43 protein-coding genes (2 of these 43 running past the window's edge) are annotated in these 57,671 nt (G+C 59.7%); 21 read left to right on the forward strand and 22 right to left on the reverse strand.

Annotation, left to right across the window (positions count from 1 at the left end; all coding sequences use genetic code 11):
* The 5 genes in view from FHT93_RS26930 to atzF are tightly spaced (at most 10 nt apart) and all read left to right on the forward strand, a layout consistent with a single transcriptional unit that may run on beyond the window.
* Positions 1 to 351, forward strand: the final stretch of a protein-coding gene (locus tag FHT93_RS26930; protein WP_183850325.1) for an ABC transporter ATP-binding protein. Its footprint begins 474 nt before the window's first position; 351 of the gene's 825 nt are visible here — the last part of the coding sequence; its start codon lies off the left edge, out of view; the stop codon is at positions 349 to 351.
* The gene (locus tag FHT93_RS26935; protein ID WP_113201985.1) at positions 348 to 1,169 is read left to right on the forward strand and encodes an urea amidolyase associated protein UAAP1; all 822 of its coding nucleotides are present in this window, start codon (positions 348 to 350) and stop codon (positions 1,167 to 1,169) included. The genes FHT93_RS26930 and FHT93_RS26935 overlap by 4 nt, the downstream gene beginning before the upstream one ends.
* A gap of 10 nt (positions 1,170 to 1,179) precedes the next feature.
* On the forward strand, positions 1,180 to 1,830 hold the full coding sequence (locus FHT93_RS26940) for an urea amidolyase associated protein UAAP2 (RefSeq protein WP_113201986.1): 651 nt from the start codon (positions 1,180 to 1,182) through the stop codon (positions 1,828 to 1,830).
* A 2-nt stretch (positions 1,831 to 1,832) separates the two neighbouring features.
* The gene (gene uca, locus FHT93_RS26945) at positions 1,833 to 5,372 is read left to right on the forward strand and encodes an urea carboxylase (protein ID WP_183850327.1); all 3,540 of its coding nucleotides are present in this window, start codon (positions 1,833 to 1,835) and stop codon (positions 5,370 to 5,372) included.
* Between the two features lie 3 nt (positions 5,373 to 5,375).
* Complete coding sequence (gene atzF, locus FHT93_RS26950) at positions 5,376 to 7,181, forward strand: allophanate hydrolase (protein WP_183850328.1); 1,806 nt, start codon at positions 5,376 to 5,378, stop codon at positions 7,179 to 7,181.
* Positions 7,182 to 7,478: 297 nt separating this feature from the next.
* On the opposite strand, the gene FHT93_RS26955 is transcribed toward atzF, so the two are convergent.
* Positions 7,479 to 8,654 carry an adenylate/guanylate cyclase domain-containing protein gene (locus FHT93_RS26955; protein WP_183850330.1) on the reverse strand — a complete coding sequence of 392 codons (1,176 nt, stop codon included), beginning with the start codon at positions 8,652 to 8,654 and terminating at the stop codon, positions 7,479 to 7,481.
* 232 nt (positions 8,655 to 8,886) lie between these two features.
* Here FHT93_RS26955 and FHT93_RS26960 point away from each other — a divergent pair, with 232 nt between their 5' ends.
* Positions 8,887 to 9,084 carry a hypothetical protein gene (locus FHT93_RS26960; protein WP_112545346.1) on the forward strand — a complete coding sequence of 66 codons (198 nt, stop codon included), beginning with the start codon at positions 8,887 to 8,889 and terminating at the stop codon, positions 9,082 to 9,084.
* A gap of 71 nt (positions 9,085 to 9,155) precedes the next feature.
* Here the strand turns inward: FHT93_RS26960 and FHT93_RS26965 are convergent, their stop codons facing one another.
* From FHT93_RS26965 to FHT93_RS26995, 7 genes are all read right to left on the reverse strand, one after another.
* Positions 9,156 to 10,991, reverse strand: coding sequence for an ABC transporter ATP-binding protein (locus tag FHT93_RS26965; RefSeq protein ID WP_183850332.1), 1,836 nt, complete (start codon positions 10,989 to 10,991; stop codon positions 9,156 to 9,158).
* A 33-nt stretch (positions 10,992 to 11,024) separates the two neighbouring features.
* A complete protein-coding gene (locus FHT93_RS26970) occupies positions 11,025 to 12,221 on the reverse strand; it encodes an aminotransferase class V-fold PLP-dependent enzyme (protein WP_183850334.1) in 1,197 nt (398 codons plus the stop codon).
* A 51-nt stretch (positions 12,222 to 12,272) separates the two neighbouring features.
* Entirely contained in the window at positions 12,273 to 12,788 is a 516-nt protein-coding gene (locus tag FHT93_RS26975) for a RidA family protein (RefSeq protein WP_112545343.1), read from the reverse strand.
* A gap of 24 nt (positions 12,789 to 12,812) precedes the next feature.
* Positions 12,813 to 14,021, reverse strand: coding sequence for an amidohydrolase/deacetylase family metallohydrolase (locus FHT93_RS26980; protein ID WP_183850336.1), 1,209 nt, complete (start codon positions 14,019 to 14,021; stop codon positions 12,813 to 12,815).
* Positions 14,022 to 14,891, reverse strand: a complete 870-nt coding sequence (locus FHT93_RS26985) for an ABC transporter permease (protein ID WP_112970325.1) — start codon at positions 14,889 to 14,891, stop codon at positions 14,022 to 14,024.
* The gene (locus FHT93_RS26990) at positions 14,891 to 15,832 is read right to left on the reverse strand and encodes an ABC transporter permease (RefSeq protein ID WP_183850338.1); all 942 of its coding nucleotides are present in this window, start codon (positions 15,830 to 15,832) and stop codon (positions 14,891 to 14,893) included. The genes FHT93_RS26985 and FHT93_RS26990 overlap by 1 nt, the downstream gene beginning before the upstream one ends.
* A 79-nt stretch (positions 15,833 to 15,911) precedes the next feature.
* Positions 15,912 to 17,438, reverse strand: a complete 1,527-nt coding sequence (locus FHT93_RS26995; protein ID WP_112545340.1) for an ABC transporter substrate-binding protein — start codon at positions 17,436 to 17,438, stop codon at positions 15,912 to 15,914.
* 853 nt (positions 17,439 to 18,291) lie between these two features.
* On the opposite strand from FHT93_RS26995, the gene FHT93_RS27000 reads away from it, so the two are divergent.
* From FHT93_RS27000 to FHT93_RS27025, 6 genes are read left to right on the forward strand one after another with little or no spacing between them, the layout of a single operon-like run.
* Positions 18,292 to 19,296, forward strand: a complete 1,005-nt coding sequence (locus tag FHT93_RS27000; RefSeq protein ID WP_183850340.1) for an NAD-dependent epimerase/dehydratase family protein — start codon at positions 18,292 to 18,294, stop codon at positions 19,294 to 19,296.
* Between the two features lie 33 nt (positions 19,297 to 19,329).
* Positions 19,330 to 20,505 carry a glycosyltransferase gene (locus tag FHT93_RS27005; protein WP_183850342.1) on the forward strand — a complete coding sequence of 392 codons (1,176 nt, stop codon included), beginning with the start codon at positions 19,330 to 19,332 and terminating at the stop codon, positions 20,503 to 20,505.
* Positions 20,499 to 23,501, forward strand: coding sequence for a glycosyltransferase (locus FHT93_RS27010; protein ID WP_183850344.1), 3,003 nt, complete (start codon positions 20,499 to 20,501; stop codon positions 23,499 to 23,501). Before FHT93_RS27005 ends, FHT93_RS27010 begins: the two co-directional genes overlap by 7 nt.
* Positions 23,502 to 23,507: 6 nt before the next feature.
* Positions 23,508 to 24,587, forward strand: a complete 1,080-nt coding sequence (locus FHT93_RS27015; RefSeq protein WP_183850346.1) for a glycosyltransferase family 2 protein — start codon at positions 23,508 to 23,510, stop codon at positions 24,585 to 24,587.
* Complete coding sequence (locus FHT93_RS27020) at positions 24,584 to 26,326, forward strand: ABC transporter ATP-binding protein (RefSeq protein WP_183850348.1); 1,743 nt, start codon at positions 24,584 to 24,586, stop codon at positions 26,324 to 26,326. The genes FHT93_RS27015 and FHT93_RS27020 overlap by 4 nt, the downstream gene beginning before the upstream one ends.
* A gap of 10 nt (positions 26,327 to 26,336) precedes the next feature.
* Positions 26,337 to 27,485, forward strand: a complete 1,149-nt coding sequence (locus FHT93_RS27025; protein WP_183850350.1) for a glycosyltransferase family A protein — start codon at positions 26,337 to 26,339, stop codon at positions 27,483 to 27,485.
* Here FHT93_RS27025 and FHT93_RS27030 read toward each other — a convergent pair.
* Positions 27,482 to 28,396, reverse strand: a complete 915-nt coding sequence (locus FHT93_RS27030; protein WP_183850559.1) for a DMT family transporter — start codon at positions 28,394 to 28,396, stop codon at positions 27,482 to 27,484. The two genes, FHT93_RS27025 and FHT93_RS27030, sit on opposite strands and share 4 nt — an antisense overlap.
* 298 nt (positions 28,397 to 28,694) lie before the next feature.
* On the opposite strand from FHT93_RS27030, the gene FHT93_RS27035 reads away from it, so the two are divergent.
* Complete coding sequence (locus FHT93_RS27035) at positions 28,695 to 29,897, forward strand: ROK family transcriptional regulator (protein WP_183850352.1); 1,203 nt, start codon at positions 28,695 to 28,697, stop codon at positions 29,895 to 29,897.
* A gap of 52 nt (positions 29,898 to 29,949) precedes the next feature.
* On the opposite strand, the gene FHT93_RS27040 is transcribed toward FHT93_RS27035, so the two are convergent.
* The 8 genes from FHT93_RS27040 to FHT93_RS27075 all read right to left on the reverse strand — a co-directional run bounded on the left by FHT93_RS27040 (position 29,950) and on the right by FHT93_RS27075 (position 38,658).
* Positions 29,950 to 31,971, reverse strand: a complete 2,022-nt coding sequence (locus tag FHT93_RS27040) for a beta-N-acetylhexosaminidase (protein WP_112970315.1) — start codon at positions 31,969 to 31,971, stop codon at positions 29,950 to 29,952.
* 29 nt (positions 31,972 to 32,000) lie between these two features.
* Complete coding sequence (locus tag FHT93_RS27045) at positions 32,001 to 32,471, reverse strand: GNAT family N-acetyltransferase (RefSeq protein WP_112970314.1); 471 nt, start codon at positions 32,469 to 32,471, stop codon at positions 32,001 to 32,003.
* A 14-nt stretch (positions 32,472 to 32,485) separates the two neighbouring features.
* Positions 32,486 to 33,412, reverse strand: coding sequence for an ABC transporter ATP-binding protein (locus FHT93_RS27050; protein ID WP_183850354.1), 927 nt, complete (start codon positions 33,410 to 33,412; stop codon positions 32,486 to 32,488).
* Entirely contained in the window at positions 33,409 to 34,224 is an 816-nt protein-coding gene (locus FHT93_RS27055) for an ABC transporter ATP-binding protein (RefSeq protein ID WP_112970312.1), read from the reverse strand. The genes FHT93_RS27050 and FHT93_RS27055 overlap by 4 nt, the downstream gene beginning before the upstream one ends.
* Entirely contained in the window at positions 34,221 to 35,123 is a 903-nt protein-coding gene (locus FHT93_RS27060) for an ABC transporter permease (RefSeq protein ID WP_113014303.1), read from the reverse strand. The genes FHT93_RS27055 and FHT93_RS27060 overlap by 4 nt, the downstream gene beginning before the upstream one ends.
* A complete protein-coding gene (locus tag FHT93_RS27065; RefSeq protein ID WP_112970310.1) occupies positions 35,123 to 36,103 on the reverse strand; it encodes an ABC transporter permease in 981 nt (326 codons plus the stop codon). Before FHT93_RS27065 ends, FHT93_RS27060 begins: the two co-directional genes overlap by 1 nt.
* A 19-nt stretch (positions 36,104 to 36,122) precedes the next feature.
* Positions 36,123 to 37,817, reverse strand: coding sequence for an ABC transporter substrate-binding protein (locus FHT93_RS27070; protein WP_112970309.1), 1,695 nt, complete (start codon positions 37,815 to 37,817; stop codon positions 36,123 to 36,125).
* A 373-nt stretch (positions 37,818 to 38,190) separates the two neighbouring features.
* Complete coding sequence (locus tag FHT93_RS27075) at positions 38,191 to 38,658, reverse strand: Lrp/AsnC family transcriptional regulator (RefSeq protein ID WP_112970431.1); 468 nt, start codon at positions 38,656 to 38,658, stop codon at positions 38,191 to 38,193.
* A gap of 132 nt (positions 38,659 to 38,790) precedes the next feature.
* On the opposite strand from FHT93_RS27075, the gene FHT93_RS27080 reads away from it, so the two are divergent.
* Together FHT93_RS27080 and FHT93_RS27085 are read left to right on the forward strand one after the other, a co-directional pair.
* Positions 38,791 to 39,207, forward strand: a complete 417-nt coding sequence (locus FHT93_RS27080) for a DUF2000 domain-containing protein (RefSeq protein WP_112970308.1) — start codon at positions 38,791 to 38,793, stop codon at positions 39,205 to 39,207.
* A gap of 106 nt (positions 39,208 to 39,313) precedes the next feature.
* Entirely contained in the window at positions 39,314 to 39,943 is a 630-nt protein-coding gene (locus FHT93_RS27085; protein ID WP_113014305.1) for a glutathione S-transferase, read from the forward strand.
* A gap of 421 nt (positions 39,944 to 40,364) precedes the next feature.
* Here FHT93_RS27085 and FHT93_RS27090 read toward each other — a convergent pair whose 3' ends face one another.
* Entirely contained in the window at positions 40,365 to 40,553 is a 189-nt protein-coding gene (locus FHT93_RS27090; protein WP_113014307.1) for a hypothetical protein, read from the reverse strand.
* 301 nt (positions 40,554 to 40,854) lie between these two features.
* On the opposite strand from FHT93_RS27090, the gene FHT93_RS27095 reads away from it, so the two are divergent.
* The 4 genes from FHT93_RS27095 to FHT93_RS27110 all read left to right on the forward strand — a co-directional run bounded on the left by FHT93_RS27095 (position 40,855) and on the right by FHT93_RS27110 (position 43,482).
* On the forward strand, positions 40,855 to 41,349 hold the full coding sequence (locus FHT93_RS27095; RefSeq protein WP_113014308.1) for a DUF4334 domain-containing protein: 495 nt from the start codon (positions 40,855 to 40,857) through the stop codon (positions 41,347 to 41,349).
* Complete coding sequence (locus FHT93_RS27100) at positions 41,336 to 41,722, forward strand: cytochrome c family protein (RefSeq protein WP_113014310.1); 387 nt, start codon at positions 41,336 to 41,338, stop codon at positions 41,720 to 41,722. Before FHT93_RS27095 ends, FHT93_RS27100 begins: the two co-directional genes overlap by 14 nt.
* Positions 41,723 to 41,872: 150 nt before the next feature.
* Positions 41,873 to 42,319 (forward strand): SRPBCC family protein, encoded by a 447-nt coding sequence (locus FHT93_RS27105; RefSeq protein ID WP_112545319.1) that lies wholly within the window; start codon positions 41,873 to 41,875, stop codon positions 42,317 to 42,319.
* A gap of 104 nt (positions 42,320 to 42,423) precedes the next feature.
* Positions 42,424 to 43,482: an adenylate/guanylate cyclase domain-containing protein gene (locus FHT93_RS27110; protein ID WP_113014312.1), complete on the forward strand. Its 1,059-nt coding sequence runs from the start codon at positions 42,424 to 42,426 to the stop codon at positions 43,480 to 43,482.
* A gap of 63 nt (positions 43,483 to 43,545) precedes the next feature.
* Here the strand turns inward: FHT93_RS27110 and FHT93_RS27115 are convergent, their stop codons facing one another.
* The 3 genes from FHT93_RS27115 to FHT93_RS27125 form a co-directional block, all read right to left on the reverse strand.
* Positions 43,546 to 52,023 (reverse strand): glucoamylase family protein, encoded by an 8,478-nt coding sequence (locus FHT93_RS27115; protein WP_246781751.1) that lies wholly within the window; start codon positions 52,021 to 52,023, stop codon positions 43,546 to 43,548.
* Between the two features lie 412 nt (positions 52,024 to 52,435).
* Positions 52,436 to 53,650 carry an NO-inducible flavohemoprotein gene (hmpA, locus tag FHT93_RS27120; protein ID WP_113210346.1) on the reverse strand — a complete coding sequence of 405 codons (1,215 nt, stop codon included), beginning with the start codon at positions 53,648 to 53,650 and terminating at the stop codon, positions 52,436 to 52,438.
* Positions 53,643 to 54,329, reverse strand: coding sequence for a DUF1971 domain-containing protein (locus FHT93_RS27125; RefSeq protein WP_113210347.1), 687 nt, complete (start codon positions 54,327 to 54,329; stop codon positions 53,643 to 53,645). The genes hmpA and FHT93_RS27125 overlap by 8 nt, the downstream gene beginning before the upstream one ends.
* Positions 54,330 to 54,357: 28 nt before the next feature.
* Here FHT93_RS27125 and FHT93_RS27130 point away from each other — a divergent pair, with 28 nt between their 5' ends.
* Complete coding sequence (locus tag FHT93_RS27130; protein WP_246781743.1) at positions 54,358 to 54,852, forward strand: Rrf2 family transcriptional regulator; 495 nt, start codon at positions 54,358 to 54,360, stop codon at positions 54,850 to 54,852.
* A 28-nt stretch (positions 54,853 to 54,880) separates the two neighbouring features.
* Here FHT93_RS27130 and FHT93_RS27135 read toward each other — a convergent pair whose 3' ends face one another.
* Positions 54,881 to 55,900, reverse strand: coding sequence for a LacI family DNA-binding transcriptional regulator (locus FHT93_RS27135; RefSeq protein WP_113210349.1), 1,020 nt, complete (start codon positions 55,898 to 55,900; stop codon positions 54,881 to 54,883).
* A 142-nt stretch (positions 55,901 to 56,042) separates the two neighbouring features.
* Here FHT93_RS27135 and FHT93_RS27140 point away from each other — a divergent pair, with 142 nt between their 5' ends.
* Positions 56,043 to 57,671, forward strand: partial view of an alpha-L-rhamnosidase gene (locus FHT93_RS27140; protein WP_183850358.1) — the 5' portion only. Its footprint extends 705 nt past the window's final position; the window shows 1,629 of its 2,334 coding nt (coding positions 1-1,629); it begins with the start codon at positions 56,043 to 56,045; its stop codon lies beyond the right edge, outside the window.

Genomic DNA, 57,671 nt, shown 5'->3' on the forward strand with positions numbered 1-57,671 from the left:
CCGAAAGTGCTGTTGCTCGACGAACCTTTCGGCGCACTCGACCCCGGCATCCGCGCAGAGATCCACACGTTGATGAAGCGGCTCTGGCACGAAACGCAGATGACCGTCGTCATGGTCACGCATGACATGCGCGAGGCCTTCACGCTCGCCAGCCGCGTCGTCGCCTTCGAGCGCCGCCGTGACCGGCCCGAAGAGAAAGAGCGCTACGGCGCCACCATTACCAAGGACATTTCCATCTGGCCGCCGCGCCTTGCCGGCCAGTCATCGATTTTCAGCCCCGACCGGGACGGCCCGGTCGCTTCCCTGGGGCATGGCCGGGACGACCTGGCACCATCAGGAGAGATGCTATGATGCATGTGAGACGCTCGCCCGAAGAGATCGCCGCCAATCGCGCGCGCTACGAGGAGCATCAGAAGAAGGGTCTGGAATTCGCGCCCAAGGCCCTGCCCGGCCCAAGCGCGCTGCCGGCACCGGCGATCGAAGCCGCCGCGATCATCCATCAGGAAACCATTCCCGGCGGCTGGTACTGGTCCACCAAACTTCTGCGCGGCGAGGCGATCCGGGTCGATCAGGCCGAGGGCAATTCAACGGTGGCGCTCGTCGCCTGGAATGCCGCCGATACGAGCGAACGGATCAACCTCGTCGATACAGCCAAGGTCCAGTGGACGACGGCGCTCGGCAAGGGACGTGTGATCTTTTCCGACATGGGCCGCGTCATGTTCTCGATGATTGAGGATAGTTCCGGTGCCCATGACTGCCTGATGGGAGGCTCGACGGCGGCCTCGAACGCAGCGAAATATCCCGGCGAAAAGACCCGCAACACCCGAGACAACCTTATCCTCGTTGCCGTCAAGCTCGGCCTCGACCGTCGCGATATTCCTGCTATCCTCAACCTCTTCGCGCCCGTGCGCCTTGCCGAGGCCGGCGGTTTCGGCTGGCAGGGCAAGCGTTCCAACAGCGGCGACTACGTCGAACTGCGTGCCGAGATGGACATGCTGGTCGGCTTTTCCAATTGCCCGCATCCGCTCGATCCGGACCCCATCTACCAACCGAAGCCCGTTGTCATCACCCGCTACAAGGCACCCGTGCCGGCTGCGGACGATCTTTGCAGCACGGCGACCGCCGAAGCCGTGCGCGGCTTCGAAAACAACACCTTGCTGCAGGCCTGAGGAGGAAACGATGTCCGATTTCATCCAGACCTCCGCTACCCGCAGCCCGCAGAACGCCGCTCAGGATCATTTCATTGCGGCCGAAGCCCCGTGGTCCGGCATCGTGCGCAAGGGCCAGACGATCCGCATCGAGGACAGTTTTGGCCAGCAGGCGATCGACACGCTCTTCTATCGTGCCGATGATTTCTCCGAGCGCTATTCCAATCAGGATACGATGCGCATGCAGGGTGCCGCCTATATCGGCATCGGCACGAAAATCATGTCGAACGAAGGCAATGTCATGCTGACCATGACGGCCGACAGCTGCGGCCGTCATGACACTTCGGCCGGTGCCTGCTCCTGCGAGAGCAACACGGTACGCTTCGGCCATGGCACCAAATATCTGCATGCCTGCCGCGACAATTTCGTACTCGAAGTCAGCAAGCACGGCATGGGCAAGCGCGATATCGTGCCGAACATCAATTTCTTCATGAACGTGCCGATCAAGCCGAATGGCGAGATGACGATCGTCGACGGCATTTCCGCGCCGGGCGACTATGTCGAACTCGTCGCCGAGATGGACGTGCTCTGCGTCATCTCCAACTGCCCGCAGATCAACAATCCCTGCAACGGCTTCGACCCGACGCCGATCCGGGTGCTGATCTGGGATGGCGAGGCCTGATCATGTTCAAGAAAGTCCTGATCGCCAACCGGGGCGAAATCGCCATCCGGGTCATCAAGACACTGCGACGAATGGGTATTGCGTCCGTCGCCGTCTATTCCGATGCCGACCGTTTCGCCAAGCCCGCCCTGATGGCCGATGAGGCTGTCCGCCTCGGGCCGGCGCCGGCGAGCGAAAGCTATCTCAATATCGATGCCGTGATTGCCGCCTGCAAGGCCACAGGAGCAGAGGCGGTTCATCCCGGCTACGGCTTCCTGTCGGAAAACATCGGTTTTGCCGAGCGCCTTGCCGCCGAAGGCATCGCCTTCATTGGCCCCCGTCCCGAACACCTCTCGGCCTTCGGCCTGAAACATACGGCGCGCGAACTCGCCAAGGTGAGCGGCGTGCCGCTGCTGCCCGGCACCGGCTTGCTTTCAAGCGCCGATGAAGCGCTCGCTGCAGCCGAAACGATCGGCTATCCCGTCATGCTCAAAAGCACGGCTGGCGGCGGTGGTATCGGCATGCAGCTCTGTGCCGATGCCGAAAGCCTGAAGGCGTCGTTCGAAAGCGTGCAGCGCACTGCGCGGGCGAGCTTTGGCGATGCGCGTGTCTATATCGAGCGTTTCGTGGCCGAAGCCCGCCATGTCGAAGTTCAGATCTTCGGCGACGGAAAAGGCAAGGTCATCGCGCTCGGCGAGCGCGACTGCTCGCTGCAGCGGCGGAACCAGAAGGTGGTCGAGGAGACCCCTGCCCCCGGCCTCTCAGCCGCCACGCGTGCGCGTTTGCACAAGGCAGCGGTCGATCTGGGTTCGGCGGTCTCCTACGAGTCCGCCGGTACCGTCGAATTCATCTACGATCCCATTCGCGAGGAGTTCTACTTCCTCGAGGTCAACACTCGTCTGCAAGTGGAACATCCTGTCACCGAAGCCGTGTTCGGCCTCGATCTCGTCGAATGGATGATCCGCCAGGCTGCGGGCGAAGCTGTGCTCTCGGGCGCGGAGGCTCTGCAGCAGAAGGGAGTGGCGATCGAAGTGCGCGTCTATGCCGAGATGCCGCATGCCGATTTCCGCCCGAGCGCTGGCCTGCTGACCGAAGTCGCCTTTCCCGAAGATGTGCGTATCGACGGCTGGATCGAGACGGGCACGGAAGTAACACCCTTCTACGACCCGATGCTCGCCAAGGTGATCGTCTCGGCCGAAGATCGACCGACGGCGATCGAAAAGCTCAAGTCGGCCCTTGCCGAAACATCGATATCAGGCATCGAGACCAATCTCGATTATCTGCGCGCCATTGCCGGCTCCGAGTTGCTTGCCAGCGGCAAGGTGGCAACGACGGCGCTGCGCGACTTTTCCTTCTTGCCCGATGTGATTGAGGTCATCGCACCCGGCGCCCAATCGAGCATCCAGGAACTGCCGGGCCGGCTTGGCCTCTGGCATGTTGGCGTGCCGCCGAGCGGGCCGATGGACGAGCGCTCGTTCCGCCATGCCAACCGTCTCGTCGGCAACGGTGATACGGTCGCAGCATTGGAACTGACGGTCTCAGGTCCAGTCCTGAAATTCCATACCGACACCGTGATCGCCCTTTCCGGCGCCAGGATGCCAATGAGCGTCGACGGCGAGAAACTGCCACATGATGAGGCGCTTACCATCCGCGCCGGCCAGACCCTCGTAATCAGCAGCATCGATGGACCTGGGCAGCGCGCTTACCTCGCCGTAGCAGGCGGTTTCGCCGCCCCGGTCGTGCTTGGCTCGCGGGCCACGTTCGGGCTCGGCCAGTTCGGCGGCAACGCCACCGGCACGCTGAAGACGGGCCATGTTTTGCATCTTGCCCGCCAGGCGGCCGCCAAAGCGTCGACACCGGCAACCGAAGCGGCAAAACTGACGCGCGAATGGGATGTCGGTGTCGTCTACGGTCCGCATGGTGCGCCCGACTTCTTCGAGGACGGTGATATCGAGACGCTGTTTTCGACGAGCTACGAGGTGCATTTCAACAGCGCCCGCACCGGCGTGCGCCTGATCGGTCCTGCGCCGAAATGGGCGCGCAGCGATGGTGGCGAAGCCGGCCTTCATCCGTCCAACCTGCATGACAACGCCTACGCGATCGGCGCGATCGATTTCACCGGCGACATGCCGATCATCCTCGGGCCGGACGGGCCGAGCCTCGGCGGTTTCGTTTGCCCGGCGGTGATCGCTCGCGACGAACAGTGGAAGATGGGCCAGTTCAAGCCGGGTGATCGCATCCGCTTCCATCCCGTTGCACGGCCGGACGATCCGATTGCCGGACCGGTCGTGCATCGTGCGAAGGAAGAGATGGGCTCGCCCGTTATTGGCAAGCGTGAAGACGGACCAGTCTCTGTCGTCTATCGCCGTCAGGGTGATGACAACCTGCTGGTCGAATATGGGCCGATGTCGCTCGATATCGCGCTGCGACTCAGGGTGCATCTTTTGATGCAAGCCGTGTCGCAAGTGCGTCTGCCCGGCATCATCGATCTCACGCCCGGCATCCGCTCACTGCAGATCCACTATGACGGTACATCGCTGACCCGCAAACGCCTGCTCGGCCTGCTGGCCGAGATCGAAGCGAGCCTGCCGGCGGCGCAGGACGTCAAGGTACCAAGCCGCATCGTGCATCTGCCGCTCTCCTGGAATGATCCGGATGCGGAACTTGCCATGCGCAAATATCAGGAACTCGTGCGACCGAATGCACCCTGGTGCCCGTCCAATATCGAGTTCATCCGCCGCATCAACGGCTTGGCGGACGAACAGGCGGTGCGCGATGTCGTTTTCGATGCAAGCTATCTCGTGCTCGGCCTCGGTGACGTCTATCTCGGCGCGCCGGTCGCCACTCCGGTCGATCCCCGCCATCGGCTGGTGACGACGAAATACAATCCCGCCCGCACCTGGACGCCCGAAAATGCCGTTGGTATCGGCGGGGCCTATATGTGCATCTACGGCATGGAAGGTCCCGGCGGTTACCAACTGTTCGGCCGCACCATCCAGGTCTGGAACACCTGGCGGCAGACACCGGTCTTTGCCAAGGACAAGCCGTGGCTGCTCGATTTCTTCGATCAGATCCGCTTCTTCCCGGTCAGCCATCAGGAGTTGGCGGAAGCCCGCGGCGCCTTCCCGCATGGTGGTTATCCCGTCCGCATTGAGGAGACGGAATTCTCCTACGCCGCCTATGAGCGGGAATTGCAGGCGAATGCATCTTCGATCGGAGCCTTCAAGACACGCCAGCAGGCCGCCTTCGATGCCGAGCGCCAGCGCTGGAAGGAAGCCGGACTCGACAGCTTTGTCACCGACGAAGGCACCGGCGAGAGCCCGGATGGGGACATTCCCGTGGGATGCTTTGGGGTTGCCAGCGCCGTGCCCGGCAATATCTGGAAACTGCTAGTCGAGCCGGGCGCACCGGTCGCAGCCGGAGATACGCTTGCCATCATCGAATCCATGAAAATGGAAATCAACGTCACCGCACATGCGCCAGGCCGCGTCCGCGACCTGCGTGCAGGCCCCGGACGAAACGTCAAAGCGGGCGATATCATTGTTGTTCTAGAGGAGTGCTGACCCATGCTGCCGACTATCCTTGATCTGACAAGCCTTCGCGCAGCCTATGAGGCCGGCCAGAGCCCGCTCGATATTATCGAAACGGTCATTGCCCGCAGGGCCGCCTCGAAGGATCCGGCAATCTTCATCACGCCAACACCTGATGACACGCTGCGGGCCGAAGCCCAGGCTCTGGTGGAGCGTGCGCCGCAGCCGAACAGCCTGCCGCTTTGGGGCATTCCTTTTGCCATCAAAGACAATATCGACGTGGCGGGACTGCCAACGACAGCCGCCTGCCCGGCCTTCACCTATCATCCCGAGAAGGATGCAACTGTCGTTGCTAGATTGCGGGCAGCCGGCGCGATCGTGATCGGAAAGACCAATCTCGACCAGTTTGCGACCGGTCTCAACGGCACGCGCTCACCCTATGGCGCGCCGCGTTCGGTCTTTGACGCCGACTATATTTCGGGCGGCTCGAGCTCCGGTTCGGCGGTGACGGTGGCCTCCGGGCTCGCCGCTTTCGCACTTGGTACCGACACGGCCGGTTCCGGCCGCGTGCCGGCCGCCTTCAACAATCTCGTCGGCATCAAGCCGACGCCGGGCCTGCTGCCAAATACGGGCGCGGTGCCTGCCTGCAAGAGCGTCGATTGCATCACGATCTTCGCGCCGACCGTTGGTGACGGGGTCGCGATCCGCAAGATCGCTGAGGGCTTTGATGCTGCCGATGCCTTTTCGCGGCGTGCCAAGCCCGCCACCCTGCCGGGCACGGGCCTGCGCGTCGGCGTTCTCGCAGGTGCGGAACGCGAGTTCTTCGGCGATACCGATGTTGAGGCGCTTTACGATCAGGCGATCGAGCGTCTGAAGGCACTCGGCGCTACTATCGTTCCGTTCGACTATGTTCCGTTCCGCGAGGCGGCTGCGCTTCTGTATGACGGCCCCTGGGTTGCCGAGCGTCTGGCAGCTGTCGAGGACTTTCTGGCCAGCAATGCCGCCGACTTCGATCCGACGGTTCGCAAGATCATCGAAGGTGCGAAAGGCAAGACAGCAGTTGAGGCTTTCAACGGCCGATACAAGCTCGAAGAGCTCAGGCGCAAGACGGAAGCCGAATGGGCAAAAGCGGATATCCTGTTGCTGCCGACGGCCCCGACGACCTACAAGGTTGCCGACATGCAGGCCGATCCGATCGTTCTCAACGGCCGACTGGGTCGCTATACGAATTTCGTCAACCTGCTCGATTGCGCGGCCATCGCCGTCCCTGCTGGCTTCGGCAGCAATGGTCTGCCTGGTGGCGTGACGCTGATTGCGCCGGCTTTCGCCGATGATGCGCTGGCCCCGCTTGCCGACGCACTACATCGTGCTGCTGCTGCCGGCATGGGGATTGATCGCGGTGCGGCCGTCCCCGAGCCGAGCCGTGTCGCCTTGCCGTCAGACAATACCATCGCCATCGCGGTGGTCGGTGCGCATCTGACGGGCATGCCGCTCAATCACGAGCTGACAACATTGGGCGGCACGTTGGTAAAGGCCTGCCGCACCGCAGGCGATTATCGCCTTTTCGTGCTGCCGAATACCGTGCCCCAAAAGCCCGGCCTCGTTCGCGAACCGGGCTATGACGGGCGTGGACTGGAGATTGAGGTCTGGGCGCTGCCACCTGATGGATTCGGCCGTTTTGTCGCCAAGATCCCCGCTCCGCTGGGTATCGGCAAGGTCACGCTGGAGGACGGATCGAGCGTATCGTGCTTCCTCTGCGAATCCCATGCGGTGAAGAACGCAGAAGAGATCACTGCACTCGGCGGCTGGCGCGGCTATATGCGCCGCACGTCTGCCGCCTGACCCGGTGGGCGCGGCAATGAGATTCATACTTCGATTGCTGATGAATGGACTGGTTGCGCGGACGAACGCAATACAGGGACGACCGATACAAACCGCCAGCCGCAACGATGATGGACCCCGCGCCGGCGGCCAACATCGTTAGTCCGGGTCCCAAGACACGCAGTCGGCGCGAGAGATGGCGCCTACTCTCCATTCCCTGCAATGCGACGGCCGGCGGCGCACGCGAGCCGATCGGCCTGACGATGGCGTTCGTGGAAACATCCCTCTGTTTGCGTCAATCTAGCTCAACCGGGCTGATCAGTCCGGCCACGCGTAAATCGCTGCTGGGCGAGCGACGCCCTTGAGCGGAAACGTGCCCGCTTTCTCGAAGCGACCCGGCGCCTGAACGACGAAATCGGCGGATGCCAGCAGGCTATAGCCGATCTCGTCGGCCAGCTTCTCCATGCGTGCCGCCTCGTTGACCGCTCTGCCAATGGCAGTGAAGTCAAGCCGACGGACCGCGCCGACATTCCCGTAGAACACTTCGCCGACGTGAAGGACGATATCGACGAGAAGCTCCGGCTCTCCCGCATCTGCTCGCCTGCGATTGACATCAGCATTGGCGCCCATGGCTGCTCGCGCCGCCGACAGAGCGCGGCCGCATGCCTCGGCCGGGTTGTCGATATCGGCAGGGAATATGGCAAGCAGACTGTCGCCCATGAACTTCAGTATCTCACCGCCCTCCTGCTCGACCGGAGCGCCGATCGCCTGGAAGTGCTCATTGAGCCAGGCAACGATGCGTTCGGGTTGATGCTTTTCATTGAGCGAAGTGAAGTTCTTGAGATCGGCAAGCAGGATTGCGGCATAGATCGCGGTCCCGTCGCCGCGCCTGATATGACCGTTGAGGATACGCCCGCTGGTCCGTGCGCCCGTATAAACAGCCAGAACATCGCTCGCAATCCGTGTGGTCGCGATGCGGCAGCACGCGAGTGACAACGCCGGCACCAATCTATCCAGATCTGCAATCAACCTGTCCGAAAAGCCGTCGGGGTCATCAACGGCGATCGAGAAACTGACGCCCGCCAATGCCGTATCGCCAGGGAATGAAACGAGCTTCATCAGATAATCGGTGGCTCCGAGTTCAGCCAACTCTGTCAGCAACGGAATCGGCGGAGCATCCGATCCCGGCGGCAATCGCCATCGGGCATATTGCAGATTGTTTTCCAAGAGGTAGAAGATGGGAGAGCGCCGGAACAATTCCTGCCCCGCTTCATCATGCCCTTGAACTTCCGTCGAGAAGCCGGAAGACCGATACCAGGCGACCGAAAATCCCCGCTGCAGAGGATCGATCGACGGCATCGCTATAGACGCACGCAGGATCGGATATCCGAGATCCGTCAGTCGTTCTACGACGCCCTGCAAAATGGTCTCGATGGAGTCCGCCGATAGTCCTTCGGCAATGATCCAGTCGATCAGGTCTTGCAAACGCGGCATAGTCACGGTCCCTCTGGCCTCCAGATTTGATGGAGGTCTGTCGTTCTACCGCAATTTCGTCCGCGGTCCATCGCGGCAGCAGATAAGCTCCGTTGCAAAAATCTTCAACGCTCGCATTAGTCGATGGAACAAAATCGGCGCTGCTGCGTATCCTCTCACTGGGACGCACAAAACCTGTTATCGCTCTAACAAGAAGCACAACCCCACTTCGAGGAAGGAAAGGAATGTGTCTATGACCGCACGGATTGCTGAAGTTGTGCCGCATGACGATCACGTGGTTACGGCCAAAGAGGCCCTTGAGGGACTATATCTTAGGCTTGAAATGGAGGCGGAGGTTCGGCTCGTTGCCGCGGCATTGCGCGCGGGTTGGACGGCGGACGAAGCGCTTGACGCGATCGACCAGCTTCGAGCCGACGATACGAAGCACTGAGCGCTCCCGGCGCCGCCAATTTGCAGTCCGTGGCAGCGATGAAAGCTGGCAGCCGCGGCCTACAAGCGTTATCAGACGGCGACCAGATGTCCCGGCGATACCTCGCGATAGTCGAGCGGTTTGATATTGTAATCGATTGGGCGGATCGGGCTCTTGATCTCGTCATTGGCGACGGCCCGCTTCTCGCGGCGGCGATCAGGGTCGGGAACCGGTACTGCCGCCATCAGCTTTTTTGTGTAGGCATGCTGCGGGTTGCCGAAAACGGCCGCCCGCGGGCCGATTTCGACGATTTCACCGAGATACATGACGGCGACGCGATGACTGACACGTTCGACGACGGCCATGTCATGAGAAATAAACAGGAATGCAAGGTTGAGGCTCTGCTGCAGGTCCAGCATCAGATTGATGACCTGCGCTTTGATCGAGACATCCAGTGCCGAAACACTTTCATCCGCCACGATGACCTTCGGCTCTAGTGCGAGTGCACGCGCAATACAGATGCGCTGGCGCTGTCCGCCAGAAAATTCATGCGGGAAGCGTGAGCCCATGTCGGGCGTCAGGCCGACTTTGACGAGGAGGTCTGCGACGCGCTCCCTTGCCTGTTTTGCGGTCCCCATCCTGTGTTCCAGATAAGGCTCGGCAATGGCGTCGCCGACGCGAATGCGCGGATTGAGGCTGGCGAAGGGGTCCTGGAAGATCATCTGCACGGTTTTGCGCATCTCGCGCATGCCCGCCTTATCGAGCGCCAAGACGTCCTTGCCGTCGGCGATGACGGAACCGCTCTGAGCATCGATCAAACGCATGATCGCACGCCCGGTCGTGGATTTGCCGCAGCCGGACTCGCCGACAAGGGACAGTGTCTCGCCGGCATGAAGGTCGAAGGAGACGTTCTCGACCGCATGGACGCGACCAGTCAACTTGCCGAACATGCCGGAATGAATGTCGAAGCGTTTGGTGAGGTTCTTCACCTCGAGCACCGGGCGGGCAGCCGCGGCGACCGTATCGGCGGTCTCGACCGGAATGTCTGATTCTCCCGTTGCCGTATTGACGACGGGAAAGCGAAGCGGCCGCTCATAACCCTGCATGGAACCGAGTACCGGCACGGCCGACAGAAGCGCTCTGGTATAGGGATGTTTGCCGCGATGGAAGATATCGGCGGTCGCTCCCGTCTCCACCTGTTCGCCGCGATACATGACGACAGTCCGGTCGGCGATCTCGGCCACGACACCCATGTCATGCGTGATAAAGAGAACCGAGGTCCCCTCTTCCTCCTGCAGCATCTTGATCAGATCGAGGATCTGGCCCTGGATCGTCACGTCGAGCGCCGTCGTCGGCTCGTCGGCAATCAAAAGCTTCGGCCTCGAGGCAAGCGCCATGGCGATCATGACGCGCTGGCGCATGCCGCCGGAGAAGCGATGGGGATATTCGTCGAAGCGCGAGGCTGCCGAAGGAATACGCACCTTTTCGAGCAGGCGAACGGTCTCCGCACGCGCTTCGGCCTTCGACATCGACCGGTGGCAGAGCAAGGCCTCGGAAATCTGGTCGCCGATCGTGAAGAGCGGATTGAGGCTCGTCATCGGCTCCTGGAAGATCATCGCGACGTCATTGCCGCGGACCTTGCGCATCTGGTCCTCTGGCAGGGCGAGAAGATCACGCCCGCCAAGCATGATCCTGCCTTCAATGCGGCTCGAATCCGCCTGCAGCAGCCGCATGATCGACAGAGAGGTCACGCTCTTGCCGGAGCCGCTCTCGCCGACAATGGCAACCGTTTCGCCCGGAGCGACATCGAAGGATACGTTGCGAACGACGGGCTTCCAGGCGCCATCGACCAGAAACGATGTCGTCAGATTCTGGACGGAGAGAACGGGCTCTGCCGTTACGATGGATTGTGCCTGGATGCCTGTCATGATCGCTTCCTTAGTTTATCCCGATCTTTCTGATTAGTCGGGCCACTTCAGAACGCCTTCAAAGCGGCGCTTGCTGCGGTTTTCGATGGGCGTTGCGATGATCTCGTTGGAGGCACGTGCCTTGTCGAGTTCCTCGGCCAGACGGCTGGCAACCATCTTCTCCTGACCCGGATGCAGATTGCACGGATCAAGATAGAAGTAGCGGTGCTCGACTTCGTGGTCGCGCACGATGATCGGCGGAGAACCACGGCCGAGCGCATCGGCGAGGTCCCAGGCGGTGATATGGGCCTCATCGGTATCGATGATCACGCGCATGCGATCGAGCGGATTGCTGGTCGGATCCGGCTCGATCAATGCAGTTACGCCGGGGCGGCCATCGAGTGTCTGTTTCCAGAGGTTGAGATAGCTGGTTTCACGCTCACGGATGCCGGCATGGTCACGCTTTTCCCAGGCCTCAAGTGCTGCCATGACGCCGAAGATGCTTTCCTTGCCGACCTTCATGCCACGGCCGATGCCCATATTCTGCAGGAAGGCGTTGCGCACCAGTTCCTTCTTGCCGGCAACGATGCCCGAGGTCGGACCGCCCAGGAACTTGTGACCGGAATAGAGCGCCACATCGGCCCCCTGTTCCAGGAAAATGCGCAGGTCATATTCCGAGGCTGCGTCGACGATGACGGGAACGCCCTTTGCGTGGGCGATCTCGACGAATTCCTTGAGGTTCAGCAGACCATAATCCACGACATGGTGCGAAACCACATAGACGGCTGCCGCGGTCTTTTCGGTGATCGCATGCTCCATGTGGAAGCGGTGCGTAGAGGTTGCCTGACCAACCAGCACGACCTTGCCGCCGGCAAGGCGGATCGCCTGATCGACCGGCGCGCCATAGCTGACGACGTGGCCCATCTGGACGAGAACTTCGTTCTTCTCCGGAACGACATCCGGCAGCTTCTCGATGGCGAGAAGATTATTGCCGGTGATCGCGCCCGCGACAGCAAGCGATATGCCGGCCGAGCAGGAGGCAGTGACGAAACCCGCTTCGCCGCCGGTCAGCCGCGCAATGATCGCACTTGCCTTGCGCTGCAGATCGTTGATCTCGACGAACTGCGGCAGGATCGACGACATGGCGGCAATCGCCTCGGGGACGACGATCGAAGCGCCGAGGCTGGTCATCGTGCCGGAAACGTTGATGACTGGCCGAAGGCCGATCGATGTGCGGATGTCCTCAGACATGGATGTCTCCAATTTCAAACTGTTGGGCCCGAGCAATCATGCTCAGCCTCGTTAATCCCTGAGCGCGACGATAGCCTCGATTTCGACGGTGATATTTCCCGGCAGCGATCCGAACCCGACGGCCGAGCGCGCATGCTGCCCGATCTCCTCACCGAAGACATCGATCAAAAGATCCGAGCAACCGTTGATGACGGCGGGATGGTCGACAAAGTGCGGCACGGCATTGACCATGCCGAGCAGCTTGACGACACGCTTAACGCGGCCGAGATCGCCCAGCGCCTCGTGCATGACGGAAAGCAGATTGATGCCAGTGAGCCGTGCGTGCGTGTAGGCGGCTTCGATGCCGACCTCGGCGCCGACCTTGCCAGCATGCATGAAGCCGTCGGCCTCACGCGGCCCCTGCCCTGACAGGTAAAGCATGTTGCCCTCCTGCACGTGGGTGACGAAATTGGCGATCGGCGGCGGTGAAGCCGGAAGTTTTATGCCGAGCGCGGCAAGCCGCTCATAAGGCGACGTGCCGATAGTGCCGGCGGTGGCGGAAGACTGGTTCACGCGAACTCCTGTCATGCGATTATCTTTTATGCTTCGGTCTTACCGGTAGGAATAACCGTGGCTATGGCGCACCAGCTTGCGGGCGCGCGGCACATAACGGCTGGAGGTATAGGCCTCGTTGCCGATGACTGCATGCCGCGGCTCGAAGAGCTTCTTCAGGACCGACACGTCGCCATTGGAATCGGTGGCTTCGAGATCGGAATCGACGAGATCAAAAACGGTGAACTCGGCCTGAGCGCCAACCGAAAGGCGGCTGTCCATCGACAGCTTGATGACCGATGCCGGTGCATGGGTCACCGCATTGATCACCTTGTCAAAGGGCATGCCGACCGAGAGCAGCTTCGACATCGTCGTTGCCAGATCCCACACCGGGAAGTTCATCGAATGACCGTGCAGGTCGGTCGAGATCGAATACGGCAGGAGACCGCGGGCAATCGCTGCCTCCGCCACCTTGAAGGAGAAGGAAGCGCCGCCATGGCCAATGTCGAGGCGGATGCCTTCGGATGCGCAGCGTTCGGCAAGATTGAAGAGATCCTCGTCCTCCATGATGCTGGAGCCGGCCTTGCCGTTGAAGCAGTGGGTGACGACATCGCCGGGCCCAAGAATTTCCAGCACTTCGTCATAGAGCGCCGGCGGCTCGCCGACATGCACCATCATAGGCACCTTGAGGATCTTCGCGATCTTCTTGCCGAGCTTGACGGGCGTGACACCCCAGGAGCCGGTGATCACATGGCTGGCGCGCACCTTAATGCCGACGATGTGCTCACTGTTTTCGGCATAACATTCGAGGATGCGATCAAGGTCGATATCTCTGATGTCGCGCAGTTCCGCGACACGGTTACATGCGACCAGTCCGATGGAGCCGAGATTGAGGAAAGCCTTGATGCGTTCCTTCGACGGCTCGATGATATATTCACGGAAACCGTGGAAGTTGGCCTCACCGGCGGAACCGGCATCGACCAATGTCGTCACGCCCCGTTCGACGCCGCATTCGGACGGACGGATCGAGATATCGGTACCACCGTGCCAGATATGGACATGCAGGTCGACCCAGCCGGGCGAGACGAAGGCACCATTGCCGTCAACACGTGTTACGTCATCGGCCACGGCCAGGGACGGGCCGAGCCTGGCGATCTTGCCATCCGCATCGACCAGAATGTCTATCGCTCCTTCAGGCGTACCAGCACCAAAGCCAACGGGCTTTACGTTGGTGAGAAGGAGCGGCTTGCCCGCTGTTCCACCGGTCATTTAGAGGTCCTTTCGAAGTTTGGGATCGAGCATGTCGCGCAGACCGTCACCGACCATCTGGAGCGAAAGCACGGAGAGAATGATGGCGACGCCGGGAAACAGCGTCATCCAGTCGGCCTGCCCGATATATTGCCGGCCGGCGGCAATCATCGTGCCCCAGGTCGGAATTTCCGGGCTGACCCCGAGGCCAAGGAAAGACAGGCCGGCTTCGGCGAGCATGGCGCTCGCAAAGAGGAAGGTCGACTGCACCATGATCGGCGAGAGCAGGTTCCTCAGCACATGGCGCGTCATGATATGGAAGGTCGAAATACCGAGCGCCTGCGCCGCCTCGACATAGGGCAATTCGCGGATGACGAGGGTCGAGGCGCGGACGATGCGGGCAAGGCGCGGCGCATAGACAATCGACAGCGCGATGATGACGGTCGTCAGCGACGGGCCGAGAGCCGCAACAAGCGCAATCGCCAGCAGGATATCCGGGAAGGCCATCATCGCATCGATCAGACGGGCGATCGGCGTGTCGAGGTTTTTGAAAAATCCGGCAAGCAGCCCGAGCGTCACCCCGATCGCCGCCGAAAGTGCAACGACCGCGACGCCCACGAGCAGCGACAGGCGGCCGGCGAAAATGGTGCGCGACAGGACATCCCGGCCGAATTCGTCAGTCCCGAAGAAGTATGTGCCGCTCGGGGGTTTCAACCGGTTGACGATCGAAAGCTTGGACGGCGAATAGGGCGTCACCCATGGCGCCAGGATCGCCAGCAACACGAAAACCGTGAGGATGAGCAGGCCGAAGGCAACCGTCTTGCGCTTCAGAAGGCGGCGGATGAATTTACGGCCTTCGCTTTCGGCCGGTTTGATCGCGATATCCGTCATCAGTAGCGCACCCTCGGATCGACGAGCAGATAGAGCATGTCGATCGCAAAATTGATCAGGACGTAGAGGGCCGCAATCACCAGAAGCGCACCTTGAATGACCGGATAGTCCCGGCGCAGGACGGCTGACACGACGAGATTGCCCACACCCGGGAGACCGAAGACGGTCTCGGTCACCACCGCGCCTGAGATCAGCACCGCGGCGGTGAGACCGAGAACTGTAAGGATCGGGATCAACGCATTCTTCAGGGCATGCTTGAGGATGACCCGGCGTTCGATCAGGCCCTTGGCACGGGCGGTGCGGATGTAATCGTCGCCGAGCACATCGAGCATCGAGGCGCGGGTGAAGCGCAGGATGAGCGCCGAGGAGACGATGCCGAGCGCAAAAGCGGGCAGCGTCAGGTGATACATGCGATCGAGGAATGTCGATCCAGGTCCTCCATATCCGGAGACGGGAAACAGACCGAAACGCACGGCAAAAATCTGCATGAGGATGAGACCGAGCCAGAAGCTCGGAATGCTGGCGGCAAACATCGCAAGCGTCGTTGCCGCCTGATCGATGAAGGAGCCACGGCGATAGGCGGCATAGATGCCGATCGGAAGCGCGATGATGCCGGCGATAACAAGCGAGAAGATCGTCAAGAAGAAGGTCGGTTCAGCGCGATCGAGCAGCGCTGACGTCACCGGCATATTGAGGAAGATCGACTGCCCAAGATCACCCTTCAGCAACTGGCCGATATAATAGAGATATTGCACGCCGATCGACCGATCCAGACCAAGGTTGGCCCTGAGCTCTGCGATATCCTGCGACGTCGCATCGGGGCCGAGCATGACGGCGGCTGGATCACCGGGCGTGACGCGCACGATGACGAAGACGATCGTGACGACTAGGAACATCACGACGATCATGCCAAGCAGGCGCTGAAAAATGTAACGTATCATGAGGTCTGTCCCGGTGTCGGGCGGGCCGATGGAAAAAGGATACCGGCGCCAGTGCACCGATATCCCGTGATGGACAGTGTTACTTCTTGACCGATGCGTTCCAGAAGTACGGCCACGGAGCCGGGTCGACGCCTTCGAGCTTGGTCGATTTTGCTGATACGGCGTTGAAATCGCCGATCTTCATGTAGGGCACCTCGTCGTACATGGCCTTCTGAACATTGGCCCAAAGTGCCACACGCTTCTGCGGGTCGACTTCGGAGGTAAAGGCATCGACGACGGTCTTGCGGGCCGGCGTGTCCCACCAGCCAGGCGAGCTCGGAGACAACGAACCGATCAGCGCCGGCTCCGGCAGGAAGGGGCTATGAGTGATGTAGATATCCCAGAGCTTCGGATCGGTACGGCGCTGCGTCAGCGTCGCCCAGTCGACAACCTGCAGGTCGACGGCGAAACCGGCAGCCTTCAGATATTCGGCAGCAACCTGCGCCATCTTGTAATGGAATTCATACTGGCGGCTGGTCAGAATACGGATCGGCTCGCCATTGTAGCCGGCCGTTTTTGCTGCCGCGGCAGCGCCTTCGGAATCGGCGACATTATAATTGCCCTCGACACCGGCATCCGTATTCCAGCTGTAAGGCTTCGGATAGATATCGCCGTCGAGCGTGTAAAAATCCGTGCTGCCGAAAGCGGCGGCGAGCATGTCTTCCATGCTGAGCGCCTGGCGGATCGCCTTGCGGACCTCGACGTTCTTTGCAAGGCCTTCCTTCGTGTTGAAGACGAAGACCGGATAGCCGAAGGGCTTCAGGATGACCGGCTGCGAAGCGCTCGACGCCTTCAATTTGTCGAAGGATTCGACCGGGATCGAGTCGACGTAATCGTACTGGCCGGAAACGGCGGCTTCGACGCGGGTATTGGCATCAGGAACCGGCACGAAGCGGATCTCGTCGAGATACTGGTGGCGGGCGCCGCCATAACCGTCGCTCTCGCCATCCCGCGACTTATAGCCATCGAAACGGACGAGCTGGATATATTGGTCTGCCTTGCGCTCCTTCAGCATATAGGGGCCGGTGCCGATAAATTCCTTCATCGGTTCGTCCTGCTTTTCGGCGGGTATGATAATGGCGGCGGAGTTGTTGAAGGCGAGCAGCGAAGTCAGCGGCGCATAGGGCTGCTTCAGCGCGATCTTGACGGTCGCCGGATCCACCGCAGTAATGGAGTCGATGAAGCCTGCAACCTGCTTCCCGCGCGAGGCGATTTTCATCCAGCGGCCTAGCGAGGCAACGACGTCTTCCGAGGTCATGTCGGAGTTATCGTGAAACTTGATGCCGGTGCGCAGCTTGATCGTATAGGTCTTACCGTCCGCACTGATTTCCGGCAGGCTTTCAGCCAGAAGCGGCGTAACATTCCACTTCTTGTCGAAAGTGTAGAGCGTTTCGAAAATGTGCTGCGTGACGATACCGACGAGGTCGGCGGTCGAGGACATCGGGTCAAGCGTCGGCGGCTCGCCGATCGTCGCGACGTTGATCACGCCACCCTTTTCCTGAGCCATCAAAGTTGTTGGCAAAGCGACCAACGCCGTGCCGAGAAGGAATGCGACCAGTGTCTTCATTTCATGCTCCCGTTTTAATGTTCCACAATTATGTTATGTCGATTTTTATAATAGAATAGCGGCGCAAGTGGTCCTGTCAATCAGGAAAGTGGCTCCATCGTTGGAAATGAACAGATGCAAGCGACCGCGATCGTTTTCGATTTTCCAATGCTTGCGCGAATGCATCATCGAATTGTAATTATTGGTTGAAAAAGGAGAGCGATTTCTCGGATTTGAGAAGTAGGTTGCTCTGCCTGCGGCGGCATGGTCACCGGTTAGTGACGCACAACAAGAGCCCGTCACCAGTTGTTATTCGCCCGATAGGGCTACCTGCCTCCAGTTCTAGCGACGCGGAACATGGATAAGGCCGCGCCGGCTCGTTAGATGGAGCAAAAGGGCCTTAAAGTTTCAATCTAGAATTAAGTCCGATTTGGAAAGCATATCCTCGGTTTCTTTAACTACTTCGCATGAGGTAGACCACATCAGACTAAAGTCCGTGTTCTGCACCGCACAAAAAAGCTAAAACGCGACCGTGTTGCTTTTAGTCGAGGACATTGTAGGTGCGTTGAAAGCGGTCCTCCAAAACGGTCCATTAGATGGAGTTCACTCCGCTAGCGCTCCGACTGCATATCGAAGCGCAGCAACAAATCGAAGGAGACCTCCCTTATCTGGGGCAGATGAATCGTTGCGGCCTGCGCGACGACGCTTGTCTATGCTTTCCAGCCGGGGGATTTCTGTGCAGATTTACTACCATTATCGACATTATTCACAGTTCTTAACGCTAAATTCCCAAAATGGACCGGAGTTATTGACGATCTTAGATCGCAGCATTCGAATATAAGCAAAGCGAAACATTCGATCCGCAGGAGAAGTCATGAAGAAAGTGCTTGTAGCAGGCGGAGCCGGTTTTCTCGGATCCCATTTGTGCGATAGGCTTTTAAATCGCACCGACATCGAAAAGCTGGTCGTCGTTGACAATCTTTGGACCGGTCTTGAGGCCAATATTTCCCATATTAGGGATCCGCGCTTCCATTTCGTGCGATCGGACGTGGAAGAGCTTCAGACTTCGGACAAATTTGACGAAGTCTACCATCTTGCTTCTCCGGCCTCGCCGCCCTGGTACATGAAGGAACCCAAGAGAACCATTTCGGCAAATCTCATCGGAGCGTACCGTCTTCTGGACCTTCTGAAAAAGGGAGGCCGCTTCTGTTTCACCTCTTCCTCGGAAGTTTATGGTGATCCTCTCGTCTCGCCGCAGCCGGAATCTTACAAGGGCCAGGTCGATTGCACCGGGCCACGCTCATCCTATGACGAAAGCAAACGCTGCACCGAGTCCCTGCTGTTCGAAATGCAGCGTACGCAAGGGCTGGACGTCAAAATTGTTCGACCCTTCAACGTCTATGGACCAAGGACGCGGCCGGACGACGGCCGGGCCGTCTCCAACTTTGTAGCGCAGGCTCTCACAGGCCGCCCCATTACGGTGTTCGGAGATGGCTTGCAGTCCCGAAGCTGGGGTTATGTTGATGACATCATCGATGGTTTTGCGCGTTACTTCTGGATGAACGAAACGGGTTACAGAGGCCCGCTCAATGTCGGCAACGATCGGGAAATCTCCGTCCTCGAAGTAGCTCAATATGTCTCGCGCCTGATGGGCGGGATTCCGATCGTCTTCGAACCTTCGCCGCCGCATGATCCGACAAACAGACGGCCGGATTTGACGAATGCAAACTACGTGATGCCCGAATGGTCGTGCGCGATCAGCTACGAGGAAGGCGTCGCAAAAACTTTGGACTGGTTCAGGCAGGAGATGAAAATTACTGCCGCAGCGGCTGAGGCTGCTCAGTCTGACACGCGCCGGCTGGCCAAGGCAGGACGTTAACCAGTTCCCCGGCATCTGGCGCAGAGTGTGGTAATGAGTGACGCCGTCCCGCGTGACATGAAAGACAATGTCTTTCCTGTGCCCATCCAGTACCTGGATCTTTTGGATGACGTCCGTGCGGATGCGCGGGCGGTCGCTGCCGGCTTGGTCGTCTTCACCTCCGACGGCCTTCCCGTCGGTCAGGCCTTTATCAAAGGGCCAGAAGAACTGACCGAACTGGCAGCACACACCGTACTGCCAGAGACCACTGAACACGCCCGAACTGTAATGCAGACGCCAATCAGGAACCGCGACGTCAGCCTCCTGATCTGCACCAAGGACCGGCCGGATGAACTGGCCAGATGCCTCGCATCGATCCCGAACCAGTCTCTGCCGCCGGTTGAGGTCATCGTCGTCGACAACGCTTCAGCCGGCGACGGCACGCGCCGCGTCGTGGAGGCGGCCGGCGCGACTTATGTGCGGGAAGACAGAATAGGCCTGGACTTCGCCCGCAATGCCGCCGTCCGCGCGGCAAGTACCGAGTTCGTGGCCTTCACGGATGACGACGTTGTCCTGCATGAACGCTGGCTGGAAAACCTGATGAAGGCCTTTGACCGGCCCGAGATCGGATGCGTTACCGGCCTTGTCCTTCCCGGAGAGCTTTCCACGCCCGCGCAACTGATCTTCGAAACCCATTGGGGATTTGGCAGAGGCTATAAGCGCCTGGATTTCGGTCCGGACTTCTATCGCCAGAGCGCGCCATACGGGGCGCCTGCCTGGCTGATCGGTGCTGGCGCAAGCCAGGCGTTCCGCCGTCAGGTGTTCAACGATATCGGATTGTTCGACGTCCGGCTGGATATGGGCGCGGCGGGGTGCTCGGGCGATTCCGAACTCTGGAATCGACTTCTGCATCACGGTGGCACCTGCCGCTACGAGCCAACCGCGGTTTCCTGGCATTTCCATCGCAAGGAGATGAAAGGGCTCGCCAAGCAGATCCGCCAATATATGAGTGGCCATGTGGCTGCCTTGCTAGTCCAGTACCAGAACACCGGAAACCGGGGAAATCTGCGGCGCATCCTCGTCGCCCTGCCACGATACTATTTTCGAAAGTTGAGGAAACGGCTGCCCAAGGGAGCGACCTCGGACGACTTCTTTCTCAAGGAGGAAATGCTGGGATGCGTCAACGGCGCCTGGTATGTCCTGCGCCGCTGGAAGATGCCGGCATGGTAACAGTATCGAAGCCTGTCATATCGTTCCTGATCCCCGCATATAACGCGGCGGAAACTCTGGCCGACTGCTTGGGCAGCTTGCAGAGACAGTCGGTGTCAAACTGGCAGGCAGTGGTCGTCGACGACGGTTCGAAAGACGATACCTGGAATGTGCTCGAAGGCCTGGCGAAATCGGACAGCCGGATCCTGGTCCATCGTCAGGCGAATGCCGGCGCATCCGCAGCGCGCAACGCAGCCGCCCGTTTTGCGACTGCTCCTCTGCTGTGCATGCTCGACGCCGACGACTGGCTGGATCCTGCATTCATTCAGAACATGCTGCCGGTCACCGGCGATGGTCTGAAACCGGTCATTGCCTATTGCAGCTATCGCCGCGTCACACCAGACGGCCGAAAGCTAGGCGTCGAGACACCCCCCGATCTCACAGGAGACAGGGCAAAGCGGGAATTCTCGTCGTTCTGCGCTCTGGCGATTCATGCAGCGGTCCTTCCCAAGGACCTTTTCGTCCGCATGGGCGGTTTGGATGTCGAACTGCAGACTTGCGAGGAATGGGATCTCTGGCTCCGCATGGCATTTGCGGGAGCTGCGTTCCGACAGGTCGAGGGATGCTTTGCCTTCTATCGCATGAAGACCGGTTCTCTCTCCAGAAATCCGTTTAAAACGGTGAGGGATGCAATCCGCGTTACCACCAGGGCGCAAGAGCTGCGCTTGAAAGAGGGGCTTTCGCAGTCCGATGAGGACGCCCAATGGACCGCACCTGCTCTCGGTCAGTTGCGGATGCTTGCCTGGGCCGCTTCCGTCAGCCTGTGCACGGGAACCGATCTTGCCGAGCTGGCGAAACTTCTGCCCGAATTCCCCAACGCTTCCGGCTACGAGAGCTTCCTGGCCGAGGTGATATTGCACGGGTTGAAGGTCGGCCTGGCAGTTGAACGTGATTCCGATCTTGTCGCGTTGCTTGAGCGCTGGAAGCCAGCGTTCCTCGAGCTGGTACAATTGCTTGAGCGGCACTCTCTTCCCGGAACCGGACGCCGGATAGAAGAGCTCACCGTCTGGCCGATCTCTGCGGCTGACCGGTCTCGCTCCTTCGCGCTCGGCCATCTGCAGGTGGTGGCAACCGACATCGGCAAGTTAGCCTTGATCAGAAAGGCGGACGAGGCCGATACACTGCTGCTGCATCTCTATGCCGGTCGGCACCATGTCGGATTGCATGTCGCCGCCCTGTGGGGAGACTTATCCATCCGCGCCCAGGCCGATCTGATCATCAATGAACTAAAGACCGCAGATCGTTTGCCGACGCCTTTGACATTTTCCTATGCGCGCACCTGGGCAACTGGAGCCATCCGCAATGCGAGGGTTTTCAGCAAAATTATGAGGCAGCGTCGCGGACGGCGAAGGCAACTCAACCATCTCTTCAAAACGATCCAGGTAACCGCACTCGTCGGGCCGGCAGCGAACGCGCGAGAGGATGATGCAGGCTTGCCCGAGGCCAGCTCGCAGTCCAAGCATCCACTCGCCGTATCCGTGACCAGCGACGAGTCTCCTGAAGCGGAAGACAAGCAAGCGTATCTATCCGAATCTGCGACGAAGAAGGAATATTGGGAACGTTTTTTCGAGCGCCCGGACCCCTGGAATTATGTCTCAGCATACGAACAGGTCAAATACGAGCAAACGCTGAGCCTCATTCCTGATGGTGTTGGGAAGGCTCTGGAGCTCGCCTGCGCTGAAGGACTATTCACGATAAAACTCGCACAAAAGGTGGGTTTCGTGACGGCCGCCGACATTTCCAGCCGCGCGGTTGAAAGAGCAACCGAGAGATGCCGCGACCTTCCGAATGTGGAGCTTCGCGTCCTGGATTTCGTCGAAGGCGAACTTCCGCCCGAACAGGATCTCATCGTTTGCTCGGAGGTCCTCTACTTCATCGACGATGAAGCAAGCCTCGAACAAGTATGCCGGAAGATCGCCGCCGCCTTGAAACCGGGGGGCTGCCTTGTCACGGCACACGCCCATCTCCGGCGCGACGAGCCCGACAGAACCGGTTTCGACTGGGACAATCCGTTTGGCATGGGGACGATCAAGAAGGTCCTGTCAAACCTGCCTGATCTTGTGCTTGAGGAAACGATCGAGACCGAGCTTTACGCAATCCATCGGTTCGCAAAGCGCGCTACGGCAACGCCAGTCGTGCATATCGCGGCCCATGGCGTGCCTCTCGATGCGAACGTCGCCAAATACATTATCCGGGGACCGGCAGGCGTCGACCGCGAGGCTGCATGGGCAAACGAAGTCGTGACCTCGATTCCGGTGCTCATGTATCACAGGGTCGCACTTGACGGTCCGGACTCGCTCCGTCGCTTCCGGGTGGCTCCGGAAACTTTCCGTCAACAGATGCAGTTCCTCCGGCGGCAGGGCTATTATGCGCTGACGGCCGAGAGCCTGACCAATCTGTTGCGTCAGGGCAAACCTATCCAGGGCCGACCCGTCGTTCTGACCTTTGACGACGCCTATCTCGATTTTCTCACCGATGCCTTTCCGATTCTGGCGGAAAACGGGTTCAGTGCAGACGTCTTCGTGGTGACGGATAAGGTGGGCGGCAGGTCGGATTGGGATGCCCGCTACGGGGATACGGCACCGCTGATGTCCTGGGGCGATATCCAGAGCCTGCACCGACAAGGCATCCGCTTCGGGTCTCATCTCGCGTCTCACAGGCCGGCAAGTTCGCTTGATAACGCGACATTGCTCGACGAGGCGGCTCTCTCACGCGTTGCGCTGGAAAGCCGGCTCGGCGAGCCCGTGAGGTCTATCGCCCTACCCTTCGGCTCCACCGATTTCCGTGTTCCCGGCATCCTTGTTCGCGCAGGCTACGAGATCGGCTTTTCAACCAAGCCCGCGAGGACGAGCTTTGGCGACCACCCCTTGTCCCTGCCACGCCTCGAAGTTCGCGGCGACCTCCCTCTCAAGGCCTTTGCCGAAATGATGGGCCAACCCGACGCTTTCATCGGATAGCGCGCCATGAGTGTCGATCACCCCCCCTTGGTCACTGTTGTTATTCCGGCCTACAACGCTGCAAGGACGCTCGTAGACACACTTCGAAGCGTCTCAAGCCAGACCCACGAACGCCTGGAAATCCTCGTGGTCGATGATGGCTCGCAGGATGGGACCTACGAACTGGCAATCGATTATCGGCTCCAGGATTCACGCGTCAGGGTCCTGAGGCAGGAAAACGGCGGTGTGGCTCGCGCCCGCAACGCGGCAATCGGCGAAGCGATCGGCAGTTACATTGCCCCCATCGATGCCGACGATCTCTGGCATCCGCGCAAAATCGAATTGCAACTCCGGGCGCTCGCAAGCCTTCCCGACGGGCGCGGCGTCGCCTACAACTGGTATGCGGCCATCGACGCGAATGGCGTGATTTTCGCTCATTCGAGCCCGGTTTTGTACAAGGGCGACGTCTTCGAAATCATGATACGGGAAAATTTTATCGGTAACGGCAGCACGCCGCTGATGCCGCGTGCGGATGTCCTGGCATGTGGTGGCTACGATCCGTCGCTGCGCGATCAGGATGCCGAAGGATGCGAAGACCAGAAGCTTTATTTGGCGCTGGCCGAAAGGCTGCCTTTCACCCCAGTCCCTGATTTTCTGACGGGATACCGTTTCACTCAGGGGAACATGTCGAGCAATGCCTGTCGCATGCTGAGATCACATGCCCTGGTGATGGCAGAGGTAAAAAAACGCCATCCGCATCTTGCCGCCGCCGCCGCCACCGCGGAATTCGATACGGCGCGATGGTATTTCCATAAGGCGCTTTCCAGCAAAGACCACGATCAGCTCAGAAAGCTCGCGCCGATGATTGCTGGGCGGTTCCCCGTGAGGCTTGCTAGGCATGGGGCCAGCCTTGTCTGGCACTCAGCCAAACGCCGGGCACGACGATTGGCAAGACGCCTGACGGGGAAGCGCCCTGCCCCGCAGGCCGCAGATACAATGGCCGTTATCGCCCTCTCCGAGAATGGCACCTCATTCCATGCTCGTTTTGAAACGGAAGCTGTTGGTCAGAGCGGCGTCTTAGCCAAACCACGCGGGAATGGCTTATGACAACGCAGCAAGACTCCGTATCCACCAAGTCGGCCAGACCCTTCAATTTGGTCATCGCAGCTCGATTCCGTGAGCTCCTGAAACTCGTGCCGTCGCTTCGGCTGAAGACGTCGGTAATGGTCGTGATCGGTATCCTGAGCGGCCTGATGGAAATGGTCGGGATCACCTTTCTGGTGAGCCTCGTTTTTGTTCTCGGCCAGCAAAGCCCCTCAACCGGCGTTGCGATCCCTGGGCTTCCGGCATTCTTCGGTGGGTTTGAAGCTGCGATATCGAAATCGATGCTAGTCGCCATCCTCGTCTGCGCGATCATCCTCAGGATCGTTCTTGGCTTCGCCAATTCGATCATCGCGAGCGCCGTCAGCCATCAAATCAGCGGCAGCATCCGCCATCGTCTCTATTCAAAAATCCTGACGATCCCATTTCAACGCTTTCAGCGCTACGAACGCAGCGATCTGATGAATGTCATCGCAACGGAGTCCTATGCGGTCGCTTCGGCTCACGCGAGCTTGGTACGCCTGGGTATCAATCTCGGGACCATCATCATCTTCGGTACCGGGATGCTCGTGATGGCATGGCCGATCGCCGTGCTCGGCCTTATTTTCGGTGTGGTCCATAATCTGACCCTTGGCCTGTTTGCCGAGACCTATCGGCGCACAGGCGCGGCCGCCATCTCGGCGATGGAGGACCTGACCCAATTAACCTGGACCACATTGCAGACCGTAAAGGCAGTGAAAAGCTTCGGCCTGGAAAAGCGCCACGAAAGCAGTTTCGATGCCCTTTCAACAGATGTCGGGAAAACCTGGTCCCATTCCGACAAGATGGGTGCGATAACCTCGCTTTTGAGCGAGGCGCTGACATTCGGCGTAGTCCTGACGATCATTCTGTCTTCGCAATTTCTGCCGGTGGATTTCCGTGCATCCTTGTCGGCGACCATCCTCCTCTACAGGCTTCAACCATATATCAAGGAATTCGATTCCCAGATCCTTGGCCTGCATGCCCTGGAAGCCCCCTTGCAGAACGTTATGGCGGTAATTTCCGAGGCGGATGATGCGAGGCAGGTTGCCTGCGGAGAAAAGCTCAGACATCTGCAGCAGGAGATCGTTTTCCATGATGTTTCCTTCTCTTATGAAGGCAGCAGCGCTCCCGCCGTCAGCCATGTGAGCTTCTCCATCAAAACAGGAGAAACAACCGCACTGACGGGGCCAAGCGGCTCCGGCAAGACAACGATCCTCAACATGCTGCTCGATCTCATCCAGCCGAGCGAGGGGCGCATAACTCTCGATGGCCGGGATCTTTCAACCATCGAGCGACCGAGCTGGTTGCGACTGCTCTCCGTCTCGGGCCAGGACGTCGAGTTGATGGAAGGCACGGTTCTGGACAACATCCGGTTCCGCCGCGAAATTTCCGAGGAGGATGTCCGTTGGGCGGCGGATATGGCTTGCGCCACAGAATTCATCGAGAAACTGCCCGCCGGCTTCGACGAATGGCTGGGCGATGAGGCAATCAGGCTTTCTGGCGGCCAGCGGCAACGCATTGGCCTGGCGCGCGCACTCGCCGGTCGACCTGAAATATTGCTACTCGACGAAGCCACCAATGCGCTCGATGAGGCGACCGAAGCGCGGGTGCTTTCCCTCCTGCTTGGGGAATACCGGACTAGGACACTGATCATCGTCACTCACCGATCGTCTGTCGCCAGCCTGATGAAGCATCAGATCTGCCTCGTCCCGGCGGGGATATAAGGAAGAGCCGATGGACCGAGGTGATGCTTTTCACTCCACCCAACCGTTGGTTTCGGTGGTCATTCCAGCCTTCAACGCTTCCCGCTATATTGAGCGCACGCTTCGGTCCGCCATGGCCCAGACCTATGCTGCGCTGGAGATCATTGTTGTCGATGACGGCTCCACGGATGACACGGCAAAACTGGTTGAGCAGATAGCGATGACGGATTCACGGATCCGCCTCCTGTCCACACCAAACCATGGTGTCGCCGCCGCAAGAAATACTGGAATCGATGCATCATCAGGTCGATATGTGGCATTCCTCGATGCCGACGATCTCTGGCACTCGACGAAGATCGAGAAGCAGGTAGACGCTCTCATCCGCTTATCCCCGCGATGGGCCGCGGTCTATGTGCTGCATTATATCATCGATCAGGACGATGAGATCATCGGGCTCGGCGGCTCCAAGATCGCTAGGGGCTATATCTACGCCCGGCATCTGAATTTTAAATATGTAGGGAACGGAAGCGCGCTTCTCGTCCGGCGGGACGCTGCGCTTGAGATTGGCGGGTTTGATAGCTCATACGCTGCAGAAGATATCGGAGGCTGTGAAGACCTCGATTTCGAACTCAGGCTTGCCGCGCGTTATTGCATGGAAGTCGTCCCCGAACGCCTGGTGGGATACAGGAAATATCCCGGCAATATGTCGTCCAACCACGCGCGGATGGGTCGAGGTGTTTTGGAAGTGATCAAGCGCTCGATCATCGCAAATCCGCAGCTTCCGAGATACGCGGCCAGGAGTGCTATCGCGCTTACTCAAAAATATGCGTTCCGGCAGTACAGAAGGGCAAGGCACCTGCGTCTGTCCATCGTGACCGCCTGGGCGATTTTTCAAAACCCGCGGTTCATGCTCAGCTTCGCATGGCAGGCTTACCTGCTTGTAATGAAGCAACGCCGTGCTCCCAAGCCAGATATTGCGAATGGTCAGCGGCAATTGAAAAAATCGAAATTCGACGAGCAAATCTCGCTTTCGGTTGAAAGCCCCGAGGAGACCCCGCGATCACGCCACCATATGATGCGACTGACTGCGGCGGATGCCAAGCTCGGCTCAATCCGTGTGGGCGATGAGCACGTAGACATGCCCATCGCTGAAATCACCACGGGACCGCGTGACTTCTAATGCCCATCGGGCGGAACGTCGGCTTTGGGCGTGACATCCACGATGTTCTTGCGATGGAAGATGAAGAGGCCTGCCAGAACAATGATAACGGAGCCAATCAGAATCTGGCTGTCCGGCAATTCGCCGAAGAAAACATAGCCCAGCACGATTGCCCAGAGCAGCAGGCTGTATTGAAGCGGTGCAAGGAGGGAGGCCGGAGCGAGCTTCAGGGCGCGCGTGATCATCAAATGCGCGCTGCCCGCGACGACACCCAGCGCCAGCATCGCGATGAAGTCGAGGGAGGACATTGAACGCCAGTCGCCAATGCTCAGGATTAGACCGGTGACCAGGGCGCCGACTGTCTGCCATGTCACCAGCGTCGCATCGCTCGTTTGTCGCAACCGACGGCCGAGGATCAGTGTCAGCGCGAAGGACAGGCTGCCGATCAGACCGAAGATCGAGGGCCAGGATAACATTGCCGTTGAAGGTCTCAGGGCTACCAAGACCCCGACAAAGCCAATGATGACGGCTAACCAACGGCGCCAGCCGATCGTTTCGCCAAGGAAAAAATGCGACAGAGCGGCCACGTAGATAGGCCCGGCCATGTAGAAAGTCATGACGTCGGCGAGCGGAAGGTAGGCGACCGCGGCATAGAATAACGCAACATCCCCTGTCGTCAGGATGACTCGCAGGACCTGCAGAGGCACGCGCTCGACCTGAAACAACGTGCGAGGTCCTTGCCTGGCAATCATGGGAGCAAGGATGAGAAAGGAACCGAACGAACGTATCACCAGGACCTGACCGACCGCAAAGCTCGCCACCAGCCATTTGCCCATGGCGTCATTCAAGGAAAATAGGAGATCTCCGAGAAGCATCAGAAGCACGCCAAAGAGTACGGCGTTTCCTGCGGTGCGGCTGATGCTCAAATTCATGATTCGCCTCAATTGGTTAGGCATTCCGCCTGCCATAGAACTTCATCCTGGCGCCGTCGATCCTGGCAGACGATTTTCACGACAAATCTCTTATCATTCAGGGGAATTCGATGCCCTGTCCGGCACCGTCAACAGCATCGACGCCTGCGACACCGTCGTTAAAGTGATACTTTAAGAGCCGACGAAACAATCGGCATCAACTGTCGTCGCGATCACATTGAAAAGACTGCACACTTCTGCCCTTTCCCACATGATCGTCTTGTGGCAAAGGTGATATTCAACTCCTATAAAAGACACCATGAAGGCTATTTCAGGCACCAATCTCGAGCAGGCCAAGTCACACAACAGGCGTGTCGTGATCGAGGCTATCCGCACCAATGGTCCGCTGTCGCGCGCCGCAATCGCCCGCATGACAGCGCTGACGGCGCAGACGGTCTCGAACATCGTCGAGGAATTGCAGCGTTCCCACCTGCTCGTGCCCGCCAAAGCGCAGAAGCTTGCGCGCGGCCAACCGATCATCCCCTATTCGATCAACCCGCACGGTGCCTATTCCATCGGTCTCGAACTTGGCCGCCAGCGCGCCAGCGGTGTGCTGACTGATCTCTCCGGCGCCGTCTGTGCACGCATCGAGCGCCATGTCGAACATCCCGATCCCGAACAGGCCATGCCAGCCCTCGGGTCTATTGTCGAGGATCTGCAGCAGGCCTTCTCCTTCGACCGTAACAGGTTGCTTGGTGTCGGCATGGCCCTCCCCGGCCGCTATGCGGATGGCGGCGTCACCTCGCTCAGCCCGCTGAACCTGCCCGGCTGGCAGGACTTCCCGGTTGGCTACGAACTGGAACGGCGCGTCAAGGTCCCGGTGCTCGTCGAGAATGACGCGACGGCGGCGGCTATCGGCGAACGCCTGCATGGTGTCGCCCGCGGCTTCAGCAGCTTCGTCTATCTCTTCCTTGCGGGTGGCGGCGGCATCGGCGCCGGGATGTTTCTCGATGGACATCTCTACAAGGGCAGCCGTCACAATGCCGGCGAGATCGGCCACATCATCGTCGAGCCGCATGGCCGGCTCTGCAGCTGCGGCAAGCGCGGGTGTCTCGACCGTTACGTTTCGCCGACCGTCGCTTATGAGGTTATGGGCATAACCAACGCGGATGAGCTTTCGCCCGACGATCTCGACGCGTTAATCGCCAGCAGTGGCGATGGTCTCGATACATGGTTGGATCAGGCCGTGCAGCCGTTGCGACAGACTATCGATTTCCTCGAGCTTGCCTTCGATCCGCAGACAATTGTGCTCGGCGGCAGCATCTCGACCATCATGATGCGCCGGCTAGCCGCGCGGCTGGAGCCGTTGCACGTACCGATCGACCCCGCTGAAGAGAGAACCATTCCGCGTGTCATGATCGGCATGACCGGCAAGGATACCGCTATCCTCGGAGCGGCCGCCCTGCCGATCTTCTCGGAGACCAATCCGCGCTTCGACGTGTTGCAGAAGCCGGTCGGCTGATCTCCTCCTCGACCGAGAGGTGAAGATCAGCCGTCTCCGTTTCATCAATCGATCAAGACTGCTGCAGCCCGTAGAGCAGTGGCATCAGCCCTGCGAGTGCCTTGAAACGTTCCCAGGATTTCGCAGACGGCTTCGTCCAGCCCGTTTCGGCAAGTGCCGAAAGACGCGGGAAGACGAGCCGGTCAAAGACGGCACGATCCGTCATCGGCTCGGACCAGATGCAGGCCTGGATACCGCGAAGCTTCTGCTTCTGAGTTTCAGTCCAGCCGCCCACCGGATCGAACGTATAGATCTTTTCGGCATCCGAGGTGCCGGCCCAGCTCGCACCCGGCTCGTCCCAGTCCGGCCGCAGCGCCATGTCCAGATAATAGACCTGCCCGGGGCAGACGACGATCTCGTAACCTCGATTGGCAAGTTCGGCGGCAACTTCGACATTGCGCCAGCTGCAAAGATAGCTCTTCGATTTATCGATGACATCGCCATGCGCCGCTTCTTCCCAACCGCCGGTGATACAGCCCTTGGAAGCAAGGAAGCGCTGAACCCGCTCAAGAAACTCGGCCTGCAGGTAGGCTGCGCCAGAACCATGGATATCGTCGGCACCATGAGTATTGGTAATGACATTCAGGCGCTTCGCATGCGCATCGGCAACCTCGTCACCGGCGAGCGAACGCAGATTTGTGAGCGCTTCCGGTGAGCCTGACCAAGCGCCGAGCGGCACTTCGTCGGCACCGATGTGGATAGTCTTGAAGGGGAACAGCTCGATGAGTTCCAAGAAGATCGTTTCGATCACCTCATAGGTCTTTTCACGAGCGGGGTTGATGCAATTATCGGGGAAGCCCTGAACGGAATAGTAGCTACCGGCCTCCTGCGGATCTCGCAGCTCCGGTATGGCCTGCAGCATTGCGTAGCAGTGGCCGGGTATATCGATCTCCGGTACGATTTCGATGCCGAAGCCCTGGGCGTAAGCGACGATCTCGCGGATGGCGTCCTTGGTGTAATAGCCGCCTGTACGGGCCGGGCTGGAGCCGAGCAGCGGCGGCAGGGCAAGACCGTGGCCGCGCCACGCACCGATCTCGGTCAATGCCGGATATGCGTCGATCTCCACGCGCCAGGCCTCGTCATCGGAGAGGTGCCAGTGGAAGCGGTTGAGTTTGTTCCAGGCGAGTACCGCCATCAGTTTCTTGATTTCCGCCTCGCCGTAGAACTGACGAGCAACATCCAGATGCAGACCGCGCCAGGCCATCGATGGTTCATCGACAATTTCGCCTGAAGCCGGGAACTGGAAAGTCTGCGGATGCAGGCGCGCACCCCGCCAGATCTGGCCGAGGGTCACGAGGCCGTAGAGAAAGCCGGTCTGGCCATTTGCCTCGACGGTGATCGCCTCCTCTTCGAATGTCAGCCGGTATGCCTCGGGACTGAGACCGGCAGACTTCTTCAAGCTGACAGTTGCAGCCCCTTCCGCAGGCGAGCGGACGATACCTTCGACGGCAAAGAGATGGGAGACTAGGGTCTTGAAGCTATCAGCTGCAGCTATCGCATCCGCATCTTCAGCCTGCAGTGCAAAGCCTGCCGGCAAGGGTCGCCGTGAAGCGACAGCCACATGGTTCGGCCAGGGAATGATCGAAACCTGCACCGGCGCCATGGCCGGCACGGGGAAAATCTCCGCGCCACGCTTCAGGGGCGCATTGCTGGCAGATGACCGCGTAGGTTCGATCCCGAGCGAAACGGTGCTACCGTCGGCAAGAGCGAGATAGGCGCTGGTCGCACCATCCGTCCAATGGCGAAACTGCCAGCTCAGCGCGTGGACTGATATCGTCCAGGTCTCGCCCTTGCCGAGAACGTAACCTTCCGGCGGCTGGAATTCGGTGAAGTTCGACAACCTTTTCAAAACTGTTGCACCCTCCACGCGTCCAGCGGGATCGACCCGCCCCGGGCCACTGACGCAGAGCGAGAAGCCCGAGAGCGGCTCGGCAGCCAGATTCTTGAGCTGCAGGACATAGGAGAAATCCTTGCCGTCGGCTGGCGGATTCCAGAGAGTTTCGAGCCGCAGGGCCGGATGTCGCGGTTTGGACATGATTGCTTCTTTCTGTTCGATTGTCGTGATCAGCTCTTGAGCATGCCGGCATAAATGCCGGGAGCGGAATCGGGGATGGGAGTGGCGCCGACGGCTTTCTCGTAAAAGGCGGATGGGCCGACATCGCCGATGATCGCGTAACCATAGCCCATGGTCTTCAGGTCGTTGAGGCTGGCAAAGAGCAGCGCCCTGCCGACGCCGAGCCCCCGCATGCTTTCATCGACACCGGTCGGCCCGAAGAAATCGGGAGCGGTCGCCTCGTGGCAGGCAAAGCCGATGAGCTTGCCTTCACGCGTAGCGATGAAGCAGGTCGGCGGCTGGCGCGTCATCGCAACCGTTGCCTCGCTTGCCCACGCGTCGCCGAAATGCTCGCCGATCCAGCGGACAATCAGCTTCAGTTCGGGCGGCAGTGCCCGGCGGATAGTGACGCCCGCTTTTGCCATCGCGTCGGGTGATTTTGTGTCCTGCGGAAGAGTGGACAGGTTCACGAGATAATCCATTGGCGTATGTCCTGTTAGCTTTGGGCGCCGAGTGCGCGCATGAAATGATTGGGGCCGATCTGTTCGATCACCGTGGATTCCGGACGGCTGAGCGAACGGACGCGCTCTGCCTGCTCGAGGAAGCGTGCACTGCCGCCTGTCACGAAAGGGCGTCCGCCATCGGGCACCGCCGATAGCAGGAGCTGGGTATAGGGATGGCGGGGGTTGGAGAGCACTGTTTCTGTATCACCCCATTCGACCATTTGACCGGCAAACATCACGACGATCTCTTCGGCCACATGCGCCGCCGTTGCGATGTCATGGGTAATATAGAGCATCGCCAGTTCGTTCTCCCTCTTCACCCGGGCAAGCAGATCGAGAATGTCCTTGCGGATGGAAACATCGAGCATCGACGTCGGCTCGTCTGCAACCAGCACGCTCGGCGCGACCGCAAGCGCCCGGGCAATGTTGACGCGTTGCCGCTGGCCGCCGGAAAGCTCATGCGGAAATTTCTGCTTCGACACGGCCGGGTCCAGACCGACGCTCGTCAGCAATTCCGCAATGCCATCCTCAAGAGCTATCCGCGACGTGTCCTGGTTGTGAAGTTGCAGTGGCCGGGAAAGGTGATGACTGACCGTGAAGGCGGGGTTGAGTGACGAGAACGGATCCTGGAAGACCATCTGAACGTCCTTGCGATAGAGACGTTCATCCCTCGCCGTCCCCTGCGCGGTCAGATCCTGCTCGCGAAAGAATAGCTTGCCGCCGGTCGGCCGGTCGAGACGCGCGATGATACGGGCACAGGTCGTCTTGCCGCAGCCGGACTCGCCGACAAGCGCCAGTGCGCGGCCGGGATGGAGCGAGAAGGAAACGCCTTTCAGTGCATGCACCGGCCCGAATTGTCGCCTGATCTCTTCGATCCGTATGACGGGTGCGGCCGCGGACGGATGTGTCTCGGGCTTCATGCCAGTGCTCCTGAAAGATGGGGCGTGCTCGGAAGCTGGGGAATGGCGTTCCAGAGCTTGCGCGTATAATCATGCAACGGCGCCTGACTGACCTGGCTGACATCTCCGACCTCAACGAGTTCGCCCTTCAGCATGACGCCAATGCGCTGGCAGAGTTGCGCCATCAGATGCAGGTCATGGGTGATGAACAGTACCGAAAACCCGTAAGCTCGCTGCAGGTCGACGACCTGTTCGAGGATTTCGCGCTGCACGACGACATCGAGCGCCGTTGTCGGCTCGTCCATGATGATGAGCTCGGGCCTCAGGGCCAGGCAAATGGCGATGACAATGCGCTGTCGCATACCGCCCGAAAACTGATGCGGATAGTCGCTAATGCGCTGCGACGGTATGCCCACGAGCCGGAACATCTCCTCTCCGCGCGCCCGCGACTCCTGACGCGAGCAGCCGGTGTGCCTGTGAAGCACATCATGAAACTGCGCTTCGACCCGCATTAGCGGATTGAGTGAGTTCATCGCGCTCTGAAAGACCATACCGATGCGCTTCCAGCGGATCTTCTGCAGATCGCGCTCGGGCATCTTCAGGAGATCCTGCCCATCCATGCGGATGCTACCGCCGCTGATCCAGGCCGGGGCCTTGGACAGTCGCGTGATGGCATAGGCGATTGTGCTCTTGCCGCAGCCGGATTCGCCGGCAAGCCCGAAGATCTCGCCCTTGCCGATATTGAAGGAGACATCCTTGACGGCGCGGAACTCTCCCCTGTCGAGCAGGTAGTCGACATTGAGCTTTTCGATTTCCAGGAGATTGCTGGTCATCGGCGTGCCTCCAGTTCACGGTTGCGGGCACGGGTGAGCCGGAACCAGCGCGTCAGTGCCGGACCGGAGCGAAGCTGCGGATTGGCGATCTCGTCGAAGGTAAAGTTAAGCAGCGCAAGGCCGAGGCCGATCAGCGCGATGCCGATGGCCGGCACTCCGACGTCCCACCACGCGCCGACCATGATCGCCGATGCATTCTGGGCATTATAGAGCATCGTGCCCCAGGAAACTTTCAGTGGATCGCCGAAACCGAGATATTCGAGCGTCGTCTGTGCGACGATCGCGTAGATAATGCTGCCGACGAGGTTAATGCCGATCAGCGGCGTCAAGTTCGGCAGGATCTCGACGAAGATGATGCGCCATGCCGGTTCGCCGATCATTTTCGATGCGGTGACGAAATCGCGGTTGCGCAGCGCCATGGTCTGCGAGCGCGTCATGCGCGCGCCCCACGGCCAGGAGGTCAGTGCGATGATGGTCATGATCGTCATCGGCCCGACCGTGCCGGCAAAAGAGGCAAGCAGGATCAGAAGCGGCATGTTTGGTACGACCAGAACTGCGTTTGTCGCAAGGTCGAGCGCGGCGTCCGTCTTGCCTCCGGCGTAACCGGCGACGAGGCCGATCGCGGTGCCGATGACGGTGATGGCAATGCCCGTTGCAAAACCGACCGACAGCGAACTACGGGCACCCCAGACGAACTGGCGATAGACGTCGCGGCCCATTTTCGTCGTACCAAGCACATGCTCGATGGAAGGTGGCTGGTGCGAACGGCCGACACGTGCGCCCGGCTCGCCAGGGGCGATGACAGGGGCAAGCAATGCCATCAGCCAGAGGCCGACGACGATGATCAGGCCGGCGACGGCCTTCTTCTGACGAAGAATGGATCTGAGCGTGGCTCCCATTACACGGCATCCCGCAGCCTGGGGTCGATGAACCCGTAGATGATATCGACGAGGAAATTCGCGCCGAGCGTTGCGAGCGTCATCAGCAGGAGCTGGCCCTGGATGACCGGATAGTCGCGGGCGATGCTTGCGGTATAGAGCGTCAAGCCGAGCCCCGGATAGTTGAAGACGATTTCGGTGACGATCGAGCCACCGAAGACGGCGCCGAGCATCAGCGCGAGGTTCGTCAGGACCGGAAGCATGGCATTGCGCGCGCCATAGCCGAACATGACGCTCAGATGGCTGAGGCCCTTTGCCCGGCCCATTGTGACGTAATCCTCCCCAAGCACCGAGATCATCGACGAGCGCATTGTCGTCTGAAACTCCCCGATCAGGAACGGCGACAGCGTCAGCACCGGCATGATGGCGTGGATGAAGACGCTGCCAGCGAAAGTGAAGTTGAACCCGGGATCGAGGTTCGGATCATAGGCGTAGCCGACGGGCAACCACCGCAGCGACACACCGAACAAGAAGAGCGTCGTCAGACCCACGATGACAGGCGGCACCGAAATCATCACGACCGCGAGCGGAGAGACGATCGTGTCGAAACGTCCGCCTCGCCGCCAGGCGGAAATTGCACCCAGAACCACGCCGACGCTGAGCGAAAAAATGATGGCGGTGACGACAAGGAAAATCGTCCAGATTGTCGAGCGGCTGAGGACCTGGACAACTGTCTGAGGGTAATATTTGACGGAGACGCCGAGATCGAAGGTTGCAAGTCCCTTCAGATAGTCGACGAATTGCAGGAGCACCGGCTGATCGACTGCGCCAAAGCGCGCCTTGATCGCCTCGACGGCTGCAGGTGTCGCCCGCGGGCCGAGCTGCGCGACCATGGCATCGACGGGCGTCCCCGGCATAAGCCGGGGAAGTATGAAGTTCATCACGATGGCGAACGCCAGGGCGACTGCATAGACGCCAAGGCGCCGTCCGGAAACACGCATGTCCCTTGCCTCGCCGGTCTTATTGGACCGGCTTCAGGCGGAGCAGATGCATGAGGCGCATCCGGTTGTTATCGTGATCTTCCGGGTTCATGACCGGGTCCTTGTCGGTTACCCAGCCGATAAAGCGCTTGCTGGAGAACTGATACCAGGTCGGGCCATTGAAGACAGGCACGACGGGGAAATCTTCGGCCACCAGCAGCTGAATGTCGTTGAAGATCTTCTTGTGATCATCATCGGACGTCGCCTTCAGATATTGATCGAAGAGCGCGTCGAGTTTCGGGTTAGAATAGCGCGAGGGAGCACCTGTGACGCGGCCGGCATAAGCCGTCGACAGGCTTTGGTAATAGCCGCGGAATGGAGTCGCCCCATCGGCACGCGAGTTCATAACGACCTCGAAACTACCGTCGAGAATCTGCTTGCGCCACTGTTCGTATTCCGGTGTCGTGACCGAAGCATTGATGCCGGCTGCGCGCAGGCCTTCGACGGCGATCTGCACGGCATCGATCCAGTCTGTCCAGCCATTGGGAACGATGATCGGGAAATTGATCGGCTTGCCGCTCGGCGTCGTACGAAAGCCGTCCGAACCCTTCTTGTAGCCTGCGTCGTCGAGGATCTTGCTGGCCTTCTCGGTATCAAAACCCATGAAGGCATCCTTGTCGCCTTCGGCAGCCTTGTTGCGCCAGCCTTCAAAGCGGGGCGGCAGGCCGGAGGCATGTTCGTTGACGACGGGATAGCCGAAGCCGGCAATGTCGACCATCGACTTACGGTCCATGGCGAGGCTGAAGGCGTGACGGAAGTTCAGATCCTTGTAGGCTTCCAGATTGCCCTCGTCCTTGCTCTTGAAGTTCATCTGGAAGGCGACGGTTTCAGCCGGTGGCTGCCAGTAGCCGTTGTGATCGGCGTCGAGCGCCACGAAGGTCTTGTCGATCTCGGGGATGAAAGAGCCGATCCAATCCATATTGCCTTCCGGCAGGATCGCGAGCATCTGGTCGTTGCCGGAAATCTGCGGCAGTCGCAGGCAATCGACATGCAACGAAGCGGCATCCCAGTAGTTCGGGTTACGGCACTGTTCATAAACCTGCGGCGTGAACCGGCGCACTTCCGTCATCGGACCGGAACCGATCGGCTTCTCATTCTTGAAAGCAACCGGATCTGAAACATCCTTCCAGACATGTTGGGGAACGACGGCAAGATCGGCAAGCGATTCCGGGAAGTCGGAATTGACGGCCTTGAGCTTGATCGTCACCTCCGTCGGCGACGGCGCCTCGACGGATGCAACGGTCTCGCCGACACCAACCGTGTCGAGCGCGGCATTCTTCAGCATCAGATCGATTGTGTACTTGACGTCAGCTGAGGTCAGCGGCTGTCCATCAGACCATTTCGCGCCGGGCCGCAATTCATAGGTGATCGACATCATATCGTCGGAAAACTTGTAGCTTGTCGCCAAGCGCCAGACCGGCTTGCCGCCATCCTGCGCGTTGAAGATGACCAGCGGCTCATAGATGAAATCCATGGTGCTCTGCCGACGACCGGCAAGATCGAACGGATTGAAGTTTTGCACCCAGCTCGACTGCTCTTCGATATGCATCGTCAGCACGGATTCGGCAGCCGAAGCAGCCGATATACCAAAGGTCATCACCACCGTCAGGGCGGTGGCCGCGGCCCAGGCGGCGCGCGCAGAAACACTGCGGATTACGCTCTTATCCAGTCCCATTTTTTCGTTCCCTTAGTTGTTATTTTTTGATTCAATCAAATTGATTTAATCAAGCTAACGCAAGGTTTCCGATCCGGTCAATCGGGTGGAAACTAAAAATTTCGGCTTCCTGGAAACTGAATTCTTCTGTGCTTGATACACATCGCGGCAAACGGCTCAACAACTGTGGCACGGCCTGACAAATCAAATTGTCATACTTATTGTGCGTCGCGAAAAGTCTCGCGCAAGCGTCACCGATCATTCTGGATCTGTTGAAATGTGAATATTTGATCCAGCTATATTGAAGCCATGACGGCCCGCTTTTCAGTACCCTCTAGCCGTCCAGCACCCGCTGGACGGCTATTTCCACCGATCATCAGTTCGGATCAGCTTCCTAAAATCCTACCGGAAAACCTTCGAACGGTTTGATTTCCTTGAGAACAAACGTGGTCTGCATTTCCTTGATGCGCGGTAGGCGGCGCACGACCGACATGGCGAAATCAGCATAGGAATCGAGATCAGCCGAGACTACCTGCAATAGAAAATCCGAATCTCCGGCAATGCTGTAGCAGGCGACGACCTCCTGTAGCCGTGCAACCTCGGCGGCAAAGGCGTCCGCCTCTGCCTCGTTGTGACCATCTATCTTCACTCGGATGAAGGCAAGGACGCCGAGCCCGAGTTTGCGCCGGTTGAGATCGGCCTTGTAACCCCGGATCACACCTGCCTCTTCAAGCTGGCGCACCTTTCGCCAGCAAGGGGATGTGGACATGCCGACACGCTCGGACAATTCCTGATTTGTCAGTCGTCCCTCGGCCTGCAGGCTCGAAAGGATTTTCAGTTCAACCGGCTCAAATGTCGTCATGGGAAGCATCTACCTACAAATTGCACAAAGCAGGTCGATCCTACCAAGTTTCGGCCAAGGACAGCAATATCAGACAGGATTGTTCTGCTGCGATCACTTAGGCTGTCGCCATCGTAATCTCAGGTCTTTCAGATGCTCTCCGATATCCGCATTGCCATTGTCGTCGACCCCAAACTCCCGTCCGCTCTCATTGCAAATACAGTCAGCGCCATCGGCATTGGCGTAGGCGCCAAAATGCCGCTCCTTGGCGCCGAGAGGCTCAGCGACCGTGCTGGCAGGGCCACCGATATCGTCTCCAATCGACCGGTGCCGATCCTGCAGGCCGATGGCGAGACGATCCGACAGATCCTGTTGAAGGCGCTGAACCAGCCGGAGGAACACGCCATCGTACCGTTTCCTGGTTTTGCCCGGTCACTGCACGACTATACTGACTACCAGCGTCAGTTCCCGAACAGGGACTTGAGCGATGAGGAGATCGATGGACTGGGTCTTGCCGGACCGGCTAAATGGGTAAGGTCGCTGACCGGCTCCCTGAAATTGCTGCGGTAAATTGCCGGGCATACACAAGTGCAGGTTTTGTTGTCGCCGCGACATGTTTGGTGGTGCAAAGCAAGATTTCATTCGATAACCAAGGCCCACCGGTTAGGAGTGGATCATGGGCGCCCTTCGAGTTCTTGGCAGGCAATCATCCATCAATGTTCGTAAGGTGCTGTGGACCTGCGAAGAGATCGGCATCGACTATGTGCAGGAAGATTGGGGAACGGGATTTGCCTCGACCAGCACACCGGAATTCCTTGCGCTTAATCCGAATGGTCTCGTGCCGGTCATCGACAGCGATGACGGCATCCTGTGGGAGTCCAATACGATCTGCCGTTATCTTGCGTCCAAGAATGGCCGCGACGATCTCCTGCCACCCTCCCCATGGAGACGGGCGCTCGTCGAACGATGGATGGATTGGCAAGCGACGGAGCTCAACAGTGCCTGGCGCGGTGCATTCCAGGGCCTTGTGCGCAAGGACCTCGCCTATTCCGACCCCTCCGTCATTGCCGACAGCGCCAGGAACTGGAATCGCAAGATGGAAATCCTGGAGAACACCCTCGCGACGACGGCACCTTTCGTAGCGGGAGACGAATTCACGCTGGCCGACATCCTGATCGGCCTTTCGGTCAACAGATGGTTTCACACGCCCATCGAACGACCCAGCTTACCGGCGGTTACAGCCTATTTCGAGCGCCTCAGCGAACGGCCGTCCTTCCGGCGAGGCGGTTACGACATGTTCCCGTAGATATCGGGCATCCGACTATTGTTGTTTGGGCGCAGGTGCCTGTTGGGGTGTGTCGCCCGGTCGAATGACCGGCATGTCCCCGGTTGGAGGGGCCGGTTCAACCATCCCGCGATCGCCCGTCGGCGGAGGCGTCAATACGCCTTTGCAGCGAGATATCTTGCTTTCCGATCCCCCATTCTCCGTCTGCCGATCCGTCTCGACTGACGACGGGTTATCGGCCTGACATCCCGGTTGTTGTTCCTTGCTGCCGGCTTGGCTCATGGCAGCATGGGGAGCGGCGATGAAAAGCCCGAAGGCAAGCCCAAACAAGAATGGCTTACAGGAAAGGCGATGCATCGTCTGCCTGGCCAACGGTACTTGCCGCAAAGTCCACATCGGTGTCACTCCCGGTTCCCCCGACCTGCGTTGATCTGCAGGCAGGTCATCGCTTCCCTTCGCGAACGCGAATGCCTGGCTTGCCAATCGGCATCAGTCGGGGATCGTTGATGCCCGGCCTTATGGCATCTTGCTCGCTCGACCCCTTGATAGGCGGGCCGCGTCCGACCTTGTTTTCCGGGGCGCCTGGAGGTGTTTCCAAATGTTCGCGATGTTGCTTGTCGAGTTTGGTCATAACCGGCCTCATTGCATCCGATCAATCGTGTGTCTCGCCAGGTATCCCGGGGCAGTTTTTCGCGCATGAGCGCGGATTGGTATCGCCAACGCCAGGGCGAAAAAGCTACAGTGAGCACCTATTTTGCCGGACACCGTCTTGCGATTGACGCTCGTTATGTTCAGTCCAACCAGCACGAACTTCGAAAGTTCCGGACAGAGAGAGGATTCGACCCTCGGAATCTCCGCACACAAGCGCTACGTCGTTTCTGGTGTGACCATAGAAAAAGGGTGAAGCCGTGCAAACGGACCTGCAGAAAGACATGACGGATTGGTTCCGGTCGCTCGAGCCTGTCGATCCGCTTGAGATGACCGGGCTTTGGAGAGGCGCAGGCATTCCGTCGGGGCATCCACTGGACGGCGTTCTCGAGAATTTGCGATGGTTCGGCAAGCGCTTTCACCCCGACAGGCGAGCGGACGCCCTGCTCTTTCAGTGGCTTCCCGGGAGGCTTGTGGCCGTTGATCCACGCTTCGTTCCTCTCGGGCTTGCAATCAGGCTTGCGCCGTTGGGACGGACGTCCCTTGCCCGAAGCCTGTTTTCGCTTCTGCACAAGGCGTTCCGCGCGCGGGGCACGACAGCAGCCCTGGAAGTTCGGGCATTCGAGCACGTCGCAAGCGCTGCAATGGTTTACGACAGGCAACCGATCGTCGACCATTTCAGACGGGTGAACGATAACACGCTGGCTGGGATGATGTGCGTGCGCGACGACGAAAGGCGGTTCTTCTTCAAACTCACCAGGATCGATGCGCAGGCCTAGAACGACGTTGAAAACAATCGCATTGGCAACTACGGCAGCTTCAGTTGCGAGCAATAGTTTCGCGGCTGATGCAGATCGTGGTGCGAGAATTTTTCGGGCCTGTTCTTCATGCCACATTGTCGATGACACCAGAAGTACATTTGGCCCCTCTCTGAAGGGTGTCGTGGGAAGGCGGGCAGCTGGCCTAGACGACTACGCCTACTCCCCTGCCTTGAAGAAAGCCGGCGAAGAGGGGCTCGTGTGGAACGAGCATGAACTTGCCGAATTTTTGGCAGCGCCGAACAGAAAAGTCCCGGGAACAAAGATGCGCTTCTGGGGATTGTGGAGCTTCGAAGTCGACGATCTCATCGCCTTTCTAAAGGCAAATCCGTAGATCACCCGTCATCTGCATAGGCCTGACGGCAACCATAATTCTCAAGACGATCACTCACGACGCCCTTGCTGGGAGAGATCTTCCCCCTAAAATAATTGAGGACACCGCGTCGTGGCCTCAATCGGCGCAGACCAATTTTGGGAGAAAACGATGCAGGAAGCCCTCGTTGTTCGCCGCGAAACGCATCTTTCTGCGCCGCCTGCGGCAGTGTTCGCCCTGCTGACGGATCCGGAAAAGATCCTCCGCTGGATGGGAACAGAGGCGGATATCGAGCCCCAGCCCGGAGGGCTTTATCTCGTCAACGTGACCGGTGCGCGTTTCGCGCGCGGATCGTTCCGTGAAGTGGTGCCGGTCCACCGCCTGGCCTACAGCTTCGGCTGGGATGGCAGCGACGTGGTGCCACCGGGGTCGAGCCTCGTCGAGATCGATCTGATCGAACAGCCTGATGGGACGCTCCTCCGTCTGACGCATACCGGCTTGCCCAATGTCGAGCAATGCGCCGGCCATGCCGAGGGCTGGGCTCACTACCTTGGCCGCCTGGAAGCAGTGACGGCGGGACGCGACCCGGGACCGGATATCTTTCACGGCAGGAAGTGACCAAGCTTATCATTTGAACGGGAAGCCAGGTTCACGAAGAAAGCGCGTCCGACTGTGGCAGTCGTCTGGCTGACATCAGGCGGGCGCTATGGCATGATCGAGGGATGGATTTGCCCGCCCACCTCGCCTGGCTGGTCGATGAGGCCAGTGCCTCGTCCAGCCCCGAACAATTCATAGCCGAGCTTGGCCGCCAGTTGCTTGCAGACGGTCTGCCACTTGCGGGCGGGGCTCTCACTCTTTCCATTCCGCATCCAATCATTGCGCGCCGGACCTGGTTGTGGAGGGCAGGAACCGGCGCCGTCATCGAGGCACTCGATTTTGCCGGCAGCTCGCTCAACAAGGCTGCGGGCGAGTGGCTTGCCGGACTTGGACCAACATACGAAGGAAAGATCGGTCGCGGCTCTGACAATCCGATAATGGGCTGGGCCGGATCCCACTCGTTCACCCCGTCCGAGACCGAGCGGCTGGATGAAGCCGCACGTTTTGCAGCGGCACCCTTAGCGGCACTAACCGCCCGTACAGCTCTGACAACCCTTCTTGAAGCTTATCTCGGCAAACGCAGTGCCGCACAGGTACAGGCCGGGGCGCTCGGCCGCAACAATGGTGAAACCATTCGCGCCGCTTTGCTCTGTGCTGACCTCCGCGATTTCACGGCGCTCTCGGAAGCGACCGACCCCTCCCTCATGATCGCCACCCTCGACGCGTGGTTCGATCGTATTGCGGGTGCAGTGCATGCTTTCGGGGGCGAGGTGCTGAAGTTCATCGGGGACGGAGTTCTGGCGATCTTTCCCGTTACCGGAACGCCCGCTGAGGCCTGCGAAGCATCTCTGCGCGCTGTCGCTGCCGCCCGTGCAGGCATGGTCCATCTCGACGCCACACGGCAAGCACAGGGCCTGGTCCCGTTGCCCTTCGGCGTGGCGCTGCATTTCGGCGAAATGCTCTGGGGCAATATCGGTGCTGCCGACCGGCTGGATTTTACGGCCATCGGCCCCGCAGTCAATCTGGTCAGCCGGCTGGAAGGGCTCTGCAAGTCCCTTGGTCATCGTGTGCTGATATCAGGTGCGCTCGCGGCAGAGACGACAACGCGGCTGGTTCCACTGGGTGAACACCGATTGCGCGGCATCGCTGATCCCTGCACCGTCTTCACCCTGCCGACGGATTGAACGAGACTGGTCGCGACAATCGCCGGGGCAGTGACACCAGTCAGACTGCCCCGACAACGAGTTTTACTTGGCCGCCAGCAGATATCCTTCGTTCAGATCATCAACTGCCGCGCCGTTGATGGTCACGGAGCAGCGATCCGAGTCCACCTTCGAAACGGAAACCTGATATTTCCCGCTCGGCAGATCGAGTTCGGCGGAGAAGCCGTCCCATCCGGCCGGCAGGACAGGCTTGACGTGCAGTCGGCCATTCTCCGAGCGGATGCCGAGGATGCCCTCGACGGCCACACGGTAGAGCCAGCCGGCCGAACCCGTGTACCAGCTCCAGCCGCCACGTCCCTTGAGAGCACCTTCGCCATAGACGTCGCCGGCGATCACATAGGGCTCGATGCGATAGACGTCTGCAGACGACTTATCGAGCGAATGATTGATCGGATTCAGCATCTCGAAAGCGCGCCAGGCGTCCTCGGCCCGCCCCATGCGGGCGAGAGCGAGCACGGCCCAGGTGGCGGCATGGGTATACTGGCCACCGTTTTCGCGAACACCGGGCGGATAGGCCCTGATCACGCCGGGATCGTTGACCGGCTTGACGAAAGGCGGCGTCAGCAGGCGGATGAACTTGCCCTCCTCATCGACGAGCTTGTCGAGGACGGCCTTCATCGCCATGTCGCTGCGTTCCGGATTGCCCTCGCCTGACAGCACGCTCCAGGACTGGGCGATCGAATCGATCTTGTCCTCCTCGGATTGGCTGGAGCCGAGCGGCGCGCCGTTGTCGTAATAGCCACGGCGGTAATATTCGCCGTCCCACCCCGCCGTTTCGATCGCGCTCTTGAGCTTCTCCAGATGTGTGGTCCAGTGGCTGACACGTTGCGTATCGCCACGAGCTTCGGCATAGGCAATGAAGCGGCGTAGCGTGCCGGCCAGGAACCATCCAAGCCAGACGCTTTCGCCACGGCCGGCCATGCCCACCCGGTCCATCTTGTCACACCAGTCGCCGCTCATCATCAGCGGCAAGCCGTTGACGCCGGTGCGTTTGATCGCAAGATCCAGCCCGAGGGCCGCATGCTCGTAGAGCGATGCGGTATTGTCGGAAACACGCGGCTGGATGAAAGCATCGTACTGACCGGGGCTGAGCTGCGCGCCCTCGACGAAGGGCAGCATCTCGTCCATGATCGCGCCGTCGCCTGTCGCCGTGCAATACTGATCGACGGCATAGGCAAGCCAGACCGGATCGTCGGAGATGTTCGTGCGAACGCCGGCGCCGCTGTCTGCCAGCCACCAATGCTGGAAGTCGCCTTCCGGAAACTGGCGCCGGCCGGTGTTGAGGATCTGCTTTCGGGCGATTTCCGGCGAATGCAGAAGGAAGGCCAGCGAATCCTGCAACTGGTCGCGCAGGTTCCACGCGCCGCTCGACTGATAGAAGGCGGTGCGAGCCATGATACGGCAGCCGTAGGTCTGATAGGGCAGCCAGCTGTTGACCATGAAGTCGAGACGCTGATCCGGTGTCGAAACACGCGTCTTGCCGGTGAACTTCTTCCAGAAATCGCGGGTCTGACCGAGAATTTCTTGGAAGCCTGTGGTGCGGATCTCGGCAATCAGAGCAGCCGCGTCCTCCTGAGAGGCGGCATCGCCCATATAGAAGCAGATGTCGCGCACTTCGCCAGGCCCGATCGTCAGATCGAAGGCCATAGCGGCTGCCGGATCACCATCGAGATCCAAAGCGTTTGAGAGACGCGAGCCCGCAGAAACGGTGCGCGGCTGCTGGATCGTTCCGTGCCGGCCGATGAATTCGCGGCGGCTGGTCGAAACGCTCGACGGCGATTCGCTTGCCGCAAATGCGGCGACACGCGTGCCGAAGTTCACGCTGAACGGATTATTCGCGAAGACCGCCCCACTCGCACTGTCGAAGTTCGAGATAATGAAGGGCTTGCTCTTCGTCGGGTTGTTGCCGAGGATCCATTCGGCATAACCATAGAGACGCAGCTTGCGCGTCTCACCCGCTTCGTTGCGGATGCGCAGCTGCGTCAGCTTGACCGACTTCTGCATATGCAGGGTCTGCGTAACCTCCAGGGCGATTTCGTCCTGAACCGTCGAGAACACCGAGTAGCCGAGGCCATGACGGGCCTCGAAGCGCGTGTCGGAACGCTGCGCCAGCGACGCATAGGGCACGATGACCGAACCGCGATCGAGATCCTTCAGGTAGAAGGCCTCGCCCGGCCGGTTGGTGACCATGTCGTTGGTCCAGGGTGTCAGCTGATGGTCGCGCGAGTTCTGGCTCCAGGTGAAGGCGGCGCCTTCGGCCGAGACATGGAAGCCGAAACTGTCATTGGCCATGATGTTGACCCACGGATGCGGCGTCTGTTCGCCGCCCGAGAGGCGCACGACATATTCGCTGCCATCGGCCGCAAAGCCGCCGTAGCCGTTCCAGAAGGCGAGATCGCTGCCATCGGCCGAGGTCGCATCGCCTGCGTTGCGAACCATCCTCGGAACGAGGGTGGAATCGCCCCACTGACCGAGCAGCGCCGGGGAGCCGGCAACGGAGCGGGCCTTCTGCACCTGGTCGATCAGGCTGCCGTCGCGGCCGCGCAACACGACACGCGAGGCGGCAATGATGGCATCATAGGCTTCCGGCGTCGTCAAATCCTTGCGCAACACGTAGATGTTGCGCTGGATGCCGGCAATCTCGCTGGCGTGACGCGCGGCGTCACAAAGCTGGTCGATCGTACGCTGCATCTCGCCAGCCGCCTCACCGGCGCGCTCATTGAAGATAACGAGATCGACCTCGACGCCGCGGGCCTGCAGGAGGCCCTGGGCGCGCAGCAGTTCCTTGACAAGATCGGTGCCGAGCTCATCAGTGATGCGCAGCGTCATCAGTGGTGTGTCGCCGGAGAGCGTTGCGCCCCAGAGCACGGACTGCGACTTGAGGCCCTCCCGAACCAGCTTGCTGTCGGCGCGCAGCGCCATGTCGGGATAGATGATGTAGCGGGCAAACCGCTGATAGGCGGCCGCTTCCTTCGAGTTGACGCCAATCTGGCGCAACTGGCTCTGCGTTCTCGTCCAGGCCTGGACGAGGCCCTGGGCAAAGCTCTCCGGCTGGCGATAGTGCTCGAGCGCCGCTTCGAGTTCGGCGCGTTCGCCTGCAGCAACGGTCCAGAAGGTCACGCTGACCTTCTCGCCGGCAGGCACGCGAAGCGTACGGCGCAGCGACACGCAGGCGTCCATGGTGAAACCGTCCGTGCCTGACAGCTTGGCATCGGCATCGAAAGCCGCAGCTTCGGTCAAGGTCCGGCCACGACCGAGGAAGCGCATGCGGTCAGTCTCATATTGCGTCGGACCGTTTTCGCCTGAGGTATCAACGATAAGCTGCGCGATGGCGACATCGGGATCGGTCAGGCCACGCTTCTGGCGCTCGACGACGATCGCGTCGCCGGCCGCGGCAATTTCGGTCTTCAGGAACATGCGGGCAAAGACCGGGTGGCCCGTATCGACGATATCGAGTGTCGCGACCGGCTCCATATAGGAGGTCACCTCGATCACGCGATCTTCCGTGCCGGTATTGGTGATCGTCAGACGGCGGCCTTCCGCATCGTGATCGCTCGCGACGAAGACCTCCATCTCGCTCGTCAGTTCACCGACGGTCTTGACGAATTCGGCCTTGTCGTCGCTGAAGCTGACGCGCACGTGCTCGTTGGCAATCGAGCGCGGCTCGGCGGTCGCGGACCACCACTCGTTCGATGCGGTGTCGCGCAGGAAGATGAAGGAACCCCAGCGATCCTCGGTCGGATCGGCCCGCCAGCGGTTGACGGAGAGGTTCTTCCAGCGGCTATAGCCGGATCCTGTCGCCGTCAGCATGGTCGAATAGCGACCGTTGGAGAGCAGCAGCAATTCGCGTTCGCGCGACGCCGGGTCTTCCAGGCGGCGCACTTCCGGGCGCATGAGATCGCCCTGGATGGTGGCAGGCGCATCGGTTTCGTGCTTGGCCGCCATGACGGGGATGTCGCGCGGTGCCTTTTCCTGCAGCAGCAGCTCCGCTGCTTCGATGACCGGATCGGCGTGGAAGAGTTCGCGCAGCATGCCGTCGAAGGCGACGTTGGCAACGGCCGCAATCGACATGCCGTGATGGTGCGCATAGTAGTTGTAGACCACAGCGCACTGCTTGCCCTCAGGCACGCGGTTCGGCGTGAAGTCCACGGCATCATGGAAACCATACATGCCGAGCGCGCCGACGGCCCGCAGCCTGTTGAGGTTTTCGAGTGCTGCGACCGGATTGTATTGGCTCGCCAGCAGCGAAGCGTAAGGGGCGATGACGGCATTCTGGCCGAGACCGCGCTTCAGACCGAGCGTCGGCACGCCAAAATTGCTGTACTGATAGTTCATCTGGTGGTCGCGAGCATTGAAGGCCGCTTCCGAGATGCCCCAGGGGGTGCCGAGCTTGCGGGCATAATTCATCTGTTCGAGAACGATCAGATTGTTGGTCTGGTTGAGAATACCACCGCTGCGCTCCTGCATGACGAGCGGCGGCATCAGATATTCGAACATCGAGCCGGACCAGGAGACGAGCGCCCCGCGCGGGCCGACAGGCACGACGTGACGGCCGAGCTTGTACCAGTGCTCCGTCGGAAGATCGCCCTTGGCGACGGAAAACAGGCTGGTCAGGCGCGCTTCCGAAGCAAGAAGGTCGTAGCAGGCCGCATCGACTTCTTCCGTCTCCACCCGGAAGCCGATCGACAGGAGCCGACGCTCGGGGCGATAGAGGAAGCTGAAATCCATGTCGAAGGCGATTTCGCGGGCACGGTTGCCGACGCGCGTCAGCCTTTCGCTGATGACATCCACCTGCGCAGGATCGAAGGCTTTATCCACCTGATGAAGCTCGCAGGTTGCCACGAGCTTCTCGGCCCAATGAACAACCTCGTCACTCTGCGCCGTCTTGACCTCCCGGTCGAGGCTGCCGGCGAGTTCGCGAATTTCCCGCGCCTGTCCGGCGAACCGCTCGATCAGGCCCGATGAGAACTCCTTCTCGCGTTTGCCGGTGGCAACCGCAGCTTCGAGGTCGGCGATCCGGCCATCCAGACGATCGTGAAGGGATCGGACAGACCTGTCTGCTTCCCGAAGCTCGTTCAACACCTCGCGAAGAATGGCCGCTACATCGCCGATGCCATCGAGGTCAGTGTGAATATGGGCAAGCGGCGACTGCGCCCAGATGCGGCAAGCTGACGATACTGCAATCAGATGGCCGGCAAAGTTGCCGCTGTCGACCGATGATACATATCGCCGGCCAAGCGGCTTCAGGGTGTCTGTATGATACCAGTTGAAGAGATGGCCGCGATATTTCTCGAGCCTGTCGACGGTTTCGATCGTCTGTTCGATACGCTTGACCGCGTCTTCAAAGGAAATCCAGCCGAAACGACGCGCCGAAATCACCGAGAGCAGGTAGACGCCGATATTGGTCGGCGAGGTGCGCATGGCCACGACGGCATGCGGTGTTTGCTGGACATTGTCTGGAGGCAGGTAATGCTGGCCGGGAACCACGAAGTGGTCGAAATAGCGCCAGGTACGCCTTGCGATCTTGCGCAATTCGTTGCGGACAGTCTCCGGCACATCGAGCCGGTCTTCGGTTTCCGCCGTCTGGCTGACCGTCCAGGCGATAGCCGGCGAGAGCGCCCACAGAATGACAAAGGGAAGACCGACCATCCAGGCGCTGTCGCCGGAGGAAATGACGAAAAGCAATGCCAGGATGGCAAGCACTGGAGCCCGCCACATGACCTTGTAGTGGCCGAGGATGGTCGTCTGCGCCATGGCCTGGGCGCTCGCGGCCGTACGCCACTGCAGCATCAGCTTGCGGCTGACGAACAGTCGGTAGAGCGAGCGGATGATGGCGTCGGCCATCACACAGGCAATGTCGGCGATGAAGACGATGCGCATCGCCACCTGGGCGTTGGCATTCTCGATGTCTTTCCAGACCGTATGCAGGTGCGCCTGAAGGATGATGTCGCTGGTGCGCGGGATGATACCATTGATCAGCGACAGGGTCGGCGCAACGAACAGGCTGAAGATCAGCAGGATCTGCCAGATGAGCGCACCAAGCGGGTCCATCCAGTACCAGCCGAGAACCGATGCCAGGAACCAGGCGATCGGGGTCAGCGAGCGGCGAAGATTGTCGAACATCTTCCAGCAGCCGAGCGCAGTCACGCCACGGCGATCATCGAAGATATAGGGAAGAAGTTGCCAGTCGCCGCGGGCCCAGCGATGCTGGCGCGAGACTTCCACCTCATAACGGATCGGAAAATCCTCGACCAGTTCGCAGTCCGTCACGAGTGCGCAGCGCGCCATCGAACCTTCGAGCAGGTCGTGGCTCAGAACGGAGTTTTCCTTGATCCGGCCCTTCAGCGACGCCTCGAAAGCATCGACGTGATAGAGCCCCTTGCCGGTAAACGTGCCTTCGCCGGTAATGTCCTGATAAACGTCAGAGACGGCAAAGACGTAAGGGTCGAGACCGCGATTGACCGAGAAGACGCGCTGGAAGGTCGATGCATCCTTGCCTGTCGTCAGCGACGGCGTCACGCGGGGCTGGAGCACGCCGTAACCATCGACGACACGCTGTTTCTTTTCGTCGAAGACAGGGCGGTTGATCGGATGATGGAGCTTGCCGACAAGCTTGGTCACCGTATCGCGGACGATACGAGTGTCACTGTCGAGCGTCATCACATATTTCACGTCCTGCGGCACGACATCGGCGCCCGGCAGGAAACTCGTATTCGGCTCGCCACGCAGCAGCATATTGAGTTCGTGCAGCTTGCCGCGCTTGCGCTCCCAGCCCATCCAGGCGCCTTCGGCGGGATTATATTGGCGGCGGCGATGCAGGAGGTAGAAGCGCTGCTTGCCGTCTTCGGCGTAACGTGCCTCCAGATTGGCAATCTTGCTCAACGCATAGTCGAGCACTTCCAGATCGCGGGCGTTCTGTTCTTCTTGTGCATCCGGCCAGTCGCTCAAAAGCGCGTAGTAGATCTCACCGCGCGCATTGGCGAGGTAATGAACTTCGAGGTTCCGAACGAGTTCATCGACATGTTCGCGCTTGCCGATCAGGCAGGGAATCGTGACGAGCGTGCGGGCTTCCGCCGGCAGGCCCTTCTTGAATTCGTAGCCGACGAGGCGGTCGGGCGTGATGAAGAAGGTGGCGAAGAAGTTGAAGAGGCCGGTCGCTCCCTCGGAAGCCGGAAGCGCAAACATCAGCAGCAGCACGATCGTCGCAAAAAGCGGCATGCCGGCGTCAACGAAAATGGCATCGGTGATGACCAGTGCCAGCAGCGTCAGCAGCAGAACCGGTACGGCGATCGCCAGCCAGTTGAGCTTGCGGATCACGCGCATGAAGCGCAAGCCGAGCGGTGGCCGGAAGCCGATCTCGGTTTCGAGCGCCGGACGTCCATTGCCGACGAAATAATAGCCGACATTGCCGGCTGAAGCCGAACGGTCCTGGCTGTCGGCCTTCGCGCGCTCAGCCAGGTGCACGGCCGCCTCGGCGATATCCATTTCCGTCTTGTCGGAGCGCTTTGCGAGCTTTTCGATCTGGCGGCGATAGCTGTTGCGGGAACCGGAATCGAGCTCGGCATAATCCGTCTGCTGCCAGAGCAGCTTGTCGATGGTGCTGACCTCTTCGACCCATTCGGACCAGTCGGTATCGTTGATCTCGCGCAGGCTCTTGATGATACTGCCCATCAGGGCATTGGCCGCGCCAAGACGAGTCTGTTCCGCCGACATCACGGCTTCGGCGTCGGTCCCCTTTGCGGCAAGCTTGCTCTCAAGCCAGCTCAGCGCGGATTCGGTCGGCTCGAGCGCATTGCGCAGGCGATAATGCAGCTGGGTGACGAAGGTCGTATCGTCGAGGCTGGCAGCCAGCGTCTCCAGATGATCGGCCGCGCCTGCGTCGCCGAGCGCGATCGCCTGGGTCGCCGCGGCATTGGCGCTTGCCCGCATCAGGCGGCTCTTGTCGATATGAGACGCGACGCGGCGAAGGTTGTCGATCAGCACATAGCGGACGAGCGACGGTAGCGCCCAGAGTTCGCCGATGCGCAGCGTTTCCTTATCTTGGAACCCTTCCGTGACGGCTGCCATGCCGGCATTGCTGATATTGCTGTGGGCATGCGCCATGTAGAGCCAGGCGAGCGCCAGCGTGCGCGGCACTTCCGTCCCGTCGAGCGTAATCTTGCGCAGCTCGCGATAGAACTTCTTCGGAAAGTCGCGACGGACTTCCTGGATCGCCTCTTCGACGATGTAGTGATTGTCGAGCAGCCATTCGGTGGCGGGCGTAATGCTCTCGCCGGCATCGACGTCAGCGGCAGCGGCGCGGTAGACCCTCAGGATCTCGGCCTCATTCTCCCGGTGGCGCTGGAAGAAATCAAAATTCTTGAAATTCGTTACATCAAGGGCGCGGCTTTCCGCAAACTGCGCAGCCCTGGCCCTCAGCTGGTCGTTCGACAGGAGCGGCGCGCGAATGCCGAAATCAGGATCCGCGGACGATGCTTGAACATGCACGCTCGTAGCACCCATAACATTTTGAGAGGTCATAGTGTTTTCTCTTCTACTGGGTTCGTGTCCAACGAATGCATTCTTGCGGAACTGGATGCGAGCAGGAGCACGAGCGTTTCGAATTAGGCATCTTCATCGCTTTTGAAAGGGAGTTTACATTCAAACTGGGATTGTTCGAAATGGCGGATAGCGGTCAATAGCGACCACAAAATGAACAGGCGATTAATCGGGTTGCTCGCCGGATAAAATGGCCTCGCCAGGGATCGGCAACCTGCCGAAAAGGCGAACTCCTCGCCTGACAAGCGGCTGCCATCTCCGTCCAATTTATGGTGTCAAGACGGTCTTTATAACGAAAGCGACCAGGCGAAGCCTAAGCTGGCTTCGCCTGGTCGCGAATCTGGAGGTGCTGGATCGGACGGCCGAGCAGATAGCTTCAGGCGGCCAGCGCCTCATCGGTCGGTCCGAAGAATTCGTAGTGAATGCGATCGCGCGAAACGCCAAGGCCCAGCAGCTCACCGACTATTGCCCTCAGAAACGGCTTCGGTCCGCAGAGATAGAAATTGGCCGTTTCAATCGGCGTATTTGCGGCCAGCCATTTCCCGGTAACGAAACCATCCTCGTCATGAGAATAGCCCGCGGCATCCTGAGCCGTCGGTTCACTGTAGAAGGTGCTGACCGATACCCGGCCGTGGCTTTGCGCAAGGGAGCGGACGTGCTTGTCCATCGCATGCGTCGAGCTGTTGAGCGCGCCGTGTACGAAATGCGCTTCGACTTCGGGATAATCGGCAGCGATCGCTTCCAGCATGCTGACCATGGGCGTAAGACCCACGCCGCCGGACAGCAGAACCATTTCGCTGGTCGGCTCTTCGGGCAGGTAGAAATCTCCGGCAGGCGGAGTGACTTTCAAGATCGCCCCCACCTCGACATTATCGTGCAGATAGCGCGACGCGCCCTTGCCGTTTTCTTCCCGCTTGACCGATATGCGGTAGAAATCCTGGTTCGGGCCGGATGAGATGGAATAGTTCCGCTTCATCTTGACGCCTTCGGGAAGGCTGAAATCGAAGGTCAGGTACTGGCCGGCACGATGCAAGGCCACCGTTTTTCCGTCGACAGGACGCAGGACAAAGGAGGTCACGACGTCGCTTTCCTTGATTTTTTCGGCAACCCTGAATTCGCGCCATCCGTTCCAGCCGCCTGCCCGCTTTTCGAGTTCGGCTCGTATCTGCTCCTCTCTTTCGATCAGAGTGTCGGCAAGGAACCAGTAGGCTTCACCCCAGGCATCGATAAGTTCCTCGGATGCTGCTTCGCCCAGGACTTCACGAATTGCCGCCAGCAACGATTTGGCGACGTAGGGATAGTGCTCGGCGAGGATATGAAAACCGATGTGCTTGTGGGCGATCCGTTCGATGACGGGCACGAGCGGTGCGAGGTTGTCGATATTCTGTGCATAGCCGACGATTGCCGCCGCCAGTGCATGAACCTGAGAACCATTCTCACCGTGATTGGCCTGATTGAACAGCGCCTTGATGTGCTCATCCTTGAAGAGCAGCCCGTACATTGTTTTCGTGATGTCGCTTGCATGGGCGGCGACCGCCGGGGCGCTCTGCTTCACCAGTTCGATGGTGCGCGGCGAAAGTGGCTTAGGCATATTCTTTCCTTTCAATGCTATCAGTGTGGAGAGGATCGCGATCGAAGAATTCGATCTGAAATTGAACCGGGCCGTGGAGCTCCAGATGATGCTCGACCTCAGGCAGGACCCGGCCGATACAATCGGGGCTCAAGGAGGTCACGGTCTGCCCTGTCACCAGACGCACGCCGCCCCTCAGAACGCGGATGAGCGCCCAAGCGCCGGACTTGAGCCGATGGCTTTCGAGAAGCGCCGTCGGTACAGTCGTTTCATCGAAGATCTTTGTCGTCTTGTACGGCGTCAGCGCCAGCACTGCATCTGGGGCCCGTAATTCAAGCACCTCCCCAGTCAGCGCCAGGTTCAGGCGCGAGGCAATCCGCCCCGCCTTGATTTGCATCTCCTGCGCAACCGAAGGCGGCAACATCTCGTTCGTTGTCTCGTGCCATATCGCAAGCCAGCGTTCGAACATCGCGGGCTCTATCCTGTCGGCATGGATCAGGTGCATCGCGACGGGATTGCCCTTGTATTTGCCTGATGTCAGCATCAGCGAAGACCAGAAGTCGGTTAGTCGCTGCAAATGCTCCGGCCAATCCGCAACCACGGCGAAAACCGGGCCAAGCATCGGATCACGCCGGACCTTTTCGTAAAACCGCTCCAGTACCGGGAGGATCTGCCCCTCTTCCAATTTGGCCGTATCCATCGCGTTGCTCCATAATCATGCATCTTGAATGCATGTATACGATGCCGATAAAAGATGCTATTGGAATGCATCATTTCTTTTCGGGCGTTTTGACGCAGGTGCGATGAAGCTCACACGCTACACAGACTATGCGATCCGCGTGATGATTTACCTTGGATCACATGAGGGAGAGATCTGTTCGATCAGACAGGTCGCCGACGCATATAACATCTCCCAGAACCACCTGATGAAAGTCGTTCAGGATCTCGCCAAAGCCGGGTTCGTGGAATCGATCAGAGGCAGAAATGGCGGGATCCGGCTCGATCGTCCGGCGGCCTCCATCAATCTTGGCAGTTTGCTCCGACATACCGAAGGTCTGGACAATATTCTCGAGTGCTCTTCCTGCTCCATCAGACAAGGCTGCGGCATGCCCCCTATCCTGCGGGAAGCGACGGCCGCTTTTGTCGGGGTCTTCGATCGCTATAGCGTTGCCGACATTATAGAGCGGAAAGACGTCTTAAGAACGCTCTTTGCCGCGGCATAGGCTGCAGACCGCAGAAAGGCTGTAGCGTTCAGGTGCTTCCGCGCATCTCGACATGCGGTTCGATCAGCACGTGACGAGCCTCTTCGCGGCCATCAATCCTGCTGAGCAATACCTCGGCAGCGGTTCTGCCCAGTTCGGCGGCGTTCTGGTCCACGCTGGTCAGGCCGACGAGCGGTATGACCGCCATCGGCGAGTTGTCGTAGCCGATAATCGCAAGATCTTCCGGAACCCGTATACCGCTCATGCGCGCGGCATTGATGAGCGGCACGGCATCAAGATCCGACCAGACGAAGACCGCGCGCGGGCGGTCCTTCAAGGCCAGGAAATCATTGATCGCGGCGCGGCGGTCGGCTCCCACCAGAGGCAGACGGATGATGCGAGCCGCCAGACCCGCCGCCTTCATGCCGTCAAGATAACCGTTCTCGCGCTGGAGGGCGACGATGGTCGGCGGTGAATCAGCGAGCTCATAGCTCAGCATCGCGATGTTCTCGTAGCCCGACTGCAATGCCGCTTCCACGGCCAAAGTTGCACCTTTGCGATCATCGGAATTAACGGTGTCATAGGTCTGGGCGTGCAGCTCGTGATGAGCAATAACGACGATCGGGATCTGACGTGCATAGCGCTCCAGTACCTTGCCCGATATGCGAGGCGCGATGATCAGTACGCCATCCATGCGGTTGTCGATCATCGACTCGATCATCGATGCCTCGATCGGGCTCGTGGAACGACCAATCCCGATCAGCGCCTTGAAACCGTTTTCGGCCAGCGTGGCATTCGCCTCCTCGATGACCCCGGCCAGGAACGGGTTCGACAATTCGATGACCAGCACACCGACTGTCTGCGTGCGGCCGCGCATGGCGCGCGCTGCCACTGAAGGTCGGTAATTCAGCTTCTCGATCGAGGTCTCGACCTTTGTTCGCAAGACTTCGCTAACGCCGTAGGCATTGCGCAGAACCTTCGACACCGCAGCGACGGAGACACCGGCATCCTGCGCCACGTCCCGGATGGTGATCCTATCCCTCGTCACGTTAACGGCCTGATTTTTCATTCCAAAATGCCTTACTCTCAAGTTTGGGGAAAACTATACGCACAAAAGCTCTTGCGCGGCAATCGATAGTGTAGAATGATATACATAGAACGATACACACGGAGCAACCGCCGGAGGAATTGGCGGTTGAGGGAGGTTCTCAATGAAGACTGTTTCGGCCCACGGCATCGCCGGGGAGGACGGCCTTGCCGGTTCTGCTTTCCGGTTCACGGCGTCAATGATCGGCCCGTCCTGCGACGGTGGCCAGGCAACATCGGGCACGTTTGTGTCGCGTGAATTCGCACTCGACGCCGTTCCTGCCGAAACAACGCTGCGTATCTCCGCGCTCGGCCTCTATCGTGCCTTCATCAACGGACAGCGCGTGGGCGATGACCTTCTGACGCCCGGATGGACCTGTTATGATGACCGGATCGCCTATCAGGCCTATGATGTCGCGAAACTCCTGCAGCCCGGCGACAATCGCATCGAGATCTGGCTCGGCGACGGCTGGTATCGCAGCCAACTGATGTGGGCGTCCAATCCGATCATCAATTGCTGGGGCGAGCAGACGGGGGCGATCGCAGAATTAAGCGCGGGCGGCGAAGCGCTCCTTAAAACCGACGACAGCTGGAAGAGCGGCTTCACTCCCGTTACGCGCAACGGGATCTATTATGGCGAAGATTATGACGCCCGCATCCGCCCGCGGGACAGCCACGGTATCGATGTTCTCTCATTCGACAAGGCTTTGCTCGTTCCGCATGAGACCGGCGCAGTCAAGGAACTGCCCGGCCTCGCTCCTGTCGATCGCTGGACCGAGAGCGACGGCCGGATCGTCTATGATTTCGGGCAGAATGCGGGCGCCTATATAAGGCTGCGGCTCGAAGGTACTGCCGGAGCGCAGGTGCGCGTCGAGCATTCCGAAGTGCTCGGCGCTGACCGCTTTTTCGACAATCGCAATTACCGCAGCGCGCGTGCCGAGCTGATCTATACGCTGTCGGGTGAAGGCGAAGAGGAATATGCGCCGCTCTTCACTTTTATGGGCTTTCGCTATGCACGCATTACCGTCACCGGCCAGGCCGAAGTGATCGCGGTCACCATGGTCCCGGTAACCTCGGTGCCGACAAGCGCCGGCGGTTTCACATCAGGCATTGCCGCCGTCAACAAGCTCGTCGACAACACCATCTGGTCGCAGCGCTCCAATTTTATCGAAGTGCCCACCGATTGCCCGCAGCGCGACGAACGCCTCGGCTGGACCGGCGATGCGCAGGTCTTCGCCGGAGCGTCCTGCTGGCTTGCCGACAGCCAGTCCTTCCTCAAGAAATATCTTCGCGATGTGATCCACGACCAGCGCGCCAATGGCGCCGTTTCGCATTTTTCACCCGATCCCACTCGATTACACCCGATCGACGGACGGGGCGACTGGGCTGGCTCGACCGGCTGGGGCGACGCGATTGTCATCATTCCCTGGCAGCTCTACCTGCATTACGGCGATGGCGCAGTGCTGGAAGAATGCTTCCCGGCGATGCTGGGCTGGCTCGAGTATCTCTGGGGAATTTCGGACGGACCGATCATACGCCCGCCCGCCGTCTGGGGCGAGCATGGCTTTACCTTCGGTGACTGGCTCCAGCCGGTTGGCGACAACAGGAAGCCACGGCCGACCGTAGCGGATGATTGCGCAGCCACCCTCTACCATTTCATTTCAACGCAGCTGACAGCAAAAATCGCCCACATTCTCGGAGAGACTGGCGAGGCCGCTCGGCTGGAAAAGCGTGCCGCCGAGATCAGGGCAGCA

Source organism: Rhizobium sp. BK379 (genome assembly GCF_014193955.1).
Classification (GTDB): domain Bacteria; phylum Pseudomonadota; class Alphaproteobacteria; order Rhizobiales; family Rhizobiaceae; genus Rhizobium.

What these genes read in the sequence shown, in the direction of transcription:
- FHT93_RS26935 (WP_113201985.1), top strand. Translation starts at nt 348, where the DNA reads ATGATGCATGTGAGACGCTCGCCCGAAGAGATCGCCGCCAATCGCGCG.
- FHT93_RS26940 (WP_113201986.1), top strand. Translation starts at nt 1,180, where the DNA reads ATGTCCGATTTCATCCAGACCTCCGCTACCCGCAGCCCGCAGAACGCC.
- uca (WP_183850327.1), top strand. Translation starts at nt 1,833, where the DNA reads ATGTTCAAGAAAGTCCTGATCGCCAACCGGGGCGAAATCGCCATCCGG.
- atzF (WP_183850328.1), top strand. Translation starts at nt 5,376, where the DNA reads ATGCTGCCGACTATCCTTGATCTGACAAGCCTTCGCGCAGCCTATGAG.
- FHT93_RS26955 (WP_183850330.1), bottom strand. Translation starts at nt 8,654, where the DNA reads ATGCCGCGTTTGCAAGACCTGATCGACTGGATCATTGCCGAAGGACTA.
- FHT93_RS26960 (WP_112545346.1), top strand. Translation starts at nt 8,887, where the DNA reads ATGACCGCACGGATTGCTGAAGTTGTGCCGCATGACGATCACGTGGTT.
- FHT93_RS26965 (WP_183850332.1), bottom strand. Translation starts at nt 10,991, where the DNA reads ATGACAGGCATCCAGGCACAATCCATCGTAACGGCAGAGCCCGTTCTC.
- FHT93_RS26970 (WP_183850334.1), bottom strand. Translation starts at nt 12,221, where the DNA reads ATGTCTGAGGACATCCGCACATCGATCGGCCTTCGGCCAGTCATCAAC.
- FHT93_RS26975 (WP_112545343.1), bottom strand. Translation starts at nt 12,788, where the DNA reads ATGACAGGAGTTCGCGTGAACCAGTCTTCCGCCACCGCCGGCACTATC.
- FHT93_RS26980 (WP_183850336.1), bottom strand. Translation starts at nt 14,021, where the DNA reads ATGACCGGTGGAACAGCGGGCAAGCCGCTCCTTCTCACCAACGTAAAG.
- FHT93_RS26985 (WP_112970325.1), bottom strand. Translation starts at nt 14,891, where the DNA reads ATGACGGATATCGCGATCAAACCGGCCGAAAGCGAAGGCCGTAAATTC.
- FHT93_RS26990 (WP_183850338.1), bottom strand. Translation starts at nt 15,832, where the DNA reads ATGATACGTTACATTTTTCAGCGCCTGCTTGGCATGATCGTCGTGATG.
- FHT93_RS26995 (WP_112545340.1), bottom strand. Translation starts at nt 17,438, where the DNA reads ATGAAGACACTGGTCGCATTCCTTCTCGGCACGGCGTTGGTCGCTTTG.
- FHT93_RS27000 (WP_183850340.1), top strand. Translation starts at nt 18,292, where the DNA reads ATGAAGAAAGTGCTTGTAGCAGGCGGAGCCGGTTTTCTCGGATCCCAT.
- FHT93_RS27005 (WP_183850342.1), top strand. Translation starts at nt 19,330, where the DNA reads ATGAGTGACGCCGTCCCGCGTGACATGAAAGACAATGTCTTTCCTGTG.
- FHT93_RS27010 (WP_183850344.1), top strand. Translation starts at nt 20,499, where the DNA reads ATGGTAACAGTATCGAAGCCTGTCATATCGTTCCTGATCCCCGCATAT.
- FHT93_RS27015 (WP_183850346.1), top strand. Translation starts at nt 23,508, where the DNA reads ATGAGTGTCGATCACCCCCCCTTGGTCACTGTTGTTATTCCGGCCTAC.
- FHT93_RS27020 (WP_183850348.1), top strand. Translation starts at nt 24,584, where the DNA reads ATGACAACGCAGCAAGACTCCGTATCCACCAAGTCGGCCAGACCCTTC.
- FHT93_RS27025 (WP_183850350.1), top strand. Translation starts at nt 26,337, where the DNA reads ATGGACCGAGGTGATGCTTTTCACTCCACCCAACCGTTGGTTTCGGTG.
- FHT93_RS27030 (WP_183850559.1), bottom strand. Translation starts at nt 28,396, where the DNA reads ATGAATTTGAGCATCAGCCGCACCGCAGGAAACGCCGTACTCTTTGGC.
- FHT93_RS27035 (WP_183850352.1), top strand. Translation starts at nt 28,695, where the DNA reads ATGAAGGCTATTTCAGGCACCAATCTCGAGCAGGCCAAGTCACACAAC.
- FHT93_RS27040 (WP_112970315.1), bottom strand. Translation starts at nt 31,971, where the DNA reads ATGTCCAAACCGCGACATCCGGCCCTGCGGCTCGAAACTCTCTGGAAT.
- FHT93_RS27045 (WP_112970314.1), bottom strand. Translation starts at nt 32,471, where the DNA reads ATGGATTATCTCGTGAACCTGTCCACTCTTCCGCAGGACACAAAATCA.
- FHT93_RS27050 (WP_183850354.1), bottom strand. Translation starts at nt 33,412, where the DNA reads ATGAAGCCCGAGACACATCCGTCCGCGGCCGCACCCGTCATACGGATC.
- FHT93_RS27055 (WP_112970312.1), bottom strand. Translation starts at nt 34,224, where the DNA reads ATGACCAGCAATCTCCTGGAAATCGAAAAGCTCAATGTCGACTACCTG.
- FHT93_RS27060 (WP_113014303.1), bottom strand. Translation starts at nt 35,123, where the DNA reads ATGGGAGCCACGCTCAGATCCATTCTTCGTCAGAAGAAGGCCGTCGCC.
- FHT93_RS27065 (WP_112970310.1), bottom strand. Translation starts at nt 36,103, where the DNA reads ATGCGTGTTTCCGGACGGCGCCTTGGCGTCTATGCAGTCGCCCTGGCG.
- FHT93_RS27070 (WP_112970309.1), bottom strand. Translation starts at nt 37,817, where the DNA reads ATGGGACTGGATAAGAGCGTAATCCGCAGTGTTTCTGCGCGCGCCGCC.
- FHT93_RS27075 (WP_112970431.1), bottom strand. Translation starts at nt 38,658, where the DNA reads ATGACGACATTTGAGCCGGTTGAACTGAAAATCCTTTCGAGCCTGCAG.
- FHT93_RS27080 (WP_112970308.1), top strand. Translation starts at nt 38,791, where the DNA reads ATGCTCTCCGATATCCGCATTGCCATTGTCGTCGACCCCAAACTCCCG.
- FHT93_RS27085 (WP_113014305.1), top strand. Translation starts at nt 39,314, where the DNA reads ATGGGCGCCCTTCGAGTTCTTGGCAGGCAATCATCCATCAATGTTCGT.
- FHT93_RS27090 (WP_113014307.1), bottom strand. Translation starts at nt 40,553, where the DNA reads ATGACCAAACTCGACAAGCAACATCGCGAACATTTGGAAACACCTCCA.
- FHT93_RS27095 (WP_113014308.1), top strand. Translation starts at nt 40,855, where the DNA reads ATGACGGATTGGTTCCGGTCGCTCGAGCCTGTCGATCCGCTTGAGATG.
- FHT93_RS27100 (WP_113014310.1), top strand. Translation starts at nt 41,336, where the DNA reads ATGCGCAGGCCTAGAACGACGTTGAAAACAATCGCATTGGCAACTACG.
- FHT93_RS27105 (WP_112545319.1), top strand. Translation starts at nt 41,873, where the DNA reads ATGCAGGAAGCCCTCGTTGTTCGCCGCGAAACGCATCTTTCTGCGCCG.
- FHT93_RS27110 (WP_113014312.1), top strand. Translation starts at nt 42,424, where the DNA reads ATGGATTTGCCCGCCCACCTCGCCTGGCTGGTCGATGAGGCCAGTGCC.
- FHT93_RS27115 (WP_246781751.1), bottom strand. Translation starts at nt 52,023, where the DNA reads ATGGGTGCTACGAGCGTGCATGTTCAAGCATCGTCCGCGGATCCTGAT.
- hmpA (WP_113210346.1), bottom strand. Translation starts at nt 53,650, where the DNA reads ATGCCTAAGCCACTTTCGCCGCGCACCATCGAACTGGTGAAGCAGAGC.
- FHT93_RS27125 (WP_113210347.1), bottom strand. Translation starts at nt 54,329, where the DNA reads ATGGATACGGCCAAATTGGAAGAGGGGCAGATCCTCCCGGTACTGGAG.
- FHT93_RS27130 (WP_246781743.1), top strand. Translation starts at nt 54,358, where the DNA reads ATGCATGTATACGATGCCGATAAAAGATGCTATTGGAATGCATCATTT.
- FHT93_RS27135 (WP_113210349.1), bottom strand. Translation starts at nt 55,900, where the DNA reads ATGAAAAATCAGGCCGTTAACGTGACGAGGGATAGGATCACCATCCGG.